At 68.9% G+C, this 55,542-nt stretch carries 54 protein-coding genes (1 of these 54 only partly in view); 29 read left to right on the top strand and 25 right to left on the bottom strand.

Annotated elements, in window-relative coordinates; all coding sequences use genetic code 11:
* Window positions 1–294: 294 nt before the first annotated feature.
* A complete protein-coding gene (locus HWY45_RS27715) occupies window positions 295–1,185 on the bottom strand; it encodes an HpcH/HpaI aldolase/citrate lyase family protein (protein ID WP_059883636.1) in 891 nt (296 codons plus the stop codon).
* 234 nt (window positions 1,186–1,419) lie between these two features.
* Here HWY45_RS27715 and HWY45_RS27720 point away from each other — a divergent pair, with 234 nt between their 5' ends.
* From HWY45_RS27720 to HWY45_RS27735, 4 genes are all read left to right on the top strand, one after another.
* Entirely contained in the window at window positions 1,420–2,184 is a 765-nt protein-coding gene (locus tag HWY45_RS27720) for an IclR family transcriptional regulator (protein ID WP_059809029.1), read from the top strand.
* A 61-nt stretch (window positions 2,185–2,245) separates the two neighbouring features.
* On the top strand, window positions 2,246–3,526 hold the full coding sequence (locus tag HWY45_RS27725) for a CaiB/BaiF CoA transferase family protein (RefSeq protein ID WP_059809130.1): 1,281 nt from the start codon (window positions 2,246–2,248) through the stop codon (window positions 3,524–3,526).
* Window positions 3,527–3,609: 83 nt separating this feature from the next.
* Window positions 3,610–4,638 carry a cyclase family protein gene (locus HWY45_RS27730; protein WP_081069834.1) on the top strand — a complete coding sequence of 343 codons (1,029 nt, stop codon included), beginning with the start codon at window positions 3,610–3,612 and terminating at the stop codon, window positions 4,636–4,638.
* Window positions 4,639–4,703: 65 nt separating this feature from the next.
* Entirely contained in the window at window positions 4,704–6,158 is a 1,455-nt protein-coding gene (locus HWY45_RS27735; RefSeq protein WP_063895650.1) for an MFS transporter, read from the top strand.
* A 20-nt stretch (window positions 6,159–6,178) separates the two neighbouring features.
* Here HWY45_RS27735 and HWY45_RS27740 read toward each other — a convergent pair whose 3' ends face one another.
* Window positions 6,179–7,207, bottom strand: coding sequence for a zinc-dependent alcohol dehydrogenase family protein (locus HWY45_RS27740; protein ID WP_059883634.1), 1,029 nt, complete (start codon window positions 7,205–7,207; stop codon window positions 6,179–6,181).
* Between the two features lie 103 nt (window positions 7,208–7,310).
* Between HWY45_RS27740 and HWY45_RS27745 the strand changes: the two genes are divergently transcribed.
* Complete coding sequence (locus tag HWY45_RS27745) at window positions 7,311–8,267, top strand: LysR family transcriptional regulator (RefSeq protein ID WP_059883633.1); 957 nt, start codon at window positions 7,311–7,313, stop codon at window positions 8,265–8,267.
* Window positions 8,268–8,370: 103 nt separating this feature from the next.
* Complete coding sequence (locus HWY45_RS27750) at window positions 8,371–9,012, top strand: MlaC/ttg2D family ABC transporter substrate-binding protein (protein ID WP_059883632.1); 642 nt, start codon at window positions 8,371–8,373, stop codon at window positions 9,010–9,012.
* A gap of 16 nt (window positions 9,013–9,028) precedes the next feature.
* Here the strand turns inward: HWY45_RS27750 and HWY45_RS27755 are convergent, their stop codons facing one another.
* Window positions 9,029–11,407: a DNA polymerase II gene (locus tag HWY45_RS27755; RefSeq protein WP_059883631.1), complete on the bottom strand. Its 2,379-nt coding sequence runs from the start codon at window positions 11,405–11,407 to the stop codon at window positions 9,029–9,031.
* Window positions 11,408–11,913: 506 nt separating this feature from the next.
* Between HWY45_RS27755 and HWY45_RS27760 the strand changes: the two genes are divergently transcribed.
* The gene (locus tag HWY45_RS27760) at window positions 11,914–13,299 is read left to right on the top strand and encodes an NCS2 family permease (protein ID WP_059883630.1); all 1,386 of its coding nucleotides are present in this window, start codon (window positions 11,914–11,916) and stop codon (window positions 13,297–13,299) included.
* 227 nt (window positions 13,300–13,526) lie between these two features.
* On the opposite strand, the gene HWY45_RS27765 is transcribed toward HWY45_RS27760, so the two are convergent.
* Window positions 13,527–14,411 (bottom strand): LysR family transcriptional regulator, encoded by an 885-nt coding sequence (locus HWY45_RS27765; RefSeq protein WP_059883629.1) that lies wholly within the window; start codon window positions 14,409–14,411, stop codon window positions 13,527–13,529.
* A gap of 129 nt (window positions 14,412–14,540) precedes the next feature.
* On the opposite strand from HWY45_RS27765, the gene argC reads away from it, so the two are divergent.
* Window positions 14,541–15,470, top strand: coding sequence for an N-acetyl-gamma-glutamyl-phosphate reductase (gene argC / locus HWY45_RS27770; RefSeq protein WP_059883628.1), 930 nt, complete (start codon window positions 14,541–14,543; stop codon window positions 15,468–15,470).
* Between the two features lie 99 nt (window positions 15,471–15,569).
* A complete protein-coding gene (locus HWY45_RS27775) occupies window positions 15,570–15,953 on the top strand; it encodes a DUF4377 domain-containing protein (protein WP_059883627.1) in 384 nt (127 codons plus the stop codon).
* 17 nt (window positions 15,954–15,970) lie between these two features.
* Here the strand turns inward: HWY45_RS27775 and HWY45_RS27780 are convergent, their stop codons facing one another.
* From HWY45_RS27780 to HWY45_RS27790, 3 genes are all read right to left on the bottom strand, one after another.
* Window positions 15,971–16,837, bottom strand: a complete 867-nt coding sequence (locus HWY45_RS27780) for a LysR family transcriptional regulator (protein WP_059564343.1) — start codon at window positions 16,835–16,837, stop codon at window positions 15,971–15,973.
* Between the two features lie 107 nt (window positions 16,838–16,944).
* The gene (locus HWY45_RS27785) at window positions 16,945–17,379 is read right to left on the bottom strand and encodes a hypothetical protein (RefSeq protein WP_059883626.1); all 435 of its coding nucleotides are present in this window, start codon (window positions 17,377–17,379) and stop codon (window positions 16,945–16,947) included.
* 246 nt (window positions 17,380–17,625) lie between these two features.
* Window positions 17,626–18,984 carry an NAD(P)/FAD-dependent oxidoreductase gene (locus HWY45_RS27790; RefSeq protein WP_059883625.1) on the bottom strand — a complete coding sequence of 453 codons (1,359 nt, stop codon included), beginning with the start codon at window positions 18,982–18,984 and terminating at the stop codon, window positions 17,626–17,628.
* Window positions 18,985–19,084: 100 nt separating this feature from the next.
* Between HWY45_RS27790 and HWY45_RS27795 the strand changes: the two genes are divergently transcribed.
* The 3 genes from HWY45_RS27795 (at window position 19,085) to HWY45_RS27805 (ending at window position 22,414) form a co-directional block, all read left to right on the top strand.
* Window positions 19,085–20,038: a LysR family transcriptional regulator gene (locus tag HWY45_RS27795; RefSeq protein WP_059808996.1), complete on the top strand. Its 954-nt coding sequence runs from the start codon at window positions 19,085–19,087 to the stop codon at window positions 20,036–20,038.
* A gap of 112 nt (window positions 20,039–20,150) precedes the next feature.
* On the top strand, window positions 20,151–21,413 hold the full coding sequence (locus tag HWY45_RS27800) for an MFS transporter (protein WP_059883624.1): 1,263 nt from the start codon (window positions 20,151–20,153) through the stop codon (window positions 21,411–21,413).
* Between the two features lie 74 nt (window positions 21,414–21,487).
* Complete coding sequence (locus HWY45_RS27805; protein WP_059883623.1) at window positions 21,488–22,414, top strand: LysR family transcriptional regulator; 927 nt, start codon at window positions 21,488–21,490, stop codon at window positions 22,412–22,414.
* A 14-nt stretch (window positions 22,415–22,428) separates the two neighbouring features.
* On the opposite strand, the gene HWY45_RS27810 is transcribed toward HWY45_RS27805, so the two are convergent.
* Window positions 22,429–22,686: a hypothetical protein gene (locus HWY45_RS27810; protein ID WP_059883622.1), complete on the bottom strand. Its 258-nt coding sequence runs from the start codon at window positions 22,684–22,686 to the stop codon at window positions 22,429–22,431.
* Between the two features lie 129 nt (window positions 22,687–22,815).
* Between HWY45_RS27810 and HWY45_RS27815 the strand changes: the two genes are divergently transcribed.
* Window positions 22,816–23,697: a helix-turn-helix domain-containing protein gene (locus HWY45_RS27815; RefSeq protein WP_059883621.1), complete on the top strand. Its 882-nt coding sequence runs from the start codon at window positions 22,816–22,818 to the stop codon at window positions 23,695–23,697.
* A gap of 34 nt (window positions 23,698–23,731) precedes the next feature.
* On the opposite strand, the gene HWY45_RS27820 is transcribed toward HWY45_RS27815, so the two are convergent.
* The gene (locus HWY45_RS27820) at window positions 23,732–24,967 is read right to left on the bottom strand and encodes an NADH:flavin oxidoreductase/NADH oxidase family protein (RefSeq protein ID WP_059883620.1); all 1,236 of its coding nucleotides are present in this window, start codon (window positions 24,965–24,967) and stop codon (window positions 23,732–23,734) included.
* A gap of 68 nt (window positions 24,968–25,035) precedes the next feature.
* Here HWY45_RS27820 and HWY45_RS27825 point away from each other — a divergent pair, with 68 nt between their 5' ends.
* A complete protein-coding gene (locus tag HWY45_RS27825) occupies window positions 25,036–25,512 on the top strand; it encodes a MerR family transcriptional regulator (protein ID WP_059883619.1) in 477 nt (158 codons plus the stop codon).
* A gap of 42 nt (window positions 25,513–25,554) precedes the next feature.
* Here HWY45_RS27825 and HWY45_RS27830 read toward each other — a convergent pair whose 3' ends face one another.
* A complete protein-coding gene (locus HWY45_RS27830) occupies window positions 25,555–26,772 on the bottom strand; it encodes an MFS transporter (protein WP_059883618.1) in 1,218 nt (405 codons plus the stop codon).
* Between the two features lie 95 nt (window positions 26,773–26,867).
* Between HWY45_RS27830 and HWY45_RS27835 the strand changes: the two genes are divergently transcribed.
* On the top strand, window positions 26,868–27,773 hold the full coding sequence (locus tag HWY45_RS27835) for a LysR substrate-binding domain-containing protein (RefSeq protein ID WP_059883617.1): 906 nt from the start codon (window positions 26,868–26,870) through the stop codon (window positions 27,771–27,773).
* A gap of 24 nt (window positions 27,774–27,797) precedes the next feature.
* Here the strand turns inward: HWY45_RS27835 and HWY45_RS27840 are convergent, their stop codons facing one another.
* Window positions 27,798–29,006, bottom strand: coding sequence for an MFS transporter (locus tag HWY45_RS27840; protein WP_059883616.1), 1,209 nt, complete (start codon window positions 29,004–29,006; stop codon window positions 27,798–27,800).
* A gap of 188 nt (window positions 29,007–29,194) precedes the next feature.
* Here HWY45_RS27840 and HWY45_RS27845 point away from each other — a divergent pair, with 188 nt between their 5' ends.
* The gene (locus HWY45_RS27845) at window positions 29,195–30,079 is read left to right on the top strand and encodes an NmrA family NAD(P)-binding protein (RefSeq protein WP_059883644.1); all 885 of its coding nucleotides are present in this window, start codon (window positions 29,195–29,197) and stop codon (window positions 30,077–30,079) included.
* Window positions 30,080–30,218: 139 nt separating this feature from the next.
* On the top strand, window positions 30,219–30,641 hold the full coding sequence (locus tag HWY45_RS27850; protein WP_059808969.1) for a DUF3224 domain-containing protein: 423 nt from the start codon (window positions 30,219–30,221) through the stop codon (window positions 30,639–30,641).
* Between the two features lie 37 nt (window positions 30,642–30,678).
* Here HWY45_RS27850 and HWY45_RS27855 read toward each other — a convergent pair whose 3' ends face one another.
* Window positions 30,679–31,704 carry a fatty acid desaturase gene (locus HWY45_RS27855; RefSeq protein WP_059883615.1) on the bottom strand — a complete coding sequence of 342 codons (1,026 nt, stop codon included), beginning with the start codon at window positions 31,702–31,704 and terminating at the stop codon, window positions 30,679–30,681.
* A gap of 221 nt (window positions 31,705–31,925) precedes the next feature.
* On the opposite strand from HWY45_RS27855, the gene HWY45_RS27860 reads away from it, so the two are divergent.
* The gene (locus HWY45_RS27860; protein ID WP_059883614.1) at window positions 31,926–32,750 is read left to right on the top strand and encodes a phosphate/phosphite/phosphonate ABC transporter substrate-binding protein; all 825 of its coding nucleotides are present in this window, start codon (window positions 31,926–31,928) and stop codon (window positions 32,748–32,750) included.
* A gap of 71 nt (window positions 32,751–32,821) precedes the next feature.
* Here HWY45_RS27860 and dbpA read toward each other — a convergent pair whose 3' ends face one another.
* The 5 genes from dbpA to HWY45_RS27885 all read right to left on the bottom strand — a co-directional run bounded on the left by dbpA (window position 32,822) and on the right by HWY45_RS27885 (window position 37,778).
* Entirely contained in the window at window positions 32,822–34,222 is a 1,401-nt protein-coding gene (dbpA, locus tag HWY45_RS27865) for an ATP-dependent RNA helicase DbpA (protein WP_059883613.1), read from the bottom strand.
* A gap of 1 nt (window position 34,223) precedes the next feature.
* Window positions 34,224–34,421, bottom strand: a complete 198-nt coding sequence (locus tag HWY45_RS27870) for a hypothetical protein (RefSeq protein ID WP_010089753.1) — start codon at window positions 34,419–34,421, stop codon at window positions 34,224–34,226.
* Window positions 34,422–34,750: 329 nt separating this feature from the next.
* Complete coding sequence (mqo, locus tag HWY45_RS27875) at window positions 34,751–36,385, bottom strand: malate dehydrogenase (quinone) (RefSeq protein ID WP_196481853.1); 1,635 nt, start codon at window positions 36,383–36,385, stop codon at window positions 34,751–34,753.
* 581 nt (window positions 36,386–36,966) lie between these two features.
* Window positions 36,967–37,242 carry a hypothetical protein gene (locus HWY45_RS27880; RefSeq protein WP_060080848.1) on the bottom strand — a complete coding sequence of 92 codons (276 nt, stop codon included), beginning with the start codon at window positions 37,240–37,242 and terminating at the stop codon, window positions 36,967–36,969.
* 47 nt (window positions 37,243–37,289) lie between these two features.
* The gene (locus HWY45_RS27885; RefSeq protein ID WP_059883643.1) at window positions 37,290–37,778 is read right to left on the bottom strand and encodes an Lrp/AsnC family transcriptional regulator; all 489 of its coding nucleotides are present in this window, start codon (window positions 37,776–37,778) and stop codon (window positions 37,290–37,292) included.
* Window positions 37,779–37,894: 116 nt separating this feature from the next.
* Between HWY45_RS27885 and HWY45_RS27890 the strand changes: the two genes are divergently transcribed.
* The 3 genes from HWY45_RS27890 (at window position 37,895) to HWY45_RS27900 (ending at window position 41,247) form a co-directional block, all read left to right on the top strand.
* Window positions 37,895–38,929, top strand: a complete 1,035-nt coding sequence (locus HWY45_RS27890) for a histone deacetylase family protein (protein WP_059883611.1) — start codon at window positions 37,895–37,897, stop codon at window positions 38,927–38,929.
* A gap of 64 nt (window positions 38,930–38,993) precedes the next feature.
* Complete coding sequence (locus HWY45_RS27895) at window positions 38,994–40,070, top strand: ornithine cyclodeaminase (RefSeq protein WP_059883610.1); 1,077 nt, start codon at window positions 38,994–38,996, stop codon at window positions 40,068–40,070.
* Window positions 40,071–40,113: 43 nt separating this feature from the next.
* Entirely contained in the window at window positions 40,114–41,247 is a 1,134-nt protein-coding gene (locus HWY45_RS27900) for a branched-chain amino acid ABC transporter substrate-binding protein (protein WP_059883609.1), read from the top strand.
* Between the two features lie 48 nt (window positions 41,248–41,295).
* On the opposite strand, the gene HWY45_RS27905 is transcribed toward HWY45_RS27900, so the two are convergent.
* Window positions 41,296–42,165, bottom strand: a complete 870-nt coding sequence (locus HWY45_RS27905; protein WP_059883608.1) for a mechanosensitive ion channel family protein — start codon at window positions 42,163–42,165, stop codon at window positions 41,296–41,298.
* 340 nt (window positions 42,166–42,505) lie between these two features.
* Here HWY45_RS27905 and HWY45_RS27910 point away from each other — a divergent pair, with 340 nt between their 5' ends.
* Window positions 42,506–43,867 (top strand): M23 family metallopeptidase, encoded by a 1,362-nt coding sequence (locus tag HWY45_RS27910; protein WP_059883607.1) that lies wholly within the window; start codon window positions 42,506–42,508, stop codon window positions 43,865–43,867.
* A gap of 122 nt (window positions 43,868–43,989) precedes the next feature.
* Here the strand turns inward: HWY45_RS27910 and HWY45_RS27915 are convergent, their stop codons facing one another.
* On the bottom strand, window positions 43,990–44,799 hold the full coding sequence (locus tag HWY45_RS27915) for a TlpA family protein disulfide reductase (protein ID WP_059883606.1): 810 nt from the start codon (window positions 44,797–44,799) through the stop codon (window positions 43,990–43,992).
* A 90-nt stretch (window positions 44,800–44,889) separates the two neighbouring features.
* Window positions 44,890–45,366 (bottom strand): GNAT family N-acetyltransferase, encoded by a 477-nt coding sequence (locus HWY45_RS27920; protein ID WP_059564368.1) that lies wholly within the window; start codon window positions 45,364–45,366, stop codon window positions 44,890–44,892.
* Between the two features lie 97 nt (window positions 45,367–45,463).
* On the opposite strand from HWY45_RS27920, the gene pdxR reads away from it, so the two are divergent.
* Window positions 45,464–46,972 (top strand): MocR-like pyridoxine biosynthesis transcription factor PdxR, encoded by a 1,509-nt coding sequence (gene pdxR / locus HWY45_RS27925; protein WP_059883605.1) that lies wholly within the window; start codon window positions 45,464–45,466, stop codon window positions 46,970–46,972.
* Between the two features lie 96 nt (window positions 46,973–47,068).
* On the opposite strand, the gene HWY45_RS27930 is transcribed toward pdxR, so the two are convergent.
* Window positions 47,069–47,491, bottom strand: coding sequence for an NUDIX hydrolase (locus HWY45_RS27930; RefSeq protein ID WP_059564370.1), 423 nt, complete (start codon window positions 47,489–47,491; stop codon window positions 47,069–47,071).
* Between the two features lie 347 nt (window positions 47,492–47,838).
* Here HWY45_RS27930 and HWY45_RS27935 point away from each other — a divergent pair, with 347 nt between their 5' ends.
* Window positions 47,839–48,309 carry a cupin domain-containing protein gene (locus HWY45_RS27935; protein WP_059564371.1) on the top strand — a complete coding sequence of 157 codons (471 nt, stop codon included), beginning with the start codon at window positions 47,839–47,841 and terminating at the stop codon, window positions 48,307–48,309.
* Window positions 48,306–49,055, top strand: coding sequence for an SDR family NAD(P)-dependent oxidoreductase (locus HWY45_RS27940; protein ID WP_059883604.1), 750 nt, complete (start codon window positions 48,306–48,308; stop codon window positions 49,053–49,055). Before HWY45_RS27935 ends, HWY45_RS27940 begins: the two co-directional genes overlap by 4 nt.
* Window positions 49,056–49,284: 229 nt before the next feature.
* Here the strand turns inward: HWY45_RS27940 and surE are convergent, their stop codons facing one another.
* From surE to HWY45_RS27955, 3 genes are all read right to left on the bottom strand, one after another.
* Window positions 49,285–50,064: a 5'/3'-nucleotidase SurE gene (gene surE / locus HWY45_RS27945; protein WP_059883603.1), complete on the bottom strand. Its 780-nt coding sequence runs from the start codon at window positions 50,062–50,064 to the stop codon at window positions 49,285–49,287.
* Between the two features lie 200 nt (window positions 50,065–50,264).
* Window positions 50,265–50,564: an AzlD family protein gene (locus HWY45_RS27950; protein ID WP_059564227.1), complete on the bottom strand. Its 300-nt coding sequence runs from the start codon at window positions 50,562–50,564 to the stop codon at window positions 50,265–50,267.
* On the bottom strand, window positions 50,557–51,291 hold the full coding sequence (locus tag HWY45_RS27955) for an AzlC family ABC transporter permease (RefSeq protein WP_059883602.1): 735 nt from the start codon (window positions 51,289–51,291) through the stop codon (window positions 50,557–50,559). Before HWY45_RS27955 ends, HWY45_RS27950 begins: the two co-directional genes overlap by 8 nt.
* A gap of 125 nt (window positions 51,292–51,416) precedes the next feature.
* Between HWY45_RS27955 and HWY45_RS27960 the strand changes: the two genes are divergently transcribed.
* Together HWY45_RS27960 and HWY45_RS27965 are read left to right on the top strand one after the other, a co-directional pair.
* Window positions 51,417–51,875 (top strand): Lrp/AsnC family transcriptional regulator, encoded by a 459-nt coding sequence (locus tag HWY45_RS27960; RefSeq protein ID WP_059810642.1) that lies wholly within the window; start codon window positions 51,417–51,419, stop codon window positions 51,873–51,875.
* Window positions 51,876–52,098: 223 nt separating this feature from the next.
* The gene (locus HWY45_RS27965; RefSeq protein WP_059810643.1) at window positions 52,099–52,668 is read left to right on the top strand and encodes a hypothetical protein; all 570 of its coding nucleotides are present in this window, start codon (window positions 52,099–52,101) and stop codon (window positions 52,666–52,668) included.
* A 31-nt stretch (window positions 52,669–52,699) separates the two neighbouring features.
* Here HWY45_RS27965 and HWY45_RS27970 read toward each other — a convergent pair whose 3' ends face one another.
* Window positions 52,700–53,332 carry a LysE family translocator gene (locus tag HWY45_RS27970; protein ID WP_059883601.1) on the bottom strand — a complete coding sequence of 211 codons (633 nt, stop codon included), beginning with the start codon at window positions 53,330–53,332 and terminating at the stop codon, window positions 52,700–52,702.
* A 96-nt stretch (window positions 53,333–53,428) separates the two neighbouring features.
* Between HWY45_RS27970 and HWY45_RS36640 the strand changes: the two genes are divergently transcribed.
* Window positions 53,429–53,965: a LuxR C-terminal-related transcriptional regulator gene (locus HWY45_RS36640; protein ID WP_230946871.1), complete on the top strand. Its 537-nt coding sequence runs from the start codon at window positions 53,429–53,431 to the stop codon at window positions 53,963–53,965.
* 97 nt (window positions 53,966–54,062) lie between these two features.
* A protein-coding gene (locus HWY45_RS27980) for a hybrid sensor histidine kinase/response regulator (RefSeq protein ID WP_059883642.1) crosses the window boundary here: on the top strand, window positions 54,063–55,542 show its 5' end (the start). 1,583 nt of this gene lie beyond the right edge of the window; 1,480 of the gene's 3,063 nt are visible here — the first part of the coding sequence; the start codon lies at window positions 54,063–54,065; the stop codon falls past the right edge of the window.

The raw sequence follows: 55,542 nt of genomic DNA on the forward strand, positions 1-55,542 counted from the left end.
ATCCTCCGGTTGCCGGGAAATGCGTGCATTTTCCACCTGGGCACATCGATGCCGTTGGCCCGTGAGGATCCACCTCTTCCTCCGCACTCACATTCACGGGTGGGACGCGTTCATTTCAATTCTCCTTTGGGGTGGTTTTTTTGATTGATGCGCCGTGCGGGTCGGGCGGCACGGCGGTGCTGCGGGGTCGCCGCTATCCGGGCCGGGTGGCGAACGAGCGGCCCGGCGCGCGGTGGCGCGAACGGAGCGGGGCGGCGCGGGCGGACGGGTGCATCGCGGCGTAACCGTGCACGCTCAGCGCGCGCGCGCCTGCACGGCCGCGTGGCGCGCGAGCACGCGCTTTGCGCGCGCGACGCCCGGCGCGTCGACCATCCGGCCGTCGACGCGCAGCGCGCCGCGCCCGCTGTCGCGGGCGTCCTCGTATGCGGCCAGCACCGCGCGCGCGTCGCGTACCACGTCGTCGTCGGGCCGGAACGCGCGGTTCAGCGCATCGACCTGCAGCGGGTGAATGCAGGTCGCGCCCGCATAGCCGAGCGCCGCGGACGCGCGCGCGATGCGCTCGAACGCGTCGAGGTCGCGCAGCTCGTCGAGGCCACCGATCAGGCCGAGCGGCAGGATGCCGGCGGCCCGCGCGGCGATGATCAGCAATTGCTTCGGCACGCGCAGCACGTCGGCGCCGGCGTCGCTCTCGCAGTGCAGCGCGAAGTCGCCGCCGCCGAGCATCATCGCGACGACCCGCGGCGACGCGCGCGCGATCCGGTCCATCGCCTGGAACGCCTGCGGCGTCTCGACGATCGCGACGATCCGCGTGCCGCCGGGAGTCGCGCCAGCGCCTTCCTCGAGCGTGCCCAGCAGCTCGTCGATCGCCTCGACGTGCGAGCCGCCGCGCACCTTCGGCAGCACGACGCCGTGCGCGCCGGCCCGCACGGCCGCGCGCAGGTCCGGCACGAGCAGGTCGAGCGGGCCGTTCGCGCGCACCAGCACGTCGCGGCCGGCGGCGCGCAGCATCGGCACCGCGTCGGCGAGCGCGTCGCGGGCCGCCTGCTTGTGCTCGGGCGGCACGCTGTCCTCGAGATCGAGGATCAGCGCATCGGCGTCGCTGGCGGCCGCCTTCGCGACGAAACGGGGGACGTGGGCGGGCACGTAGAGCAGCGAGCGCCAGACAGGTTGCGGCGACGAATTCATCGTTGTTCTCGTAAAAATGAAAGTCACTTTCATTTTTGTGATGGATGCCCCCATTCGTCAAGATTATCGTTAACGCCTAGATTCAAGGGACTTTGAAAGAAGATGAAGCGCCGAAGCCGATCGAATTCATGTTGATGTCATCGACGTTCTGCGTATAATGAAAGTGACTTTCATTTTTCAAGATGCCGGCCGGCGCCTCGCGGGAGGGGCGGCACGGCATCGCCAGAGGTGCATATGAGCAAGGTGGAGACAGGCAATCCGGCGGAAGGCGGCGTGGCCGCGGTCAATCGCGCACTCACGGCGCTGCTCGCGTTCGGCAGCGCGCCGGGCGGGCTGATGCTCGCGCAGGTGAGCGAGGAGACGGGCCTGAACATGAGCACGCTGCTGCGGATGTTCGAATCGCTCGAGCAGTTCCGCTTCATCAAGCGGCTGCCCGACGGGCGCTACGTGCTGGGGCCGGCCGTGTTCCAGCTCGGCATGATGTACCGCGAGTCGTTCCAGCTGCGCGAGTACGTGATGCCGATCCTGTCGACGCTGTCGGCGGACACCGGCGAGACGGCCGCGTTCTACGTGCGCGAAGGCGACCAGCGCGTGTGCCTGTTCCGCATCCAGGCGCAGCGTTCGGTGCGCACGCATTTGCGCGAGGGCGACCGCTTTCCGCTCGACGTCGGCGCGGCCGGGCGCGTGCTGCTCGCGTTCTCCGGCACGCGCGGCGGCGATTACGAAAAGACGGCCGAGCAGGGCTATGCGGTGTCGATCGCCGAGCGCGACCCGGAGAGCGCGGCGATCGCGTGTCCGGCGTTCGGCGTCGGCCGCGTGCTGAGCGGCGCGATCTCGCTCGGCGTGCCGCGCTACCGCTTCAACAAGAAGGTGCTCGCCGACTACCTGCCGCGCGTGCAGGCGGCCGCCGCCGAGCTGACGCACGCGCTGGGCGGCGACCTGCCCGCAACCGGCGGCGCGTTCCGCGCGGCCGACCAGCTCGGCGCGCTGCTCGAATAGCGCCGGCGCGCGGCGCGCGCACTCCGCCCCGAACGACACCCACACCCACCAGGAGACACGCATGTTCGTTCCCGATACGCAGGCCGCCGACGCGGCCGGCGCGCGCCGTCGCGCGCCTACCGGCCCGATCCATCCGAAGTCGTTCGACGCCGGCGCGCGCGGGCCGCTGGCGGGCGTGCGCGTGGTCGACCTGTCGCGCCTGATGGCGGGCAACATGCTGAGCGTGCAGCTCGCCGATTTCGGCGCGGACGTCGTGAAGGTCGAGAGCGAGCGCGGCGACACGCTGCGCGCGGTCGGCGCGGGCGGGGTCAGCACCAACTGGAAGGTGTACGGGCGCAACAAGCGCAGCGTGTGCGTCGACCTGCGCGCGCCGGAAGGCCTCGACATCGTGCGGGGGCTGGTGCGCGATGCGGACGTGTTCGTCGAAAGCTTCAAGCCGGGCGTCGCCGAGAAGATGGGGCTCGGCCCGGACGCGCTGCTCGCGATCCGTCCGCAGCTCGTGATCGCGCGCATCTCCGGCTGGGGGCAGACCGGGCCGTTTCGCCACAAGCCGGGCTTCGGCACGCTCGCGGAAGGGTATGCGGGCTTCGCGGCGATCAACGGCTTCGCCGACCGCGAGCCGGTGCTGCCGCCGATGTTCCTCGGCGACATGACGGCCGGGCTGTCCGGCGCGATCGCGGTGCTGGTCGCGCTGCATGCGCGCGACGCGCAAGGCGTGGCCGGGCAGGTGATCGACGTGTCGCTGTTCGAGCCGCTGCTGTCGATCCTCGGGCCGGCCGCGGCGAACTACGCGCTGACCGGCCAGGTGAAGGCGCGCACCGGCAGCCGCTCGTCGAACACCGCGCCGCGCAACGCGTATCGCACCCGCGACGGCAAGTGGCTGTGCCTGTCGAGCTCGACGCAGGCGATGGCCGAGCGGCTGTTCCACGCGATCGGCCGCGCGGACCTGATCGACGATCCGCGCTACGCGACCAACGTGCAGCGCGTGCAGCACGCGGAGGCGCTCGACGCGATCGTCGGCGCGTTCATCGGCGCGCGCGATCTCGATGCCAACCTCGCGTTCTTCGAGGAAGCGGGCGTGACGGCCGGGCCGATCCACGACATCGCGCAGATCGTCGCGGACCATTACGTGATCGAGCGCGAGGCGCTGGTCGAGCTGCCCGACGACGACGTCGGCAGCCTGCCGATGCACAACATCACGCCGCGCCTGTCGGCCACGCCCGGCACGTTCCGCCGGCCCGCGCCCGCGCTCGGCGAGCACAACCGCGAGATCCTGCTGCCGCTGCTCGGCGAACACGAATACGAGCGGCTCGCCGGGCTCGGCGTGATTCGTTCGCAATAGGCGCGGCGTCGCGCGACGCGGCCGCGACAGACGGCTGCGCGCGCCGGCCCGCACGCATTGGACATCGCATGGAGGAGACACCCATGAAGCCACGCTGGACCCATCGGCCGCCCGGCTCGAACTGGGGGGATTTCGGCCCGGACGACCAGAAGGGGCGGTTGAACTGGCTGACGCCCGACGCCGTGCTGCGCGGCGTCGCGGAAGTGCGCGAAGGCCGCGTGTTCTCGCTGAGCCTGCCGCTCGACGTGCCGCGCGGCGGCGGGCTGAACGCGCGGCGCCGGCCGCCGGCGATCATGCCGGCACTGCTGGGCGACAAGCCGTACTTCGGCTACCGCGCGGACGAACAGGTTGCGAACGCAACCGATGTGGTATGCGACGACGCGTTCTGCATGCATTCGCAGTTCTCGACGCAGTGGGATGCGCTGTCGCACGTCGGCGCGCTGTTCGACGCGGACGGCGGCGGCGACCCGCAGCGCGTGTTCTACAACGGCTACCGGATGGGCGAGCACATCCGCGTGCCCGAAGCCGGTGCGCCGCAGGGCGGCGCGCACGCGCTCGGCATCGAGGTGATGGCGCGCACGGGCGTGCAGGGGCGCGGCGTGCTGGTCGACCTGCGCCGCCACTTCGGCGACGAACGGCGCAAGATCGGCTATGCCGAGTGGGTGGCCGTGCTGCGCGCGGACGACGTGACGGTCGAGCGCGGCGACATCGTGTGCGTGCACACGGGGTTCGCCGACCGGCTGCTCGAGGCTGCCGCGCGCGGCGAATCGGGCGAGCAGGGCGCGCCGCACGCGTGCTGCGTGCTCGACGGCGACGATGCGCAGCTGCTGGAGTGGATCGCCGAATCGGGCCTGGCCGCGCTCGCGGCCGACAACCACGCGGTCGAGGAGCGCCCGCACAATGCGCCGCCGCTCGCGCAGCCCGGCGCGCTGATGCCGCTGCACGAGCTGTGCCTGTTCAAGCTCGGCATCCATCTCGGCGAGCTGTGGCACCTGACGCCGCTCGCCGACTGGCTGCGCGCGCACCGGCGCAACCGCTTCCTGCTGACCGCGCCGCCGCTGCACCTGCGCGGGCTGGTCGGCTCGCCCGTCAACCCGGTCGCCACCGTGTGAACGTCGCCGCCGCGCGCGATGCACGCGATACATGCGACGCGCCGGCGGCTCATCGAGGAAACGTCATGTCCCATACCCCTGCGGCGTCGATCGCCGCGCGCATCGACCGGCTGCCCGCGACGGCCAGCATCTGGAAGCTCGTGCTGTTCCTGAGCGTCGGCGGGTTCTTCGAGGTCTACGACCTGTTCCAGATGACCTACCTGCCGCCCGGGCTGATCCGAGACGGCATCTTTCACACCGGCGCGCACGGCGTGCTCGGCATGTCGGACCAGGGCGCGCTCGGCGCGGCGACGTTCGCCGGGCTGTTCATCGGCGAGATGTTCGTGTCGCGCCTCGCCGATCGCTACGGGCGGCGCGCGGTGTTCACCGGCGCGCTGCTGCTCTATACGGCCGCGAGCCTCGCGATGTGCGTGCAGTCGAGCGCGCTCGGCATTCTCGTGTGCCGGTTCATCGCCGGCTGCGGCGTGGGCGCGGAGCTGATCACGATCGGCGCGTTCCTGACCGAGCTGGTGCCGAAGGCGGTGCGCGGCCGCGCGTTCGCGGTGTGCTTCGCGGTCGGCTACCTGGCGATGCCGGTGCTCGCGCTGGTGTCGTGGCTGTGGGTGCCGCGCGATCCGCTCGGGCTGTCCGGCTGGCGCTGGGTCGTGCTGCTCGGCGGCAGCGGCGCGGTGGTGGTGTGGTGGCTGCAGTCGCGGCTGCCGGAATCGCCGCGCTGGCTCGTGCTCGCCGGCCGCGAAGCCGAGGCCGAGGCCGTGCTGCATCGGCTCGAGCAGGCGGTGGCGCGCGAATCGGGCCGGCCGCTGCCGGCCGTGCGGGCGCCGGCCGCCGCGCCGCCGCGCGCGCAGCGCGCGCCGTCGATGTGGGATGCGCGGCATCGCGGCCGCACGGCGATGCTGATCGCGTTCAACGCGTTCCTGAGCATCGGCTTCTTCGGCTTCAGCCAGTGGCTGCCGACGCTGCTCGCCGCGCAGGGCGCGACCGTCACGAAGAGCCTCTGGTATGCGTTCGTGATCGCGTTCGCGTATCCGGTGTCGCCGTTCGTCGCCGGCCTGTTCGCGGACCGCATCGAGCGCAAGTGGCTGATCGTCGCCGCCGCGTTCGGCGTCGCGCTGTTCGGCACCGCGTTCGCGATGGCGTCGCAGGCGGCGTTCGTGATCGCGTTCGGCGTGCTGGTCACGCTGTCGAACACGGTGCTCGCGAGCAACGGGACGGCCTACCAGTCGGAAGTGTTCCCGACCGAGATTCGCGGGCGCGCGCTCGGCTTCGTGCATTCGATCGGCCGCCTGACGGGCATCGCGAGCAGTTTCATCGTCGCGCTGCTGCTCGAGCGCGCGGGCGTGTCGGCGGTGTTCGCGCTGATCGGCGGCAGCATGCTGATCGTGATGCTGTCGATCGGCGTGTTCGGGCCGCGCACCAACAACCGCGCGCTCGACGAGATCGCGGACGGCGACGCGGCCGCCGCGACGGGCGATGCGGCGGGTGCGGCGGGGCTCGACGCGTTGCCGACGCGGCGTTCTTGAACGCCGCCGACGAGCATCGCTCACGCCACTGTGATCACGACCTTGCCGAACGGGCCGCGTTCGAGATGCGCGAACGCGGCCGGCGCATCGTCGAACGCATGGACGTGCTCGACGACGGGCCGGATGCCGTGTTCGTCGAATGCGCGGTTCATCTGTTCGAACGCACGGCGGTGCCCGACCGAAATGCCCTGGACGACCGCCCGCTTCAGCATCAGCGGAAGCGCGGGCAGCACGAGATCGTCGCTGTCGAGAAAGCCGATCTGCGCGATGCGCCCGCCCGGCGCGACGGCCGTCGCGGACTGGCGCAGGTTCGCGCCGCCGACGAGTTCCAGCACGTGATCGACGCCGCGCCCGCCGGTCAGCCGGAGGGCCGCCTCCGCCCAGTCGCGCGTGTCCGATGTGTCGATCGACGCATCGGCGCCCAGCGCCATCGCGCGCGCCGCTTTCCCGGCATCGCGCGACGTGACGATCACGCGCGCGCCGAACGCCCGCGCGATCTGCAGCCCGAACAGCGCGACGCCGCCGGTGCCCTGCACCAGCACGGTCTGGCCCGATTGCACGCCGCCCGTCTCGACGAGCGCGAACCAGGCGGTCAGCGCCGCGATCGGCAGCGTCGACGCCGCGGCATCGTCGAGCGACGCGGGCGCGCGCACGGCGGCCTGCTCGCCGAGCGTCACGTATTCGGCGAGCACGCCGGGCAGCGGGCCGCCCAGCGACAGGCCGTGCCGCGTCATCTCGGGCGGCGGGTCGCTGTCGATCCATTGCGTCCAGAAATGGCCGAGCACGCGATCGCCGACGGCAAAGCGCGTGACGTCCGCGCCGACGGCCACGACTTCGCCGGCCATATCCGAGCACGGCACGAACGGCATGGCCGGCAGGTCGGGCAGCAATGCGCCGTTGACCACGAGCGCGTCGCGATAGTTGAGCGACACGGCGCCGACGCGCACCAGCAGCTCGCGCGGCCCCGGCCGGGGCACCGGCACGTCGGCGAGTTCGAGGTGCGGCAAGCCGAACGCCGGCAACTGCCATTGTTTCATCGTCGTGTTCATGAAGGTTCTCGTTGCGGAAGGGAGCGACCGATCTTATGGACGACGCGTTCGCGCGTGTTGCGATATCTTTGCGCATGACTTCCGCCGATTCGTCGCCAATCCCGTGACTTCGAACCTCCATTCGCATCTGCAAGGCATCGCCGCCTTCGTGCATTCCGTCGAAACCGGCAGCTTCACCGCGGCCGCCGCGCGCATGGGCGTGTCGAAGTCGGTGACCGGCAAGAGCGTCGCGCGGCTCGAGGCCCGGCTCGGCGTGCGGCTGCTCAATCGCACGACCCGCAGCCTCGGCATGACGGCCGAAGGGCTCGCGTACTACGACAGTTGCCGCAAGGTGCTCGAGGAGCTGAGCGCGGCGGAGACGCTGCTGGCGTCGAGCATGCGCCGCGTGTCGGGCACGGTGCGGATCAACCTGCCGATCTCGTTCGGGCGCTTGTGCGTCGTGCCGGTGCTGGCGGAGATTGCGCGTGCGCAAGCCGATCTCGACATGAACATTTCGTTCACGGACCGCCGCGTCGACCTCGTCGAGGAGGGCGTCGATCTCGCGATACGCATCGGCGATCCGGGCGATCACGCGAGCCTCGTCGGGCGGCAGCTGTGCATGCAGCGGCTGGTGATCTGCGCGTCGCCGGACTACCTGCGGCGGCGCGGCGTGCCCGCGTCGTTCGACGCGCTGCGCGACCACGACTGCCTCGCATTCGGGAAGGACGGGCAGCCGCTGCCGTGGCCGCATGCGGACGCCGCGTCGGGCGCAGGCGAGCGGCCGGTGCGCCCGCGCTACACGATCGGGCACGGCGAGGCATTGCGCGATGCGGCGCGCAGCGGCATGGGGCTCGCGTGCCTGGCGACGTGGCTCGCGATCGACGACGTGCGCGACGGCACGCTCGACGTGGTGCCGCTCGGCGCGCCCGTCGAGGACGTGCCGATCACCGCGCTGTGGCCGCGCTCGCGCAATCTCGCGCCGAAGGTGCGGGTGGTGGTCGACGCACTCGTCGACGCGTTCCGCCCGGTTCCGCCGTGGGACTTGAACTGGCCCGCGCCGAACCATGCGCAGCATTGTTGACGGCGATGCGCTTACATTGGGACCTCATTTTGAGTATCCTCGTTGAGGCCTGCACTCCGTCGGAATCGAAATGATCAAACGTACGCGAATCGCCGCCGTTGCCATGGCCCTGGTTCTGGCCGTGCCGCTCATCGCCCTGCCGACGCCCGCCCGCTGCGACACGGCGCGCGCCGAAATCGACGACAAGTCCAGCGCGCAGACGCTGATCCGCTCCGTCACGCGGGAGATCCAGGAAGAAATCCGCTCGCGCGCGATAGAGCCGGGCGATACGGCCCGCATCCGGGAAATCGTCAACCGCGACATCCTGCCCTATACGGATCTGCGGCGCACCACGCGGCTCGCGATGGGCCCGTTCTGGCAGAAGGCGACGCCCGAGCAACAGGACGCGCTCGCGAAACAATTCGAGCAATTGCTGATCCACACCTATTCGGGCGCGCTCGGGCTCGTGACGCCCAACCAGGAATTCCGCTATCCGCCGCTGCGCGAGACGGCCGACCAGACCGACATCGTCGTGAAGACGCTCGCGATGTACAACGGCGAGCCCGTCGCGATCGACTACCGCCTGTATCGTTCGCCGGCCGGCTGGCGGGTGTACGACCTGAACGTGATGGGCGTGTGGCTCGTGCAGATCTACCGGCACCAGTTCCGCGAGGAGATCCAGCAGAAAGGCGTCGACGGGCTGATCCGCACGCTGGCCGAGCGCAACGCGACGCTGTCCGCCGCGCCGCCGCCGTGGAAGCAGTGACGCGCGGCGCGGCACGCTATCCCTGAAACAGCCGCCCCTGCCCCGATACGACCGATTCGAAATCGTCGCGCAGGAACGGCAGGATCGCGTCGGCGACGGGCTGCAGCTGGCGGCTCACGTAGAACGCATAGTCGATCGGCGCGCGCAGCGCCTCGAGCGGCTCCGGGCCGGCCGTCGTCATCATGTAGCTGATCCAGCCGCCGCGCTGGTATTGCAGCGGCCGCCCGTGCGCGTCGTTGAACGCATCGGCGAGGCGCGCCGCGCGCACGTGCGGCGGCACGTTGCGCTGGTACTCGCTGAGCGGCCGGCGCACGCGCTTGCGATAGATCAGCAGTTCGTCGAGTTCGCCGGCGAGCGTGCGGCGCACATAGTCGCGGATGAAATCCTGGTACGGCTCCCGCTTGAACACGCGCCGGTACAGTTCGCGCTGGAATTGCTGCGCGAGCGGGGTCCAGTCGGTGCGGACCGTCTCGAGGCCCTTGAACACGACGTCTTCGCCGCCGTCCGCGGCTTGCGCGAGGCCCGCGTAGCGCTTCTTGCTGCCTTCGTCCGCGCCGCGCACGGTCGGCATCAGGAAGCGGCGATAGTGCCGCTCGTACTGCAGCTCGAGCGCGCTGTCGAGCCCGAAGCGCTCGCGCAGCTGCGTCTGCCACCAGCGGTTCACGTGCTCGACGAGCGCGCGCCCGATGCGCGCGGCCGCTTCGTCGTCGTGCGGGCCCTTCAGCCAGACGAAGGTCGAATCGGTGTCGCCGTAGATCACCTCGTAGCCCTGCGCCTCGATCAGCTCGCGCGTGCGGTGCATGATCTCGTGGCCGCGCATCGTGATCGACGACGCGAGCCGCGGATCGAAGAAGCGGCAGCCGGTGGAGCCGAGCACGCCGTAGAACGCGTTCATGATGATCTTCAGCGCCTGCGACAGCGGCGCGTTGCGCTGGCGCTTCGCGAGCTCGCGGCCGTCCCATACGCGCCGCACGATGTCCGGCAGGCAATGGCGCGTGCGCGAGAAGCGCGCGCCGAGAAAACCCGGCACGGACGCGTCGTCGCCGGGATCGGCGAGGCCTTCGATCAGCCCGACCGGGTCGATCAGGAACGTGCGGATGATCGACGGGTACAGGCTCTTGTAGTCGAACACGAGCACCGAATCGTAGAGGCCGGGCCGCGAATCCATCACGAAGCCGCCGGGGCTCGTCTGCCCGGTCACGTCGCCGAGGTTCGGCGCGACGTAGCCGAGCCGGTGCATGCGCGGCAGGTACAGGTGCGTGAAGGCCGCGACCGAGCCGCCCGTGCGATCGGCGGCGAGGCCCGTGACGCTCGCGCGTTCGAGCATGAACGACAGCAGGTCCGCCTTGGCGAAGATGCGCGTGACGAGCTCGCAGTCCTTCAGGTTGTAGCGCGCGAGCGCGGGCTTGTCGTGCTCGAAGCGGCGCTGGATCTCGTCCATCCGCTGGTACGGGTTGTCGATCGACTTGCCCTCGCCGAGCAGCGCCTGCGCGACGGCTTCGAGGCTGAACGACGGGAAGGTCCAGGTCGCGGATTTCAGCGCGTCGATGCCGTCGATCAGCAGCCGGCCGGGCGCTGCGGCGAAGAAATGGTCGGGGTGCTGGCTGTGCGCGCGCCCTTCGAGTTCGCTGCCGCCGCGCCCGAGCCGCAGCGGCACGCGATATTGCTCCGCGTGCGCGAGCAGCACGCGCAGGTCGAACTGGATCAGGTTCCAGCCGATGATCACGTCGGGGTCGTGCTGCTCGAACCAGTCGTTCAGCCGCGCGAGCAGCGCGGGCCGGCTGTCGCAGTAGGCGAGGTCGAAATCGGGGTCGGGGCCGTTCGCGTTGCCGGTGGCCGGGCCGAGCATGAACACCTGGCGCTGCCCGCAGCCTTCGAGCGCGATCGAATACAGCTCGCTATGCGCACTGGTCTCGATGTCGAGCGACACGCAGCGCAGCGCGGGCCGGTAGCCGGCTTCGGCCTTCAGTTCGCCGTCGGCGAGCGCGCCGTCGCCGGCCGGCACGCCGCGGAACCGCACCGGCGCGGTGATGAAGCGCTCCATCATGTAGCGCTCGGGCGGCAGCACGTCGGCTTCGTACACGTCGACGCCGGCCCGGGCGAGGCGCTTCTGCAGCGCGGCCAGATGGCGATAGCGCCGGCAATAGAGGCCCACCACCGGGCGCTGCCGGAAGTCGCGCAGTGCGAGCGGACGCAGCTCGGCGTCGCTTTCGCCGGCCAGCGCGCGCTCGGCGGCGTCGCGCTGCGCGGCGGGGATGAACGCGACCGATTCCTGCGGGCGCAGCCGCACCAGGCGCGGACCGCGTTCGGTTGCCAGCCAGAACTCGATGTCGACGCCGCTTGCGGTGTCCCGCCAGTGGCGGGTGAGGATGAAACCCTGCTCGAAATCCGTCAAAACGTACGCTCGCCGTCGATGCCCAGGCGGCGAATTCTAGCAAGCGGGGGCGGGGGAAACCGCGCATCGACGAGCGCCGCCAGGCGGGCGCGTGCGTACGGCAATCGTAAGCTTCGATCGCCCGCGCGCCGGATTTCGTCCGACCGATCCCGCACTCGAATAGTCGCCTTAACGGAATCGCACTAGGCGTATACACGCGTTCCGCGGCGACGAAGCCCCGTTTCACGCCGATATAAGCGCGCCGACATGCGCTGCATGCTCGTCGCCCAATGGGACGCGATGTTCTGTTCGCCTACCCTTCGCTACGGCAAATGCAGATGACGGGGCTCGCAGGCAAGCGCGCCGCACGGCGCGTACCCCTTCCGCCGACGCCCCCGAAGCGCCGAGACGCACAACGGCTCGCCCGTCCCCACGACGTTGCCGAACCCACCATTAGATTAGATACGAGACAAACCTGACGACGGCCCACGGCGGCCGTTTCAGCATGCTGATAAAGGAGCAAGCTCATGAGTGATACCCCGGTGCAGCCGGTCGCCGGCGTCGGCGCGGAAGCAGAGTTCGGCGCCAAGGGCGTCGTCGATCGATACTTCGGCATTTCCGCGCGGGGCAGCACGCAGCGCCGCGAAATCGTCGCGGGTATCACCACGTTCCTGGCGATGGTCTATTCGGTGTTCGTCGTGCCCGGCATGTTCGGCAAGGCCGGCTTCGACACGAGCGCCGTGTTCGTCGCCGTCTGCCTGACGACCGCGTTCGGCTCGCTGCTGATGGGCCTGTGGGCCAGGCTGCCGATCGCGATCGGCTGCGCGATCTCGCTGACCGCGTTCACCGCGTTCGGCCTCGTGCTCGGCAAGGGCCTGCCGCCCACGGTCGCGCTCGGCGCGGTGTTCCTGATGGGGCTCGTGTTCACCGGCATTTCGGTGACCGGCGTGCGCTCGTGGATCCTGCGCAACCTGCCCGCGGGCGTCGCGCACGGCACGGGGATCGGCATCGGCCTGTTCCTGCTGCTGATCGCGTCGAACGACGTCGGCCTCGTCGTCAAGAACCCGGGCGCCGGCCTGCCGGTGTCGCTCGGCCAGATCACCGCGCTGCCGGTGATCATGTCGGTGATCGGCCTCGCCGCGATCTTCGGGCTGGAAAAGCGCCGCGTGCCGGGCGGCATCCTGCTGGTCGTGATCGCGATCTCGGTGTTCGGCCTCGCGTTCGATCCGGGCGTGAAGTTCCGCGGCGTGTTCGCGCTGCCTTCGCTGAGCGCGCCGGGCCACGCGTCGCTGATCGGCGCGATGGACATCAGGGGCGCGCTGTCGCTCGCGGTGCTGCCGAGCGTGCTGGCGCTCGTGATGACCGCCGTGTTCGACGCGACCGGCACGATCCGCGCGGTCGCGGGGCAGGCGGGCCTGCTCGACGAGAACGGCCGCATCATCAACGGCGGCCGCGCGCTCACTGCGGATTCGGTGAGCTCGATCTTCTCCGGCTTTCTCGGCGGCGCGCCGGCGGCGGCCTACATCGAGTCGAGCGTCGGCGTCGCGGCCGGCGCGAAGTCGGGCCTCGCGGCCGCGGTGGTCGGCCTGCTGTTCCTGGTCGTGATGTTCTTCTCGCCGCTCGCGGGGCTCGTGCCGTCGTATGCGACCGCGCCGGCGCTGATGTACGTCGGGCTGCTGATGCTGGGCAGCGTGAGCAAGCTGCACATGGACGACATGGTCGACGCGATGTCCGGCCTGGTGTGCGCGGTGTTCATCGTGCTGACCGCCAACATCGTGACGGGCATCATGCTCGGCTTCTCGACGCTCGTGATCGGGCGCATCGCGAGCGGCGAGGTGCGCAAGCTCAACGTCGGCACCGTCGCGATCGCGGTCGTGCTCGTCGTGTTCTATCTGGGCGGCTGGGCGATCTGAGCGGCATCGACAACGGCGTTGTTTCCTCCGCCATCATCATCGTTGGTGGTCTCCTGGCCCGGGAGCTTCGGTTTCCGGGCTTTTTTTGGACTCTTCGCGGATTTTCGTGGATGCTGCCGTTCGACCCGGCCTGGTCAGTCAATATCAACAAACCGGCCATTCGTTCGTCGTGGCGTGCAAAAAGGCGGGTCCCGGCGAGCATGAACCAAAGCGGAAAATGGCGGCGCCTACGCCAATCGCAGATCCCACAACACATCGAGTACGTGTTTTGTGGAACGCTCGATGTGCCCCGCGCGATGGGCGATGCCGAGCCGACGCCACAACGCCGGGCGCAGCGGACGCATGACGATGCGCTCGTCGGGTAATGGCGTAGCGGCCTCATGAGGCAACAGCGCGGCGCCGTAACCTGCCGCTACCAGGCTCTTGATTGCGTCGTTGTAGTTGAGCTGAATGCGCGGCGCAGGATGGTGCCCACCGGCCGCGAACCACTCCGTAGTCAGACGCGAGAGACGCGTGGTCGTGTCGTTGAGAATGAGCGGTTGGGCGGCGAGCCATTCAGGCGTGACGCGGGCCGGACACCGCCAATGCGCCGGCACGAAGGCCATCACGGGGTCGCGGCGCCAAGGCTTTATCGCGAGTCCGGCCACCGGAGGCTGAGGCAGTGCGACCAGCCCGACATCCAGCGTTCCATCCGCCAGTCGGGACAGCGTTTCATGTGAAGTGAGGACTGCCACCTGAACGTCGATACCGGGATGGTGCTGGCGCAGCACCTCGAGCGCTTGCGGCAACAGGTGTGCGATAGCGCCGGTAGATGCACCGAGCCGCACGCGCCCTCCGAGCCCCTGCACCTGGCGTTCGACGTCGTCCAACGCCCGCTCCGCATCGGCCAGCAGTCGACGCGCGCGCTCCACCAGCACCTCGCCTATCGCCGACGGCCTGACATGTCCTCGCTTGCGTGACAGGAGTGGCGCCCCAATGCGGCCTTCGAGTTCAGCGATGTGGAGGCTGACCGTTGGCGGCGCGAGGTGCAATGCACGCGCTGCATCGGCAAACGAGCCACGGTCGGCAATGGCGACCAGAGTGCGCAAGCGGTCCAGGCTGATCTCTCGCATGTCGGCGTCCCGATTCAGAAAAACTGAATATATCCGTTATGAAATTCAACTTTCTCTATTCTGGCGGCCCGTTGAACATAGGGGCTCGTTCTATCCATTACAACCTGAAGTCAGCGGAGTATTCCACGTATGAGCTCTCCCGTTGTTTTCATCGATGGCGACCAGGGCACCACCGGGTTGCAGATACACGAACGGCTGCGCAACCGGACCGACCTCAGACTGGTCACGCTTGCCGCTGCAGAACGCAAAGATCCGCGGCGTCGCGCAGAAGCCATCAACGCCTGCGACATTGCCATCCTCTGTTTGCCCGATGCCGCCGCGCGCGAGGCCGTGGACTTCATCGTCAATCCTGCCGTCAGAGTCATCGACGCAAGCTCCGCCCACCGCACGCATGCGGACTGGACATACGGCTTTCCGGAAATGACGGCGGGACAGGCCGAACGCATTGCGAACGCACGACGGGTTACCAATCCCGGTTGCTATCCGACCGGTGCAATCGGCTTGCTGCGCCCTCTGTTGCAAGCCGGGCTTATACCGGACAACTACCCGGTGAGCATTCATGCGGTATCCGGCTACTCCGGACGCGGGCGTGCCGGCGTGGAGGAACATGAGCGGCAGGGTGCCGTCAACGCGCCTGCATACCAGGTTTATGGTCTGGAACTCGCGCACAAGCACCCCCCGGAAATCCAGCAGCACGCGTGCCTCGCGCAGCGTCCCGTCTTCGTCCCCGCGTATGGCGCGTTCTGCCAGGGCATCGTGCTGACGGTGCCTCTGGCGTTGCGGCTGCTGGCGCCCGATGTGGACGGCGCCACGTTACACGCATGCCTTGCACGCCACTATGCCGAGGCGGCCCACGTCCATGTCTTGCCGCTGGACGAATCGTGCGCCTTGAAGCACCTTGATCCGCAAGCGCTGAATGGTACGAACGACATGCGCTTGAGCGTATTTCCCAACATGGAGCACGGGCACGTCCTGCTGTCCGCGGTTTTCGACAATCTTGGCAAAGGCGCATCCGGTGCCGCGGTTCAGAACCTGAACCTGATGCTCTCGCAGCAATAGTCGTCGATGGCTCGAGCTGAAGTTCGGCTGCCTCCGTACCGGAACCTGCGCGCAGGCGCGCAGTCAGATGCCTTTTCAAACCGCAAGGTAGAGAGTCGAATGAATCGAATTATTCGCGCGATCACGCTGACGGCTACGCTGGCCGGTGCCGCCGCACTCGCCGCTTGTGAAACCCGCGGAGGCAACGTGCAGGCATCCACCACCGGTCCGGCGGACGGCCAACCGGTCACGAAAACCGTCTACGTCGCGCCGAAGACGGCGCGCTGCGTCGGCGTCGCGCCGATGGAGTGCCTGCAGGTGCGCGACCACCCGGACGGCGCATGGAGCCTGTGGTACGCGGGCATCGAAGGCTTCGACTTCAAGCCGGGCTTCCGCTACGAACTACAGATCGACGAATACAAGGTTGCGCAGCCGCCGGCCGACGGCTCGTCGATTCGCTGGGTGCTGAAGCGCGTCGTGTCGCGCGTGCCGGCGAGCGAGTGACGCGCAGGGGCCGGCCGCTATCCGCCGAACGCGGCGACGATCTCGTCGATCGTCACGCGAATCCGCGCGGTGTGCCGCAGGTCCTGATGCGTGACGAGCCAGATCTCGTATCGCGCATCGCCCGAACGGTCGGGCCAGATCCGCACGAGGCCGTCGCGTTCGCCCATCGGCACCGGTATCTCGCAGATGCCGAGCCCGGCCTTCATCGCCGCACGCAGCGTCAGGTTGGTGTTCAGCCGCGCGACGATGCGGCCGCCCGCCAGCGGCTCGCCGACGAAGGCGGGCACGGCCATCTTCGCGAGGTGCGGCTGGTACACGACGAGATCGTGCCCGGCGAACCGCTCGCCCGGCACCGGTTCGCCGTGGCGCCGCACGTAGTCGCGCGACGCGAACAGCCCCGTTTCCCAGCTCGCGAGACGGCGGGCGAGCAGGTCCGGATTGCGCGGCTTTACGGTGCGGATCGCGATGTCGGCTTCGCGCTTCGCGAGGTTGAGGACTTGCGTGGTCGTGTCGAGCATCACCGACACGTCCGGATGCTTCGCATGCAGGCGCTCGATCGCGGGCATCACGAATTCCTGCGCGAGCGCGTCGGTGGTCGACAGCTTCACCTCACCGGCGAGCCGCTTGTCCACGCCTTGCGCATGACGCACGAGATCGTGCGCGGATTGCTCCATGGCCTCGGCCGCGCGAATCGCGATCTTGCCGACGGGCGTCAGCGCATAGCCGTTCGACGTGCGCAGGAACAGCGTCGCGCCGAGCGCGTGCTCGAGCGCGGCGAGCCTGCGGCCCACGGTGGCCTGGTCGATGTCGAGTGCGCGCGCGGCGGCGCGTAACGTGCGTTCCCGATGCAGCGCGACGAAAACGCGTGCGTCGTCCCAATTCATGTGGCCCCCGGCATGATGCAAATTCGCATCATACGGCCGGCCGTTCTGCGCGTGTCAAGCGCGCGGTGCGCACGCGCCGGTGCGGCGGGCGGCCTGTTTCCTTCCGTTCAGCAATGACCCAGCGGCGCGGCCGTGCGCGCGACGTCGGCGATCCGCACGCTGCGGGACATACCGTAAACCTCGGCCTCCCGGCGTTCCGGCTCGCTGCTGGCCACCACCGCCGCGCATTCGCGCGGCACGCCGAGCGCCTGCAGCGCGACGTCGAACGGATGCTGGCTTGCGCCGACGGGCGCCTGGCGCGCATCCGCGACGACCACCGAGAAGCGGTCGAGGCTCGCCGAGCCGAACTGCCCCTCGAACATCGCGCTGAGCCGCGACGCGGGCAACGTCGTGACGAGGCCGAGGCGGTAGCCCTGCGCCGAAGCGTGGTCGAGCCACTGCTTGATCGTCTCGCGCTGCTGCTGTGATTCCCGCGAGTCCGGCGTTGCTTCGATCTGTTCAAACGCTGCGTCGAGTCTGGTGACGATGGCTTCGATGACCACGGGAATGTCCTCTCCAAGGAAGTGACGATCCGCCCGCTGACGGGAAAGCCACACCTTAGCTTCGAAACGGAATACAGAACCAATTAATCTTTTTAGCCGATTCATAGGATTCCGCTAATACGTTCGTTCGAGCGTCGATCATGGTGCACGGACATCGGCATCCCGCACAGGATCGGTGCGCATATCGGGCCGCGCGGGCGCGATATGCGACGCATGCGCGCCGCGCATGCGTCGCATGCGTGTGGCTCAATGCAGCTTGATCGACGGCTGGTTGCGGCTTTGCAGCCAGTGGCCGAGTGCCTGCAGCAGTGCGCGCGTCACGCCGTGCACGCTGAACAGGTGCTTGCGATAGAGGAACTTGTACAAGCCGCTCGCGGCGGGACCGTCGACGATCAGCGAACGCGAGCGCACGCCGAATTCCGTCTGGAACATCGCGCCGGCCTGCCCGAGCGACACGACGGTGCCCGCGTCGTGGAACGTGAAGCCTGCGACCGGCTTGCCGGCCAGGCGGCGCGCGAACGCCTGGCTCAGATACACGGCCTGCTGGTGCGCGACCTGCGCGCGCGGCGGCAGGAAGCCGTGCGCGCCGGCCGTCGGGCACGCCGCGCAGTCACCGAATGCATACACGTGCGGATCGTCCGGCGTCTGCAACGTGTCGGTCACGATCACCTGGTTCGCGCGGTTGAGCGCGACGCCGCCGATCAGCCGCAGCATCGCCGGGCCGGCCACGCCCGCGGCCCACAGCGTGATGTCGCTCGCGAGCCGCTCGCCCGTCGCGGTCGTGACCGCGTCCGGCCCGACTTCCGCCACGCGGGTGTCGGTCAGCACGTCGACGTGCAACTGCGCCAGTTGGGCTTGCGTGCGCGCGGAGATCCGTTCGTCCAGCACCGGCAGCACGCGCGGCGCGCCTTCGATCAGGCGAATGCGGACGTCGCGATCGGGCGTCAGCGCCTTGAAGCGGTACGCGGCGAGCTGGTTGCTCGCGTGCCGGAGCGCGGCGGCCAGCTCCACGCCGGTCGCGCCCGCGCCGATCACGTTGATCCACACCGGCGGCGCGGGCTGCTCGGGCTGCCGTTGCGCGAGATGATCGGCCTTCGCGCACGCGGCGAGAAACTTCCTGCGGAAATCCTCGGCCTGCTCGACGTTCTCGAGCGGCAGCGCATGGCGGGCCGCGCCCGGCACGTTGAAGAAATTCGTCACGCTGCCCACCGCGAGCACCAGGTCGTCGTAATGCACGTCGCGCTGCGGCAGGATTTCCGAGCCGTCGGCGTCGAGCACGGCGCCGATCGTCGCGACGCGTTGCGCGCGATCCACGTATTGCAGGTCGCCCTGGACGAACTGGAAACCATGGCGCTTCGCCTGCGCCGCATACTCGATCGTGTGGCTCGCCGGGTCGCGATGGCCGGACGCCGCTTCGTGCAGCAGCGGCTTCCAGAAATGCGTCGGAAACCGGTCGACGAGCACGACTTCCGCCAGGCCGCGCCGGCCCACGGTGTCGCCGAGGCGCGTCGCCAGTTGCAGGCCGCCGGCGCCGCCGCCGACGATCACGATGCGCGGCGCACGCGTGGCGTGCGCCGCTGCGGGGGGTGAGAGAGTGTTGGCCATGGGATGCTCCACGCGGGTTTCGTTTCGGATGACAGATTTCGAGATACGACGATATAGTTTCGAATCGGCTAAGACAATTTAATGTTTATAAGCGACTCATATGTATTCACTTATCGGAAAGACCGCCACCTTCCGGCAGTTGAAGGCGCTGGACATGGTCGCGCGGCTGGGCAGCGTGTCGCGCGCGGCGGAGGAGCTGAACCTCACGCAGCCGGCCGTGTCGCTGCAGATCCGGCTGCTGGAGCAGGCGGTGGGCGCGGCGCTGCTGCAGCGGGTGGGGCGCGGCGTCGAGCTGACCGCGGCCGGCGAGATCGTCGCCCGCTATGCGCGCGAGATCCTGCATCTGTGGAGCGAGGCGGGCGACGAGGTGGCGGCGCTCACGGGCGAGCTCGGCGGCACGCTGCGGATCGGCGCGATCACCACGGCGGAATACCTGATCCCGCCGCTGCTGGTGAAGTTCACCGCGACGCGCCCGCACGTGAAGACGTACTTCAAGGTCGGCAACCGCGAGGACATCATCCGCATGCTCGCCACGCATGAAATCGATCTCGCGGTGATGGGCAGCCCGCCGAAGGAGCTGCGCACGCATGCGGTCGAGTTCGCGAAGCATCCGATGGTGTTCGTCGCGTCGCCCGCGCATCCGTTGATGCAGCGCAAGCGCGTGTCGCTGAAGGATCTCGAATCGGCGCACCTGCTGGTGCGCGAGCGCGGCGCCGGCACGCGCACCACCGTGGAAAGCCTGTTCAAGTCGTCGGGCCACAAGTTTCATGTGGGCTCCGAACTGTCGAGCAACGAGGCGATCAAGCAGATGGCCGAGGCCGGGCTCGGCGTCGCGTTCCTGTCGCTGCACGCCTGCGCGCTCGAGCTGCGCACCGGGCTGCTGGGCCAGCTGCCGTATCCCGGCAACCCGATCGAGCGCGAATGGGTGGTGGTGACGCTCGCCGACCGGCGCATCTCGCAGGTGACGGGGCTGTTCCGCGACTTCCTGATCAAGCAGGGCGCGCCCGTCATCGACGGCGCGACCGTCGCGTTGCACGAGCGGCGGCGCAAATGACGCGCGCGGCGCCGGTCATCGGTTTCGCCGATGACTGAGATCGCCTCGCCGCCCCTACTCGCGCGCACGGCCGGCGGCTACGGTGACGGCAACGTCACTGCCGAGGCCACTCATGTCCAAGCTGAACCTGAAACTGCTGGGCCCCTGCCTGCTCGCGATCGCGATCGACGCGATGGGCTTCGGGCTCGCGTATCCGATCATGGCGGCGATCTTCGCCGACCCGCACGCGGGCGTGATCGGCGCCGATACGCCCGCGCATCTGCGCAACTTCTACCTGGGGCTCGGATACGGGATCTATCCGTTCTTCATGTTCTTCGGCTCGTCGCTGATGGGCGAGCTGTCCGACGGCTACGGCCGCCGCAGAATCCTGCTGCTGTGCGTGTTCGGCCTCGCGCTCGGCTACCTGCTGATGGCGCTCGGCGCGCTGCTGCCGAGCATCGCGCTGCTGCTCGCGGGGCGCGCGCTCAGCGGCCTGATGGCCGGCTGCCAGGGCATCGCGCAGGCCGCGATCGCCGACTTGAGCACGCCGGAGAACAAGGCGGTCAACATGAGCATCATGTCGGTCGCGTTCAGCGCGGGCGTGATCGTCGGCCCCGTGCTCGGCGGCGTCACCTCGGATCGCACGATCGCGCCGTTCTTCAACTACGGCACGCCGTTCCTGCTGGTCGCCGCGCTGTCCGTTGCGTGCGGGCTGTGGGTGCTGCGCTGTCATCGCGATGCGCTCGCGCCGGCCGGCGGCGCGCGGGTCGACCTGCTGCTGCCGGTGCGGATCGTCTGCGAGGCCGCGCTGCACGGCCGCATCGCGTGCCTGTCGGCCGTGTTCTTCCTGATGCAGGTCGGCTACGGCCTGTACCTGCAGACGATCATGCTGGTGCTGCAGACGCGCTTCCAGTACACGAGCGCGCAGCTCGGCCTGTTCAGCGGCCTGATCGGCGTGTGCTTCGTGTTCGGGCTCGTGGTGGTCGTGCGGCGGATGCTGAGGACGTCGGGCGTCGTCGAGATCGCGAAGACGGGGCTGCTCGTCGCCGGCCTCGGCCAGCTCGCGTCGGCGCTGTTCCCGCACGAAGGCGTGCTGTGGGGGCTCGGCATGCTGGTCGGCTGCTTCGACATGGTCGCGTACACGACGATGTACACGGCCTATTCGGACGCCGTCGACGAGGGGCGGCAGGGCTGGGCGCTCGGTGTCGCCGGCTCGGTGATGGCGATCGCGTGGGTCGTCACGGGCGTGCTCACGAACCTGCTGCCGGTGCTGGGCGAGCTCGGCCTGCTGGCGACGGGCGGCCTGAGCTTCATCGCGAGCTATGTCGTGATGACCTTGTATGGCCGCCGATGGCGCGCGCCGGCCGTGCGCATCGGCGCGCGCGCGTACGACTAGCGCCGGCGCGCTCAGCGCGTATAGTGCGCGGGCAGGGCGCGCGCGGCCTGCGCCGTTTCATCACCGGGGAACCTATGGACTTGCTAGCTGCGATGCGCATCTTCGTGCGGGTCGTCGAGCGCGGAAACCTGTCGAGAGCCGCGAAGGATCTCGGCCTCGGCCAGCCGGCCGTCAGCGAGCGCATCGAGCGGCTCGAGCGCCATCTCGGCGTGCGGCTGCTCCTGCGCAGCACGCGCGCGGTGTCGTGCACGGACGACGGCGCGCGGTTCTATCAGAAGAGCAAGGTCGTGCTCGACGCGGCGGACGAAGCGCAGGCCGCGGTGACGCATGGCGGCGACGCCGTGCGCGGGCGCATCCGGATCGCCGCGCCGCACGGGATCGGCGAGGTCGTGCTGCCCGCCCCGATGACCGCGCTGCGCGCACGCTACCCCGACCTGCGCGTCGACCTCGTGTTGAACGACGACGTCATCGACCCGGTGACCGAAGGCGTCGATATTTCGCTGCGGCTCGGCGCGTTGCGCGACGGCGGCTTCGTCGCGCGCCGGCTCGGCCATGTGCGCCGCGTGCTGGTTGCCGCGCGTTCTTACGTCGACACGCACGGCGCGCCGGACAGCCCCGCCGATCTCGCCGCGCATCCGTTCATACGCGTGGCGGGGCTGTTCGCCGACGGCCTGCTGCATTTCGCGCAGGCGGCGGACGCGGTGCGGCCCGCGCCGATCGATATCGTCTTCAGCGCGAGCCATTGGCGCCCGGCGTACGAGATGCTGCTCGGCGGCGCGGGCATCGGCGTGCTTCAGGAGCCGGTGTGCCGCGACGCGCTGGCGGACGGGCGGCTCGTCGAGCTGCTGCCGGGCCATGCGGTGCCCGGGTTCGACCTGCACGCGCTGTATCCGGTCGCGCGGCCGGTGCCGTCGAGGACGCGGGCCGTGATGGCGATCCTCGAAGCGCATCTGCAGCAGGCGCTGACGGAATCGCGGTCGCCCGCCGCAGCGAATGCCTGAAGCGCGCCCGCCGCTCAGACGAGCCCGAAATCGTCGTTGCTGTCGGGAATCGAGGCCAGCAACTGCGTGAAGCGGCGCCACGCGGCGATGCCGGGCATGCGCGCGGCGACTGCTGCGCACACGGTGCTGATGGTGGTGCCGGCACCGGTTCGTGAGGCAGGCGTGCGCAGCGCGGCGGCCGCCGTTTGCCGGGAGCAGCAAGCGTGCATGGCGAGCTCCGGAAGAGTCGGAATGCGCCGATCGTAGCGCGCGGCACGCGCATCGACGCGCATGTCCGGATCGCCGAGAACAGGAACGGATGATCCTTTTCGGCGGCGCCGGGCATGACGCGCCGACGGCAAGCGCGCGCACTGAAACGGCGGCACAATGCGCATTCGATTCGCGACTTGAGAGGGGATGCGATGAGCGATGCGACCCTGGCCGCGCACCCGGCCGCCGGCGTGCCGGTGATCCTGCGTTCCAGCGCCGAACGCGGGTGGCAAGGCTTCGGCGCGGCGCTGCTCGGCATTCGCGCGGGCACGTACCGGGTTCCGGCGGCCGACGACCACCGCGTCGGCGTGCACGTCGGCGCGCCGGTCCGCGCGAATTGTTCTTGCGACGGCAGCCGGCAGGCGCGCATCCAGGCGCACGGCGACGCCGACGTGATTCCCGCCGGGCTCCCCGGCCGCTGGACCGACGACGGCGACTGCCGGATCCTGCGCATTTCGATCAGCGACGCGTTCGCGCGCGCGACCTTCGACCAGCTGGAACTCAAGCCGTCACAGGCGCAGATCCGCTGCCGCATGCAGGTGCGCGATCCGCGGCTGCAGCACATCGCATGGGCGCTGTCCGCCGAGCTGGAGGCGGACGATGCGTCGGATCCGCTCTATGCGGAAAGCCTGTGCACGGCGCTGGTCGCGCGGCTTGCCGACGCCGCGCCGTCGTTTCGCGGCCGGCGGCACGCGCTCGCGCCGAAGGCCGCCGCGCGCGTGATCGACTACATCGAGGATCATCTCGACCAGCGTCTGACGCTGTCCGAACTTGCCGCGCTGGCGGCCATCAGCGTCCCGCATTTCAAGGTGCTGTTTCGCGAAACGCTCGGCATGCCCGTGCACCGCTACGTCGTGCAGCGGCGCGTCGAGCGCGCGAAGGCGCTGCTGCTCGAAGGCCGGCTCAGCGTCGGCCAGGTCGCGCTCGAGGCCGGGTTCGCGCACCAGAGCCATCTGGCTAGCTGGATGAACCGGCTGCTCGGCGTGACGCCGCGCGAGATTGCCCGGTCGGGCGCGCAGCACGCGGACGCGTGAGCGTTGCCTTCCGCGCGACGCATCCGGCCGCGCATCACGCGCGCGCCGGGCTCCACTGTCGATACCGCTGCGTCAGCTTGCGCATGCGCAGCTGGTCGAGCACGAGCGTCAACACCGCCGAATATCGGCGACGCGGCCGGCGTCCGGCCGCGATCGCGCGCAGGCGGCGCTTGACGAGCGCCATCGTGGCGAGCCCCGCGGCGGCCTTGTCGCGCCACCGGACATGCACGCCCGGCGCGTCGATCGCCTGGCCGCTGCGCCAGCGAGTCGGCAGGTCGGGCACGCACGCGAGCGCGGTGGCCATGCCGACCACCGCGACCCCTTCGGCGAGCACCGATTCGGCGACCGCCTGCCGGCGTATGCCGCCCGTCGTCATCACCGGCATCGTCGCGACGGCGGCGATGTCGCGCGCGAACGTCAGGAAATACGCTTCGCGGGCGAGCGTGCGGCCGTCCGCGGTGCGGCCTTGCATCGCCGGGCTTTCGTAGCTGCCGCCGGACAGCTCGACGAGATCGACGGCCTCGTCGTTGAGCCAGCGCACGATCTGCTTCGCATCGTCCTCGGAGAAGCCGCCGCGCTGGAAATCCGCGGAATTGAGCTTGACCGCGACGCCGAAGGTCCTGCCGACACGCGCGCGCACCGCGCGCACGATGGCCAACAGCAGTCGCGCGCGATGTTCCAGCGAGCCGCCCCAGTCGTCGCGGCGGCGGTTGGTCAGCGGCGACAGGAATTGCGACAGCAGGTAACCGTGCGCGGCATGGATCTGCACGCCGTCGAAGCCGGCCGCTTCGGCCGCCACGGCGGTATCGGCGAAGCGCTGGATCACCTCGTGGATCTCGGCCGCGGTCATTTCGCGCGGCGTCGCGAACAGCTTGCTGTGCTTGCCGAGATCGAGCGCCACGGCGGACGGCGCCCACGCCTCCCGGCCCATCGCCGCCATCACCTGCCGCCCCGGGTGGTTGATCTGCATCCACACGCGCGCACCGTGCGCCCGCGCGGCGGCCGCCCACGCGCGGAACGGCTCGAGCGGCGTGTTCCGCTCCAGCACGACGCCGCCCGGGCCCGTCAGCGCGCGGGCGTCGACCATCACGTTGCCGGTGATCAGCAGCCCCGTCCCGCCCGCGCCCCATGCGGCATAGAGGCGCCGCAGCGCGTCGCCGGGCAGCTGGCCGGCATCGGCGAGATTCTCCTCCATCGCGGCCTTCGCGATGCGGTTGGGCAGGGTGCTGCCATTGGGCAGCGTCAGCGGGGTAAAGAGGGAAGTCGTCATCGGATGACCTGTCTGGCGAATGCGATGTGCCTATACTAAGTTTCAAGTCAACTTGAAGGTCAAGCACGATGAAGATCGGAGAACTGGCCGCCCGGACCGGCATGACGACGTCCGCGATCCGCTTCTACGAACAGAGCGGGCTGCTGCCGCCGGCGGGACGGGGCCAGAACGGCTACCGGATCTACGACGAGGCCGCGGCCGAGCGGCTGCGGATGATCCAGCTCGCGCAGCGGCTCGGGTTCTCGCTGGTGGACATGCGCGCGGCGGCCGACGACATGGACGCGTTCTCGAAGGCGGGCCTGCTCGCCCGCCTCGACGCGCGCATGCGCGAGATCGACGCGATGCGCGCGCAACTGGACGGGCAACGGGCGGAACTGCACGCGATTCGCGCGACGCTCGAGGCCGAATGGGAGGCAGGGCAGTGCGTCAGCGTCGATCGCCTCGACCCGCCGGCCGACGCGCAGGCGGCCAAGCCGGGCCGCCGCCGGGCCGGGCGCGCGGCGCCCGCGCTCGAACAGGCGCGGCGCAGGAAGTCGGCCGGTTAGCGAGTGCCGAGCTAACGCCGTATCGGCGCCGCGACCGGATCGCTATCCGGGCTGCCGTTGCGCGCCGGCCCGGCCGGCGAGTGCCGCCGGGCCATCGTCGCCGGGCATGTTCGCGCGCCAGCCGAACCACACGAGCAGGCCGGCGAGCGCCTGCGCGGCCGCGATGAACGCGACGCAGCCGGCCCAGCCCCAGCGATGCCACGCAGGAACGGGCAGGATCGAACCGAGGCTGCCCCCGAAGTAATAGCAGGACAAATAGATGCCGATCGCCGTCGAGCGCGCGCCGGCCGCCTGCTGCGAGATGAACGCGTTCGCCGACGCCTGCTCGACGAACACCGCGGTGGAGCTGAGCGCGAGACCGGCCAGGATCACGGCGACGCTGTTCGACAGCGTCAGCAGCGCGCCGCCGATTGCGAGCAGCGCGGCGGCCAGCGCCAGATGCCGCGGCCCACGTTGCGCGGCGACCCGGCCCGCGAGCGGCGTGACGACGACGGCAACCAGAAACACCGCATAGATCGCGCCGATCGCGGCCGTGCCGAAGCCGAACGGCGCTTGCGCGAGCCGCAGGCCGACGAACGTGAAGGTGGCGACCTGCGACGCGAGCACGCACGCGCCGATCGCGAACGACGCGAGCAGCGGGCCGCGCGTCAGGCTCGCCCAGCCGGACGCGCGGGCGGCCGTCGCGCGCGAATGCAGGGCAGGCGAGGCATGCGGCGCCGGCAGGCACGCATGGATCGCGAGGCCGGCCGCGACACACAGCGCCGCGACGACGTCGAGCGCATGGCGCCAGCCCGCGACCGACGTGAGCGCATTGGTGACGAAGCGGCCCGCGAAACCGCCGAGCGTCGTGCCGGCGACGAACAGCGCGCTCACTTCCGTCGCCGCCTCGCGGCTGAACAGCTCGCCGATATAGGCGATCGCGATCGCGAAGATGAACGGCACCAGCACGCCCGCGGCGAACCGGGCCGCGAGGAACGACGGAAAGCTCGTCGCGTGCGCGGACCACGCGACCGGCAGCGCGACCGCCATCGCGGCGCACACGATCACGGTGCGGCGCGCGAAGCGCGCGGCGAGCGTGCCGACGAACGGAGCGATAATGGCGACGGCCAGCGTGGTGGCGCTGACGCCCTGGCCCGCGCGCTCCGCGCTCACGCCGAACGCCGCGGCGAGTTCGCGCAGGATGCCCTGGGTCGAATAGAGATTGAGAAAGGCGGCGAATCCGCACAGGAAGAAGGCGGTTCGGATCGTTCGGTGGTTCACGGATGATGCCCTGTCTGGTTCCCCGGACAGTCTGACGATCGCGCGGCCCGCGCGCCAATACCGATTTCGTCGCCATTGATACCGGAAAGACAAGAATGCTCGACCTGCGCCGCCTGCGCTATTTCGTGACCGTCGCGGACGAACTGCACTTCGGGCGCGCGGCGCTGCGCCTGCGCATCGCGCAGCCGCCGCTGACCCGCCATATCGCCGCGCTCGAGGCCGAGCTCGGCGTCCGGCTGTTCGAGCGCTCGACGCGCGCGGTGCGCCTCACGCCGGAAGGCGCGCTGTTCCTCGAACAGGCGTGCAGCGTGATCGACGCGGTCGGCGAGGCGGAGGCGACCGCGCGCAAGATGGCGCACGGGCTCGCCGGTCGCATCGTGATCGGCTATGCGAGTTCGATTCCGATGTCCGACGCGTTTCCGGATTGGGTGCGCCGCGCGAGCCGCAGCATGCCGGACGTGGAACTCGCGTTTCGCGAAGTGCCGACCACCGGCCAGCGGCAGCAGATCGCCGACGGCACGATGGACGTCGGCTTCGGCTGGGCCGCGGCGAATGCGCGTGACCTCGCGAACGACGCGCACGCGCGCATCCGCTCGCTCGTCGTTGCACAGGAGCCGCTCGTTGCCGCGGTGCCGGCGCACAGCCCTTATGCGAAGCGGGTGGATGTCGCATTCGCCGAGCTCGCCGCGGAGACGTTCGTGACGTTCCCGCCGGCGCTCGGTTCGGCGCTGAACGTCGCGCTGGAGGATCTGTGCGCGCAGGCGGGCGTCGTGCCGCGCGTGGGCGCGACCGCCGCGCAGATCACGACGCTGGTGTCGCTGGTCGCCGCCGAGCGCGGCGTCGCGATCGTGCCCGGCTTCACCGCGACGCTGCAACGCCCGGGCGTCGCGTACGTGCCGCTCGCCGCGCGCTACGTGGTCGACCAGATCGTGATGTGGCGCGAGCCGTTTGCGTCGGCGTGCATCGAGCGGTTCGTCGGGCTGGCGCAGGCGCCGGGTTAGTGCTCGCGCAGCCCGCGTCGGGCATCAGCGCTGCAGCCCCTTCTGCACGTACCACGACAGCGGCAGCGTCAGCAGCAGGAACGCCGCGAGCGCGATCAACGCGACGGGCACGCCCGCGAGGTCGCCGAGCCGGCCGAACACCACCGGCGCGAGCGCGCCGCCGCCGATGGTGCCCGTGTAGAACAGCGCGAACGCCTGGTCGCGCCGGCCGGGGCCGGCCAGTTCCGGCACCACGCCGTACAGCACCGACGACGTGCCGTTCAGCGCGAGCCCGAGCAGCGGCAGCATCGCCATCATCGCGACGAGCGGCGCGAACACCGCCAGCACGATCAGCAGCGACGTCGCGGATTCGGTCAGCCACACCGTCTTCATCATGCCGACGCGCGCGCCGAGATAGCCGCACAACAGCTTGCCGAACGCGCCGCCGACGAACAGCAGCGTCAGCGCGAGCCCGATGCCGGCCGTGCCGGCGCCCTTGCTTTTCAGCAGGAACGGCAGGAACGTGAGGAAGCCCATCCGCACCGCGCTGTCCAGCGTGCCGGTCGCGAGCAGCGCGCGCAGGCCGGCGGCCGAACCGTTGCCGGCCGCTGCGTTGGCGGCCTTCTCGCGCGCTGCGTGGGCGGTGCCGTTCGACGGAATCAGCCACCCCAGCAGCACCGCCGACACCACGCCGAGCACGCCGATCAGCGTGGCGCTCGTGCGCCACGTGACGACCGTCAGCAGCAGGCCGATCAGCCCCGGAATCAGCGTCTTGCCGATGTCGCCGGAGAAGTTGTATTGCGACAGCGCTTCCTTCACGCCGCCGCCGGCTTCGTACGCATCGGTGACCATCGACGATGCCAGCGGATGCTGCGTGCTCGCGCCGAGCCCGCCGAGCAGCAGCGCGATCAGCAGCACCGCGAGCCCGCCGGCCTGGCCCGCGACGAGATAGGCGAGGCCCGCGAGCGCGGTGCCGCCCACCAGCAGGCGCTTGCGCCCCCAGCGCCTGGCGGCGCGGCTCGCCAGCAGCTGGAAGCCGGCCATCGTGCCCGAATACGCGCCGCGCAACATCCCGATCTGCGCGTAGTTGATGCCGAATTGCGCCTGCCAGATCGGCAGCAGCACGTAGATGACGTCCGTCAGGCCGTCGTGCACCGCGTGCGCGCCGCAGGCGGCGATGAGCGAGCGGCGGCGCGCGGACGATGCAGATACGGGCGGCGCGGCGAAGGAGAGGTCGCCTTTCAGGTCGCTCATCGTTGTTCGGGTTCGGTGGGGCGAAAGCGTGTCATTTAATCAGAATTGTTCGGCACGCGCGCGGAAGGCACCGCGGCCGGCTCGATGCCGATGCAATCATCCTTGCCTGCTCGTTTCATCCGGACCTGCGCGCCGGCGCGGCCGGTGGTATCGACAATGGCCGCATGTTCATTTATCGGGAGCACATCGTGTTCGTGATCTTCGGCGCATCAGGCAATGTCGGCTATGCGAGCGCAACGGCACTGCGCGACGCGGGCCATCCCGTGCGCGCGGTCGTGCGCGACGCGCGTCATCGCGAACGGCTCGCGCGCCTGGGCTGCGAAGTGGTGCTGGCCGACCTGACCGACGCGCGCACGGTTGCGGCGGCGCTCGATGGCGCGCAGGGCGTGCAGATGCTGTGCCCGGTGCCCGTCGCGGACAGCGATCCCGCCGCGACGATGCGCCGGATGATCGACGTCGCGGCCGACGCGCTCGCCGCGCATCCGCCGCCGGCGTTGGTGGCGTTGTCGGACTACGGCGCGGAGCTCGATTTCGACACGGGCATCACGCGCCTGTTTCATGATCTCGAGGCACGGCTGAAGCCGCTCGCGACGCGCGTGACATTGCTGCGTTCCGCCGAGCACCTGCAGAACTGGGCGCGGATGCTGCCGGTCGCGCTTGCGACAGGCGTGCTGCCGAGCCTGCATCATCCGGTCGACAAGCGCTTTCCCGCGGTGTCGGCGCCGGATGTCGGCGTCGTCGCGGCCGCGCTGCTGCTCGACGGCGGGCGTGCCGACGGGCCGCGCGTGGTCAGCGTCGAAGGGCCGCGGCGCGTCAGCGTGCGCGAGATCGCCGACGCACTCGGCGTGGCCGCCGGGCGCACGATCGTCGCGCGCGAGCTGCCGCGTGACGCATGGGCCGGCACGCTGCTGCGCGCGGGCCTCTCCGAGCGTCACGCGCGCCTGATCACCGATCTGTACGACGTGCACAACGCGGGGCATATCGACGTCGAGGCCGGTGCGACCGAGCGGCGTTTCGGCAACACCGAGCCGGCGGCGGCGCTGGCGGCGCTCGTGCGGCGCGCGATGCAGTGAATGCGGTGGCGCGTGCGGTGAACGGCATCATCTGCGTGCCGGCGTTTTGTGCCATGATGCCGCGACGAGACGATCGTCCTGACTGCGATATCAGGGCGGTCGCATTTCCGCCGTCATCTCATTCCTGCCAGGAGCGCCCGTGAACGCAGCCGCTTCGAATACCACACCCGTCACCGCCGTCGGCACGTTCGACGTCCGGTTCGAACCCGCCGAGCCGACGCCCGCACCGGCCGGCGCCCCCGCGATCGCCCGCCATGGTCTCGACAAGACGTATCGCGGCGCGCTGCAGGGCCATGCGCGCGGCACGATGCTCAGCGCCGGCGAGCCGCAGGCCGGCGAGGCCGTGTACACCGCGCTCGAATCGTTCAGCGGCACGCTGGACGGCCGCAGCGGCGGTTTCGCGCTGGCCCACTTCGGGCAACTCGATGCCGGCGTGAAGGAGCTGCGCATCGTGATCGTGCCGGGCTCAGGCACGGGGGCGCTGGTCGGCATCCGCGGCGAGCTGCAGATTCGCAACGAAGGCGACCAGCATCACTACGTGCTGACGTACCGGATCGAATAGATTCTCCGACGCTCGGCAACGCGGGGATGCGCCGCGTTCAGGAACTGATCCGCAGATAGCCGTCGACCACCGCGACGCGCACGCCGCTACCCGTCGACAACGATGCCGATCCCTCCGGAAACGGATGAACGGGCGCATCGGTGGGCCGCCATGCATGGCGTTGCAATAGCTCCCGGTAGCCGCCGCGGATCACGAAGCCGCCGCACTTGCGCGCATACGCGTCGCGGCGCATCCGGTATGCGCGCGGCAGGTCGTACCACGGCAGCGCGGGCAGGTCGTGATGCACGAGATGAAAGTTGTTGTTCAGGTACAGCAGCCGCATCGCGAAGCCGGCCTCGTTGATCGCGATGCGCGCCTTCGGATGACGGGCCGCGCGATGCTCGTAGAGCGAGCGGATCATCGCGAGCGACTGCGCGGGCCACGTGATCGCCAGCAGGTAATACCACCACGGCACGCCGATCGCGTGCTGCAGCCACGCGAGCAGCGCGACGACGCACGCGACGTGCGTGATCCACATCGGCAGCTGACGCAGGTCGCCGCGCCGCAGTGCGGCGAACGACGCGGCCAGCATCGCGGCGACGCCGGCCGGCGGGCCGACGACGAGCCGCCCGACGAAGGTCTTGCGCGCGACGTGCAGCGCACGCCGCCAGCGCGGCAGCGCCGCCCAGCGCTGCGGCGACACGTAGTTGGTTTCCGGATCGACGCCGGGCACGGTGAGATCGTCGTCGCGGTGATGGTCGAGATGCGTGTCGCGATACAGCGTGTACGGATACCAGACCGACAGCGGCGGATAGCCGAGCAGCCGGTTCACGCGCGCGGAGCGCGTTGGGTGGCCGTGCAGCAGTTCGTGCTGCAGCGACAAGTGCCACGCGCAGAGCAGGACCAGCGGCGGCGTCGCGGCGGCCAGCGGCAGATGGCCCGCCCGCACGAGCAGCAGCACGCCGAGCCAGCCGCCGTAGATCGCGACGATCAGCAGCCAGGTCGGCCACTCGGTGCGGGCGGTGAAGCGGGCGCCGAGCGCCGCGATCGCGCGTGCGTGGTCGACGTCGAAGTATTCAGCCATGTACGGGACCGGCGAGCAGCGTGATCGGCGAGGATTGGAAAGGAAACCGAACTTTAACCAATCGGCGCGCGGCGGCAAATCAATGGATTGGCATGTGCTTATCGCGATCGGTCAGAACGATGCCCGCCGCGGGTTCGACGGAAATGGGTGCGCGATCGGAGGGGCGGCGGGCCTTGCATGCCGGTATCCAACGCGCGCTCCGACGTGCGTAGAATGCCTGCATGAACCGCTGGATCGCCGGACTGCCGATGTACAACGTGACGCCGCGCCACGCCGCGCTGTGGCGCGCGCTGCTGCGCGACGCGCTCGACGCGTTCGCGCGGGCGGGCGGCCCGTCCGGCGTCACGCTGCTCGACGAGCCGTTCGGCGAGCTGGGGCCGTTCTGGCGGCGGGAGGATCTGCTGCTGTCGCAGACCTGCGGCTTTCCGTTCCGCATGCTCGGGCTCGGCGAGGTCGTGCACCTGATCGCGACGCCCCGGTTCGATGCGCAAGGCTGCGACGGCGCGCGCTATTGCAGCATGCTCGTCGTGTCGGCGCGCGCGCATGCGGCCGGCGCGACGACGCTTGCCGCATGCCGCGGCCTGCGCGCGGCCTTTAACGGGGACGATTCTCACAGCGGGATGAACGCGTTCCGGCATGCGGTGGCGCCGCATGCGCGCGACGGACGCTTCTTCGCGTCGGTGGCGCGATTCGGCTCGCATCTGAACGTGTTGCGCGCGCTCGGCGCGGGGGAGGCCGACTGCGCGGCGATCGACTGCGTGACGTTTGCCTATGTGCGCGATGCGCTGCCCGATGTGCTGCGCGACGTGCGCGCGATCGGCACGACCGCGCCTGCGCCGGGCCTGCCGCTGATCGCGTCGCGCGCGCTCGGCGACGCGCAGGCAGCGCTGCTGCGCGATGCGCTCGATACGGCAGTCGAAGCGGATGCCGCTCGCGCACAAGCGCTCAGGTTGCGCGGGTTCGAGCGGCTCACGCCGGATGACTACGCGGTCATCGAACGGTTCGCGGCCGAGGCTGCTGGATATGGCTATCCGGAGCTGGCTTGACGCGTTGAATTGCGTCGCGCCGCCGGAGCGGGCATCGACAGGCGAGCCCCGCCCGCCGATGCATGACACCTTTATTCGTCGTCGTCCATCAGACGAACCTTCACCCGCTTGCCCTTGATCTTGCCGGCATTGAGCTTGCGCAGCGCATCGCGCGCGATGCCGCGCTCGACCGCGACGTAGGTCGAGAACTCGGTCACGTTGATCTTGCCGATCTGCGCGCCGCTGAAGCCCGCATCGCCGGTGAGCGCGCCGAGCACGTCGCCGGGGCGGATCTTGTCCTTGCGCCCGCCGAGGATCTGCAGCGTTTCCATCGGCGGCAGCAGCGGTTCGTTGCCGTCGGCCTTCAGCTCGGCGAGCGGATGCCATTCGACGTCGCGCTTCTGCGCCTGCTCGATCCCGCCGACGCGCCCCATCTCGTCCATGCTCGCGAGGCTCAGCGCCCAGCCTTCCTGGTCCGCGCGGCCCGTGCGGCCGATGCGGTGCACGTGCACTTCGGGGTCGGGCGTCACGTCGACGTTGATCACCGCTTCGAGCTGTGCGATATCGAGGCCGCGCGCGGCGACGTCGGTTGCGACCAGCACCGAGCAGCTGCGGTTCGCGAACTGGATCAGCACCTGGTCGCGCTCGCGCTGTTCGAGCTCGCCGTGCAGCGCAAGCGCATGAAAGCCCTGCGCGTGCAGCACGTCGAGCAGGTCGCGGCATTGCTGCTTCGTGTTGCAGAACGCGATCGTGCTCACCGGGCGATAGTGGTTCAGCAGCAGGCCGACCGCGTGCAGCCGCTCGTTCTCGGTCACTTCGTAGAAGCGCTGGCGGATCTTGCTGTCGTCGTGGCGCTCCGCGAGCTTCACTTCCTTCGGGTTGCGCAGGAACTGCTGGCTCAGCTTCGCGATGCCGTCCGGATAGGTCGCGGAGAACAGCAGCGTCTGACGCGTCGTCGGGCATTGGCGCGCGACCTTCGCGATGTCGTCGAAGAAGCCCATGTCGAGCATCCGGTCCGCTTCGTCGAGCACGAGCGTGTTCAGCGCGTCGAGCGACAGGTGGCCGCGGTCGAGGTGATCCATGATGCGGCCCGGCGTGCCGACGATGATGTGCGCGCCGTGCTCGAGGCTCTGCGATTGCGGCCGCATCGGCGTGCCGCCGCACAGCGTCAGCACCTTGATGTTTTCCTCGGCGCGCGCGAGGCGGCGCACTTCCTGCGTGACCTGGTCGGCGAGCTCGCGCGTCGGGCACAGCACCATCGCCTGCACGTCGAAGCGGCGCGCGTCGAGGCGCGCGAGCAGCGCGAGCGAGAAGGCGGCGGTCTTGCCGCTGCCGGTCTTCGCCTGCGCGATCAGGTCGTGGCCCGCGAGCGCGATCGGCAGGCTCGCGGCCTGGATCGGCGTCATCTCGGCATAGCCGAGCTGCGCGAGATTGGCGAGCGTCGCGGGCGTGAGCGGCAGCGCGCTGAAGGGCGTGGCGGTCGGTTGGCTCATGTCAGGACAGGTCTCCGAGGTAAGGGCGGCCTTCCATCTGTTCGTAGACGACGGTGCCGTCTTCGGCTTCGAAGCGCTCGAGATAGTTGCGCGCGCCGCACAGCGGGCAGCGGAACAGCAGCCCCTGGCCTTCGTCCTTGATGACGACGTCGGATTCTTCCCACTGCGTGCCGCAGCTCTGGTTTCGGCAAGTAAACACGGTTTATCTCCAGCTGAATTCGGTTGCGCGCCCCCTGCGCGTGTCGGGGCGGGGGCGCCGGCGTTGCGCGGCCGTGGCGCGCGGCATCCGCTGAGGGGCGGGCGCGGCGCGGCCGTTCGCGTGACGGTTCGTCGGGGTGGAAGGTGGATCGGCCGGCGATCGGCGGATCGCGCGTGGCGCAATTCTAGCGGATACGGCGGCCGGCCCGGCGGGTTCGCGCCCGCCGCGCCCAATGAAAAACGGCCGCCCGGCCCGGGCTGCGCCCCGCTTCGCGGAGGCAACCCGTGCCGGAACGGCCGTTCCGGGCGGCGCGGCGCGCCTTCAGCGCATCACAGCGCCATGTCGTTCGCCGCCTTGGCCGGGCGGGCCGGCTGGGCCGGCGCGGCGGCCGCGCCTGCATGCGCGGGCGCGCTCAGGTCGATCGTCGGCGGCGTCGTGAGCTGCAGCACGTCGCTCGTCGCGTTCCATTCTTCCTGGACCTTCGCCGGGCTGTCGTTCAGCTTCGTGCCGTAGCTCGGCACGATCTGCTTGATCTTCTGCTGCCAGGCAGGCGTCGCGACCTTGTCCTTGAACACCTTCTCGAGCAGGCTCAGCATGATCGGCGCGGCGGTCGACGCGCCCGGCGATGCGCCGAGCAGGCCCGCGATGCTGCCGTCCTGCGACGCGACGATTTCGGTGCCGAGCTTCAGCACGCCGCCCTTCACCGGGTCGCGCTTGATGATCTGCACGCGCTGGCCGGCCTGCCACAGGCGCCAGTCTTCCTTCTTCGCGTTCGGGAAGTATTCCTTCAGCGCGTTGAAGCGGTCCTCGTCGGACAGCATCAGCTGGCCGGCCAGGTACTGGACGAGCGGGAACTCGTCGACGCCCACGCGCATCATCGGCGCCACGTTGTGCGTGTTGGTGCTGGTCAGCAGGTCGAAGTACGAGCCGTTCTTCAGGAACTTGGTCGAGAACGTCGCGAACGGCCCGAACAGGATGATCTTCTTGCCGTCGATGATGCGCGTGTCGAGGTGCGGCACCGACATCGGCGGCGAGCCGACCGACGCCTTGCCGTACGCCTTCGCGAGGTGCTGCTTCACGACTTCCGGGTTGTCCGTCACGAGGAACGAGCCGCCGACCGGGAATGCGCCGTAGTCCTTCGCTTCAGGGATGCCCGACGCCTGCAGCAGGTGCAGCGCGCCGCCGCCCGCGCCGATGAACACGAACTTCGCGTCGATGTCCTGCGGCGCTTCGTTCGAGTGCAGCTTCACCCACGACACGTGCCACGTGCCGTCGGCGTTGCGCTTGATCTCGCGCACTTCGCTCGACAGCGACAGCGTGAAGTTCGGCTGGCGCTGCAGGTAGCCGACGAACTGGCGGGTGATCTCGCCGAAGTTCACGTCGGTGCCGATCGGTGTCCAGGTGGCGGCGACCTTCTGCTTGCGGTCGCGGCCTTCCATCATCAGCGGCACCCACTGCTTGATCTGGTCGTAGTCTTCCGAGTACTGCATGCCGCGGAACAGCGGGCTCGCCTGCAGCGCGTCGTAGCGCTTCTTCAGGTAGCGGACGTTGTCGTCGCCCCACACGAAGCTCATGTGCGGCGTCGAGTTGATGAACGAGCGCGGGTTCTTCAGCACGCCCTGCTTCACTTGCCACGCCCAGAACTGGCGCGAGATCTGGAACGACTCGTTGATCTGGATGGCCTTCGAGATGTCGATCTTGCCGTCCGGCTTTTCCGGCGTGTAGTTGAGCTCGGCGAGCGCGGAGTGGCCGGTGCCCGCGTTGTTCCAGCCGTTCGAGCTTTCCTGCGCGACGCCGTCGAGGCGCTCGACCATCGTCATCGACCAGCTCGGTTCGAGCTCGTGCAGCCAGACGCCCAGCGTCGAGCTCATGATGCCGCCGCCCACCAGCAGGACGTCGACCTTCTTGGTGTCGGCCGCATGCGCGGACGACGCGGCTACGCACAGCGCGAGCCCCGACAGCATTACCCGTAACGTTTTGATCACAGCAGATCCCTTTTTCAACTTGAATGCATCGATTTGCCACGCCGTCCGGCCGGGGCGGAATGCCGGCGCCTGCGCGTGTCGACCGGGGCCGGTGCGCGCATCCGGATATCCGGATCGCGAATCCGGGATTCCGGATTGACGCGGGAAGCCGTTGCATTTGCGCACGCGAAGCCGCTGCGAAGGACACCTTCGATGCGGTTCGCGGCAGGCAGGCAATCGCCTGCATCGCGCGGGCGCGCAACGCGCCGAGGCCCTTGCGGCAAGCCTGAGCGGTTGGGGTTTCAGGCTGCGTCGGAAAGGGCCGCACGCGGCGCTTCTGCCGGGGGCGGGGTGGCAAGGGGCGCGTAATATAACCGAACTCGATTGCCGTGTCGCAGAGGGAAAATAGCCTTGTTTTTGTGGGGTTTTTTTGTGTCCGGGTTTCCGGAATGGGGGGCGGCAGGCGGGTTGATCGAAGCGCTGCCGCGCATGCCGATCGATGCCTTGGGGCCCGATCGGAATCCGTCGAAAGCGGCAGCGTGAGGCGGGGATGAGAATGGCCGCGGCGAACCGCGGCAGGGTCACTTTACGGAACCCGAACCGCTCCGGCAAAACTGCGCGAACGCCTCCGCCGAATTCGCGAAGCCCTTCTGTTTCGCGAGTTCCCACGGCCGTTCACACTGCCCGGTCGATTCGCACCATGCGTAGCCGGCCGAGCCGATGCAGCCATGCGCGTCGCGATCGCCGCCGACGATCGGTGCGGAGGACTGCGCAGGCGGAGTCGGTTGTGCCGCACATGCACTCAATGCAAACACGATTGCAGCGGCAAGAGAAACCGACGGGATGAAACGTTTCATGAGGTCATGCTCCGTGAAATAGGAAAAAGGTATCGTGCCACCGCCGCTCACGCCTCCGGCACCGGCAGCCGCGACGAGAACTTCACCTCGCGCAACGCGAGGCTCGATTGAATCGACGAAATACCCGCCTGCCGCCGCAGCACGCGTTCGACGAACTCGGCATACGCATCGAGATCCGTCGCGACGACTTGCAGCACGTAATCGGCGGCGCCGGTGATCTTGTGACACGAAAGTACTTCGTCGTGCTTGCGGATCACGGTTTCGAAATTGTCGGCGGATTTGTCGGAATGCATGTTGAACGTGACGAGCACGAACGCGAACACGTTCATGCCGAGCGCGCGCCGGTCGAGGTTCGCCTGGTAGCCGGTGATCACGCCTTCGTCCTCGAGGCGCTTGCGGCGGCGCCAGCAGGGTGTCACGCTCAACGACAGCTTCTCGCCGAGCGTCGCGTTGGAGAGCGCGCCGTCTTCCTGCAGCAGGCGCAGCATGGCGCGGTCGACGCCGTCCATTTCTGCCTTTGGGCGATTTTTGCTCATTTCGTCCGTTCCGTAGTCGGTTTGCACAAAAGTGTACGAAACGGCAGAGCGAAAAGCAAAGCTATTGCTGCTCCTCGCCAATAAACTGTTGCTTACCCTTACCGCAACAGCCCACCATGCTCACGATCTACAGCAGCGATCATCAACTGCACCGCGGCGTCGAACTGAAGGACGGCGCCATCACCGATTCGTTCGAGAACCCCCTGCGCGCCGAAACGGTGCTCGCGCAAGTCCGCGCGAGCGGCCTCGGCGACGTGGTCGCGCCGCGCGCATTCGACCGCGCGTGCTATGCCGGCGCGCACAGCCGGCGCTATGTCGATTTCCTCGCCGGCGCTTGGGACGAATGGCGCGCGACCGGCCGCACCTGCCAGGCGCTGCCGCTCGTGTGGCCCGTGCGCGCGATGCCGTCCGGCGCGACGCCGCCCGCGTTCATCGACGGCAAGCTCGGCTTCTTCGCGATGGACGCCGGTTCGCCGATCAACGCCGGCACGTGGGCCGCGGCCAGCGCGAGCGCGAATTCGGCGCTGACCGGCGCCGAACTACTGTCCAACGGCACGCGCGCGGCATTCGCGCTGTGCCGCCCGCCCGGCCACCACGCCGGCCGCGAGTACATGGGCGGCTACTGCTACCTGAACAACGCGGCGATCGCGGCCCAGCACGCGATCGCGCGCGGCGCGGCGCGCGTCGCCGTGCTCGACGTCGATTTCCACCACGGCAACGGCACGCAGGACATCTTCTACGACCGCGCGGACGTGCTGTTCGTGTCGATTCACGGCGAGCCGCCGGTGTCGTATCCGTACTTCTCCGGCTACGCGGACGAGCGCGGCACGGGTGCGGGCGAGGGCTTCAACCTGAACCTGCCGCTGCCGAAGGGCACCGCGTGGAGCGGCTACGACGCAGCGCTCGGCCGCGCGGCGGCCGCGATCGCCGCGCATGCGCCCGACGTGCTCGTCGTGTCGCTCGGCGTCGACACGTTCGAGCACGACCCGATCAGCCACTTCCGCCTGCGCTCGCAGGACTACCTGCGGATCGGCGAGGCGCTCGCGCGCCTGAGCCTGCCGACACTGTTCGTGATGGAAGGCGGGTACATGGTCGACGAGATCGGCATCAATGCGGTCAACGTGCTGCTGGGATTCGAAGGCCGCGCGTGAGCGCCGCGCCGTGACCGGTTCGGCGGCGGCTGCGCAGGCCGCCGCAATCAAAGGAGCAGTTAGCATGACGAGATATCTGGATGTGACGAGCGTCTCGACGCTCGTGACCGAAGTCGGGATCACGCAGGTCCTGACGACGATGGCTTCCTACATCGAGCAGGACTATCGCCGCTGGGAGACGTTCGAGAAGACCGCGCGCCTCGCGAGCCATTCGACCGATGGCGTGATCGAGCTGATGCCGACCTCCGATGCCCGGCTGTATTCGTTCAAGTACGTGAACGGGCATCCGAAGAACACCCGCGCCGACCTGCTGACGGTGATGGCGTTCGGCGTGCTCGCCGACGTCGATACCGGCTACCCGCTGCTGCTCAGCGAAATGACGCTGACGACGGCGATCCGCACCGCGGCGACGTCCGCGCTGGTCGCGCGCTTCCTCGCGCGGCCCGATGCGCGCGCGATGGCGCTGATCGGCAACGGCGCGCAAAGCGAGTTCCAGGCGATCGCGTTCCACGACATGCTCGGCATCGACGAGCTGCGCGTGTTCGACATCGATCCGGCCGCCACCGACAAGCTCGCGCGCAACCTCGCGCCGTTCGCGGGCCTGCGCGTGATCCGCTGCGCGTCGGCGGCCGACGCGGTGCGCGGTGCGGATATCGTGACCACCGTGACCGCCGACAAGACCAACGCGACGATCCTGACGCCCGACATGATCGAGGACGGCATGCACGTCAATGCGGTCGGCGGCGATTGCCCGGGCAAGACCGAGCTGCATGCGGACGTGCTGCGGCGTGCGCGCGTGGTCGTCGAATACGAGCCGCAGACGCGCATCGAAGGCGACATCCAGCAGATGCCGGCGGATTTCCCGGTGGTGGAGTTCCAGCGGATCGTGTCCGGCGCGCAGCGCGGCCGCGAAACCGATGCGCAGGTGACGGTGTTCGACTCGGTCGGCTTCGCGCTAGAGGATTTCTCGGCGCTGCGCTACCTGAACGCGGCCGCGCGCGAACGCGATATCGGCATCGAGCTGGACCTGATCCCGACGCCGCGCGATCCGAAGAACCTGTACGGCGTCGCGGCGGGCAGCGAGATGCGCACGGCGTCGAGCGTCGCGGACCGCGTGCTGCTCGCGGCGCTGCGGCATTGAGAACGTATCCGACACAACAACGCTTCCCCATCAGGAGAGAGACATGCTTCGACATCACAAGACAACGGCGGCCGCAGCCGTCGCGATGGCGTGCGCACTGCCCGCGCACGCGGACGAGATCGTGAGGATCGGCCACGTCGCGCCGCTGACCGGCGCGATCGCGCATCTCGGCAAGGACAGCGAGAACGGCGCGCGGCTCGCCGTCGAGGAGATCAACGCGAAAGGCCTCGTGATCGGCGGCACGAAAGTGATGCTGCAGCTCGATCCGCAGGACGACGCCGGCGACCCGCGCACCGCGACGCAGGTCGCGCAGCGGCTCGTCGACGACAAGGTGGCGGGCGTGGTCGGCCATCACAATTCCGGCACGTCGATCCCGGCGTCGCGCGTGTACCGCGACGCCGGCATCGTGCAGATCTCGCAGGCGGCCACCAATCCCGTGTACACGCAGCAGGGCTTCAAGACGACGTACCGGGTGGTCGCGACCGACGCGCAGCAGGGGCCGGCGCTGGCCATGTTCGCCGCGAAGCGGATGAACATCCGGACGGTGGCGGTGATCGACGATGCGACCGCGTACGGGCAGGGGCTCGCGACCGAATTCGAGAAGGCGGCGCAGGCGGCCGGCGTGAAGGTCGTGTCGCGCGACGCGACGAACGACAAGGCGATCGATTTCCGCGCGATCCTCACGAAGATCAAGGGCGCGAATCCGGACGCGATCATGTACGGCGGCATGGACGCGACCGGCGGCCCGCTCGCGAAGCAGGCGCGGCAGCTCGGCCTGCGCGCGAAGATCCTCGGCGGCGACGGCGTATGCTCGACCGACCTGCCGAAGCTCGCGGGCGCGGCGGCGGACAACGTCGTGTGCTCGGAAGCCGGCATCGCGCTCGAGAAGATGCCGGGCGGCGCGGCGTTCGCGAAGCGCTACGAGGCGCGCTTCCATCAGCCGATGCAGGTGTATGCGCCGTTCTCGTACGACGCCGTCTACATCATCGTGGATGCGATGAAGCGCGCGAATTCGACGTCCGCCGCGAAGGTGCTCGCCGCGATGCCGGCCACCGACTATCGCGGCGTGATCGGCGACACGAGCTTCACGCCGCAAGGCGACTTGAAGCACGGCGCGATCTCCGTGTTCTCGTACAAGGACGGCAAGAAGGTGCTGCTCGACATCGTCAGGATGTGACGCTCGCGCGCCTGCGTCGCGAACGCGCCGGTTAACGGTGACGTTGGGTTACAGCGCGCGGGTGCGCGGGCCGTCGGCGCTGCGCCCCGCATCGTGCACGATGTGCAGCTCGCGCGTGCGGATCGGCGTCGCGCAATCGGCATCGGCGAGCGCCTTGCGCACCTGGCGCGCGAGGCGCCAGCGCAGCGCCCAGAACGTGTCCGTATGCGTCCAGACGCGCATGTTCGCGACCGCGGTGCTGTCGTCGAAGCGCATCACCATCACGTCCGGAGCCGGGTCCTGAAGCACGTCGGGATCGGCGTCGGCCAGTGCGCGCAGCGCGTCGAGCGCGCGGTCGATGTCGTCGCGCACGGAGACTTCGACTTCGAGATCGAGGCGGCGCGTCGGGTTGCGCGTGTAGTTGCGAATCGGGCTGCCCCACAGCGCGCTGTTCGGCACGTACTCGCAGATGCCGTCCGGTTTCGTCAGGCGCGTCATGAACAGGCCGACCTCGTCGATGGTGCCCGCGACCCCCGCGCCGCCGTCGATGTAGTCGCCCACCTTGAACGGCCGCAGCAGCAGGAGCATGATGCCGGCCGCGATGTTCTGCATCGTGCCTTGCAGCGCCAGCCCGATCGCGAGGCCGGCCGCGCCGAGCACGGCCACGATGCTGGCGGTTTCGATGCCGAGCTGCGACAGCGCGCCGACGATCGCGACGATGCGGATGCCCCACACGGCGACGTCGCACAGAATCGGCCGCAGCGTGTCGTCCACGCGCTCCTTGTTCGCGAGCAGGCGGCTCAGCCAGTTGCCGATGCGTTTCGACAGCCACCAGCCGGCGATGAGCAGCGCAAGGCCGGCGCAGAGCCGGAGGGAGAAGGTGGACAGCGCATTCCACAGGAACGTCCAGCGTTCCGGATGAAAGTGATCGAGCAACATGGGGGGATTCGGACTCCTTTGACTTCAGACATCGAATGGCGCGCGGCGGCTTGCCGCATTTGCGCAGGCGCTACGCAGCCGTTCGCGCGCCGGCGACCCTCGACTGTACACGGAGCATGGGGTTTCGCTTGTACGGATAAGGTCGCATCCTGTTCAGATGCGCTGGAAATATGCCATTTCGTTCGTGTCCTATTGGTTTAAATTTCAAATTAGTACGAGTCATATTAAGCCGCTTAAGTCAGGCCGATACACTCGAATTCGAATAGCCGGAGCATGACGGTGGTCCCGTTGCATTGCCCGGCAGCCTTCCGATTCTTCATTGATAGCGAGTGATGACGCCATGCGGTTTGATCTGCGTTCCCGTCTCGCACGCGAACGAGGTCAACCCGCACAACGCGGCGCCGCCTGCCTGCCGTTTCGCCGCGCGCTGCTGTGCGGCATCGTCGCGGCAGCCTGGCTTGCCGGCGCGCAAGGCGCGGTAGCACAGGCGTCTCACGATGCCGTGTCATTCGCGCCCGCCATGGCGGTGACGGCAGACCTCGTCGACGTGCCTTTTTTCCATTCCGCCCGCACCGTGTGGGGCGGCTTGCGCGCGATGTCGGCCAAGCCGTTCGACGCCGCGGCTGACGCACAGGCCGCGAGCGCCGACCCCCACGGCCCGGTCGCGCGTTTCGGCGCATGCGCACCCTACAGCGTGCTCTGCGACGCGGCGCGCGATGCGATCGAACGCAATTATGCGGCCCGGTTCGACTACGGCCTTGCGTCCCCGCTGCCCGCAACGGATGGACCGGCAGCGTTCAAGCCGCGTTCCGGCGAACTGGCGTCCGGCGAGCCGTTCACGCTGGCCGAGCCGAACAGCGGCACGCGGATCGGCGCGATCGCCGGCAGCCTGCAGGCATCGCTGGCGAGCGCCGATCTGCCGGCCGGCGTGGCCGGGCAGATCTCCCGCATGCTGGCGGGTCGAGTCGACGTGACGCAGCGCGGCTGGACCGGCGACGCATTCCGCGTGGCATTCGATGCGGACGACGACGCGACCCTTCAGGGCGGCCCGCGCGTGACGGCGCTCGATCTGCGCTTTCGCGGCCAGCAACTGTCGGCTGTATGGTTTGCTGCCGGGGCGGGAGCGCCCGGTGGCTATTACGATCTCGACGGCAGGCCGTTCGCCGGTTCCCGGTTCGTGATGCCGGTCGACGCGACGCGTGTGAGCTCCCGCTTCGGCGCACGGGTGCATCCGGTGACGGGCGCGACGCACGTGCATTCCGGCGTCGATCTGGCCGCGCCGGCGGGCCGGGCCGTCCATGCGTCGGAGAGCGGCACGGTGTCGTTCATCGGTACCGAACCGCGTGGCTACGGCAAGTATGTGGTGGTGCGTCATGATGCCGGCTATACGTCGTACTACGCGCATCTGTCCGCATTCGAGCCGGCGTTGCGCATCGGCGCGCGGGTCGCACGCGGTCATCGTGTCGGCGCGGTCGGCAGCACTGGCACGGCGACGGGCCCGCATCTGCATTTCGAGGTTCGGCGGCACAACCGGCCCGTCGATGCGCTCGCGCTGATGCAGGCGTCTAGCGAGGCGGCGCTGAAGGGCGAACAGCGCGTGGTGTTCGATCGCGTGGCCGGGCAGGCTCGCATGCGTCTGGCCGCGGCGTCGTGGTCGCCGTCGTTCGCGGTGTTGGAGGCTGCAGGCGTGAATGCGGGTTGATCGTTCGGTTTGCCCGGGAATGAAGGTCGGTCAGCGGCTCGTTTCAACGCGTCGAGGATGCGTGGCCTGTGACTCGTGACGCTCGGAAACGGTGTGTGCAACGCGATCCGTCAACGCGGCGCTCAGGGGCCGAAGTGCTGCATCATCGTGTCCTTCAGCCGCGCGGCGGTCAGCTCGCCCATGTGCGATTCGACGAGGTTGCCGTTCGCATCGAAGAAGAGCGTCGTCGGCAGTCCGCGCGACCCGTACGCATGCATCGCGCGCATCGCGCGGTCGAGCAGCACGTGATCGAAGCGCAAGCCTTGCTGTTCGAGGAACGCGCGCACGGCTTGCGCGTCTTCGCCCTGGTTGAGCATCAGCACCGCGACGCCCGGATGATCTTGCTGCGCCTGCGCGAGGATCGGCATTTCGCGGCGGCACGGCGGGCACCAGGTGGCCCACAGGTTCACGACGGCAGGCCGGCCGGCAAAGCGTTGCGGCGGAACGGGCGTTGCGTCGAGCGCTTCGAGCCGCATCGCGGCGAGCGGCGGCGCGCCGTGCTGCAGCGTCGCCAGCGTGCCCTGCGCGATGCCCCATGCCGCCAGGCCAGCGGCGATGCCGATCCATGCCGGGCGGCGCAGCGCGGGCAGGCGGCGCAAGCGCCAGCCGGCGAACGCGAGGCCGGCCGCGATGCCGATGCGCCAGTCGAAGCCGCCGTCGCCGAACGCGACGAGCGAGCGGGGCGCGGCCGCGTAGTCGGACCACCACTGCGCGACATAAGCGACGCGCGCGGCGATCAGGCCGAGCAGCAGCGCGTCGACGATCAGGCTCGATGCCGTCTTGTGCTGGCCGTCCGGCGGGCGGCGCTGGATGAAACGGGCAACGAGCCACGCGAGCAGCGCGGCGGCGGCAACCGCGACGACGCGGATCGAGAAGGGACCGATGCTCAACATGAGAAGGAAAACTCAGGACGTGATCGACGCGGACATGCGGCGATTCGACATCACGTCATGCGAACGGGTTCCCTTCACGACGCCGCCGGGCTAACGCGGCAACACCTTCCTGTAGACCACGAACCCGCTTTTCTCCGCGACGGTGTCGTACAGCCGCATCGCCGTGCGATTGGTTTCGTGCGTCTGCCAGTACACGCGCTCGGCCCCATGTTGCGCGGCGACCTCGTATACGGCCTCGATCAGCGCGCGCCCCACACCCTTGCCGCGTTCGCTTTCGAGCGTGAACAAATCCTGCAGATAGCAGGTCGGGCCGGCCAGCGTCGTGCTGCGGTGGTACAGGAAATGCACGAGCCCGACGAGCGCGCCGTTGCGTTCGGCGACCAGCGCATGCACGGGCTCGTAGCCGTCGAAGAAACGCGACCACGTGAGCTTCGTCACGTCGAGCGGCAGCGCCGTCGCGTCGAAGCGGCCGTAGAAGCGGTTGTAGCCGTCCCAGAGCGGCAGCCAGGCAGGGTAGTCGTCCGGCTTGACGGGGCGTACGGTCAGGCTGGCATCGGTAGCGTTCATGGGTGTCGACCTCGCGATGGCATGGAGCAGACACTTACGATAGACAATTCGTGGCACCATGTGTAGACCCATGTCATCCACCATACCTGGAGCCACGATGGACTACGGCGTCTTGCTGTCGACGTTCGAACGCGAAACCGGACGGCGCGCGGCCGCGCGGATGTCGCAGCAGCACCGGCTGTACGCGTGCCTGCGCACCGCGATTCTCGACGGCCGGATCGCGGAGGGTGCGCGTCTCGCGCCGTCGCGCACGCTCGCCGACGAACTCGGCATCGCGCGCAATTCGGTGCTGTATGCGTATGAGCGGCTCGCGGCGGAAGGCTTCGTGATCGGCACGCGCCAGGGCACGGTGGTCGCGCACGTGGGCCTGCGCGACGCGCCGGCCGCGGCCGCTGCCACCGCGGCAACCGTCGACGCGAGCGCTGATGCAAGCGCCGACGTCGCGCGGCTATCGCGACGCGTGGCGCACGTCGAGCGCACGGCCGAAGGCATCGACGAATCGCTGCCGTTCGTGCCGGGCACGCCCGCGCTGGACGAATTCCCGCTCGCGCAATGGCGGCGCTGCGTCGAGCGCGCGTGGCGCGACGCCGTGCCCGCGCAGCTCGGCTACCAGCCCGCCGCCGGCGACGCGACGCTGCGCGACGCGATCGCCGGCTACCTGCGCGTGTCGCGCGGGGTGCGTTGCGACGCGGAGCAGATCGTCGTCACCGACGGCACGCAGAACGCGCTGGACCTGTGCGCGCGTGCGCTGGCCGACGCCGGCGACATCGCCTGGATCGAGAATCCCGGCTACCACGGCGCGCGCAATGCGTTCCTGGCCGCCGACCTGCGCGTCGTGCCGATCGGCGTCGATGCCGAGGGCCTCGCGCCGCATCCGGACGACTGGCGCGCACGCACGCCGAAGCTCGTCTACATCACGCCGTCGCACCAGTATCCGCTCGGCGCGGTGATGAGCCTCGAGCGGCGGCTCGCGCTGGTCGCGCAGGCGCGCGCGGCGGGCGCGTGGATCGTCGAGGACGACTACGACAGCGAGTTTCGTCATCACGGCGCGCCGCTCGCGGCGGTGCAGGGCCTCGCCAACGATGCGCCGGTGATCTATCTCGGCACCTTCAGCAAGGTGATGTTTCCGGCGCTGCGGATCGGTTTCCTGGTCGCGCCGCCGGCGCTCGCGCGCGCGTTGCGCGAGACGGCCGGCGCGCTGATGCTGCACGGGCGTGCGATCGAGCAGCGCGCGCTGGCGGATTTCATCGACGCGGGGCATTTCACGCGTCACCTGCGGCGCATGCGCAGGCTCTACGCGGAGCGGCGCGCCGCGCTGCAGGACGCGCTCGAGCGGCACCTGCGCACGCAGCTGACGGTATCCGGCGGCGCGGGCGGCATGCACCTGTCCGCGCGGCTCGACGGGCCGGTGGCGGATACGGCGCTCTGCCGCGTCGCGCAGGCGCACGGGTTGATCCTGCGGCCGTTGTCGTCGTTCTGCCTGCCGGGGACGGAGCAGGGCTACAACGGCCTCGTGCTCGGCTATGGCGGCGTGCCGGCCGCGCAGATGGACCGGCTGGCGCGGTGCATCGGCGAGATGATCGAGCGGGTGCTGGCGAACCGGTGACGGCGGCCGGGCGGGGCGCCGCACTGTGACGAACAGATGACGAATGCGTGACGCGCCTTCATGCCGCCACAGGTGTTGCCGCTTGCGTCGGAACGGTCAGAACGCGGCCACGCTCGCCAGGTGGGCGAACTTGCGGCTGCTCAGCAGCTTGACGATGGTCTGCGTCGATATGCTCGTGGGCAGCGACGCGACGTCGGCCGGCTCGAACCAGCGGCAATGCACGATCTCGTTGCGCGGCCGGGGCGCGGCATCGATCAGCACGTCGGTCACGAACACGTGATGCAGCTTCGCGAGGCCGCCAAACTGGAACGCGTATTCGATCGGCAGGTCCGACAGCCCCGTCTCCTCCCACAACTCGCGATGCGCGGCGTCGAGCGGCGATTCGCGGCGCTTGACGGTGCCGCCCGGCAGGGCCCAGCGGGAGGTCGTGCGGGCGACGAGCAGAATGCGCGAGCCTTGGCGGCACACGATGGTGGCGCGGTCTCGGGGAAGGGCGGAGGCATCGGGGCGGATGGGCATGATGAGGCGTATGCGATCGGCTGGCGGCTGCCGTGGATGACAGCGGCAATCATGACACGTCGCGGCGATCGCGGGGGCACGATTTGACAATGCTTTGGGAACGCAAGATGCGTTCCCATCGCGGGCGCGTGCGCGCGCGTGCGGCATCGGCGAGCGGCCCGGGTCAGGGAAAGCACGGAGTCGGCGCGGCGGGCCGATTCCGCGCACCGGCAAGCGCTTGAGCGGCCCGCCCGGAAATATCGCAAAATGACCGGCTCGCCGTCTGTCCCGATCCGCTCCACGTCTCCCGAAGGCGGCGCGCACGTGCTTCGCACGTCTCCTTGACCCACCTCCCTGCAAGGACACCCATGTCGACCCAACCCCGTGAACTGCTGAAGGCCGCCGATATCGCGAACATGGAAGCGACGCGCGCGGTTCATCCGCTGAACCCGAACGCGGTGCGCCTCAAGAAGTCGGTGGGCGACCTGACCGGGCTCACGCAGCTCGGCGTTCACCTGATCACGCTGATGCCCGGCCACGAGTCGGCCGAATACCACCGGCACCTGTACGAAGAGGAGTGCGTGTATGTGCTGTCCGGCAACGGGACGGTGACGATCGGCGAGCAGCGGGCCGACATCGCGCCGGGCGATTTCCTCGGCTTCGCACGCGGCGGCGACGCGCACACGGTGCAGAACACGGGCGATGCGCCGCTCGTGCTGCTCGTCGCCGGGCAGCGGCTCGAGCACGACGTGTGCGACTATCCGCGCGCCGGCAAACGGCTGTATATGGCGGGCGAGCGCTATAGCTACGTGGACCTGCCCACGACGGACGCCGAATGAGCGCGCACGACACCGCGCCTGTCGCGCTCGTCACCGGCTCCACGTCGGGCATCGGCGCCGCGATCGCGCGGCGGCTGTCGGCGCAAGGCTATGCGGTGGTGCTGCATTCGCGGCAGTCGGCCGACACGGGGCAGGCGATGGCGCGCGAACTCGGTGCGGCGGCCTACCTGCAGGCCGACCTGGCCGACGACGCGGCGCGCGTGCGGCTGGTGCGCGACGCGGTTGCGCTGTGGGGGCGGCTCGACGTGCTGGTCAACAACGCGGGGATCAGCCGCGTGATTCCGCACGACGATCTCGCGGCCGCCACGCCCGCGATCTGGCAGGAACTGCATGAAGTCAACGTGATCGCGCCGTTCCGGCTGGTCGCCGAAGCGCAGCCGGCGCTGGCCGAGGCCGCGTCGCGCGGGCGGCCCGGCTGCGTGGTGAACGTCAGCTCGCATGCGGGCGTGCGGCCGAAGGGCGCGTCGATTCCGTACGCGGCGACGAAGGCGGCGCTCAACCACATGACGCGCCTGCTCGCGCTGTCGCTGGCGCCGGCGATTCGCGTCAATGCGGTTGCGCCGGGGCTCGTCGATACGCCGCTCACCGCCGGCTGGACGCACGCGCAGCAACTCTGGCGCGACCGCGCGCCGATGCGCCGCGCGGCGATGCCGGACGACGTCGCGCAGACGGTCGCGATGCTCGTCGCGTCGGACTACATGACGGGCGAGATCGTGATGCTCGACGGGGGATTGAACCTGACGTGACGCGACGGGGCGGCGTTGTGCGCAGACGCGGATGCACGGAGGCACGGAGACGCGGAGGCACGGAGACGCGGAGGCACGGAGACGCGGAGACGCGGAGACGCGGAGACGCGGAGACGCGGAGACGCGGAGACGCGGAGACGCGGAGACACGGAGACACGGAGACGCCGCCGGCCAGCCACGCATCCGCATCGCGCCTGCACCGGCCGAGGCCGCCTACCGGAATGCGCGCTCAGCCGAGGCTCGACCGCAGCCGCGCGAGCGCGCCGTCATGCGTGCGCTCGAACTTCAGCGGCGTCACGGCGATATACCCTTCGCGGAGTGCGACCGTTTCCGAATCCGCATCGTCGTCGCGCGGTGCGCGCGCGAGCTTCAGCCAGTGATATTCGATGTCGCGCGGGTCGCGATCCGACACGATCTCGACGCCCTGCAGCGTGCCGGCGCCCTGGTTCGTCACCTTCAACCCGCGCACGTCCTCTGCGGGGCGGGCGGGGAAGTTCACGTTGAGGCACGCGTCGCTGTCCCAGCCGGCGGCGACCAGCCGCCGAATGACGTCCGGCGCGTGCGCGAGCGCCGTGTTCCACGGCACCGCGTTGCGATCGGTGAACGCCTGGCTCAGCGCGATGGCCGGCACGCCGACCAGCATGCTCGTCATCGCGGCGCCGACCGTGCCGGAAAACACCGTTTCGGTGCCGAGGTTCGCGCCGCGATTCACGCCGGACAGCACGACGTCGGGCCGCGCGTCCTTCATCAGGTGGCTGACCGCGATCGCGACGCAGTCGCCGGGCGTGCCGCGCACGGCGAAGCGGCGTTCGCCCTTGCGATGCACGCGCAGCGGTTCGTGCAGGCTCAGCGAATGCGACGTGCCGCTCTGGTCTTCCGCCGGCGCGACGATCCACACTTCGCGCGCCAACTGCGTGGCAACCTGTTCGAGCGCGTCAAGGCCGGGGGCGTCGATTCCGTCGTCGTTGGTGAGCAGGACGCGGTCGAACAGCGGGCGGGCTTCTTGCATCGGAGCGATCCTCGAGGAGATGGGCCGTGACAGGCGAAAGGCATCGTGACGTACAGCCGCAAGGCTAGCATCCCGATGCGCGGGCTGTCGTGTCGCGCCGACGTCCGGATGAAAAAACGGGCGCATTGCGCGCCCGTTCGCCGGTTGATGTGCCGCGTACACGCCGGCGCGACCGGCGCGTTGCGGCGGGGCGGATCGGCTTATCCGAGCAGATGCCGCAGCACGCCGGCCGCGACGACGCCGATCGTCACCGTCGGCAGGATCGACAGGCGGGTGGCGGCCAGCAGCGTGATCGCCAGCGCGAGCAGGTCGGCCGGGCGATCCGACACGAACGCCGGCGCGATCACCGAGATCAGCACGCAGCCGGGCACGTTCTCCATCACGGCCGTCATGCGCGGGCTGAGCGTGCGGTTGCGCAGCGCGACGTAGCCGAGGATGCGCGACAGGTAGGTGGTCGCCGCCATCAGCACGATGGTGGCGACGGTGTGGAAATCAGGCATCGCGCGGCTCCCACAGCAACGCGGCGGCGAGCCCCGCGCAGGCGCCGGCGGCCACGTACCATGCGCCGGGCACGGCCAGATGCGTGGCTGCCGCGACCACGAGGCTCACGAACCACGGCCGGCTCGCGCGCACGCCTTTCCACATGCCCTTCAGCAGCACCAGGAAGACGGCCGTGAACGCCATGTCGAAGCCGTAGCGCTCGACGTCGCCGATGGTCGGCCCGAGCGCGGCGCCGAGCGTGGTCATCGAGATCCAGGTCAGGTAGAGGCCGGCGGCGATGCCCGCGTAGTACGCGACGCTGATGTGGTCGGCCGATCGCCGCCGCGCGTCGGCGAGCGACATCGCCCAGCTCTCGTCGCACATGAAGAACAGCGCGGCGAACGCGCGCCGGCGCGGCAGGCGCCGGATGTACGGCGCGAACGCGGCGCCCATCAGGATGTGGCGGGAATTCACCAGGAACGACATCGCGACGATCAGCGCGATGTGCGGCGGCGACGCCCACAGGCGGATCGCCGCGAACTCGGAGCCGCCGCCGAAATTCAGGCCGGTCAGCATCGGCACTTCGAGCAGGCTCAGCCCCTTCTGCGCGGCCTGCGCGCCCAGCACCAGCGCGAACGGAATGAAACCCAGCATGACGGGCAGCGCCGCACGCAACCCGCGGCCCATCTCGATGACAAAAGCGGGCCGCTCGCGCAGCCCGGACGACGTTGAAACGCTACTGCTCATTACTCCTCCTTCGGGGGGAGGAATTGTCTGCTTTTTTGACTCGAATCGGGTTGCGTTGTGGCCACTTATTTTGGAGAATTTGGCATCGAACGCGCGCTGCGCGGATTTTTTGGAATTGGATGCCAATGAAGCTTGACGCCATCGACCGCCGGATCCTCAGTGCGCTCCAGCGCGACGGCCGCATGCAGAACGTCGAACTTGCCCACGAGGTCGGGCTGTCGCCGTCGCCGTGCCTGCGGCGCGTGCGGCTGCTCGAGGAGGCGGGCGTGATCGAGAAGTACGTGGCGGTGCTGAACCCGGCGAAGGTCGGCAAGGCGCTGACGATCTTCGCGCGCGTGTGGCTGAAAGGGCAGGACGCCGACACCGTGAACCGCTTCGCCGACGCCGTCCAGCAGATGCCGGAAGTGGTCGAGTGTCACCTGATGGCCGGCGATTGCGATTTCCTGCTGCGCATCGTCGCGGCCGACATCGACGAATACCGGCGCTTCCAGATGGAATACCTGACGCGCATCCCCGGCGTGCAGAGCGTGAAGACCGACATCCCGATGCAGAAGATCAAGCTGACGTCGGCGCTGCCGACGTAGCGCGGCGCGGGCGTGCGGCGGTGCATCGACGAACGGTCACGGGCGGGTGACAATCGACCGATAAACTATCGCGGTAATACGCCGCTTCGCACGTCCCGCATGGGGGGCCGTGCGACGTTCGATGCACAGGCAACTAACGGTCAATATCGACGTGATCGGCCAGACGGCGCTGCGCGCTAGGTCCTGCGCCGGCACGGATGCGTTTCTTCTTGTCGGGCGACTCATGCAGCCATTCAACAATCCGTGGAATTCGCTGGAAATCGTCAAGCTGGTGCTGGGCGTGCTGACACCGTTGTCGGTGGCCGGCCTTGGCTGGTTCGTCGCGCGCCGGCTGAAACGGCTCGAACTCGTGCAGTGGACCAACCAGAAGCTGATCGAGAAGCGCCTCGCGCTCTACGACGCGGTGGCGCCGCAGCTCAACGCGCTGCTGTGCTTCTACACGTGGATCGGCTACTGGAAGGACATCTCGCCCGACGACGTGATTCGCGCGAAGCGCGAACTCGACCGCACGTTCCACATCTACCGCTACCTGTTCGACGATCACGTGTACGACGCGTATCACGCGTATATCCACGCGCTGTTCGAGATGCACACGGGTGCCGGGCAGGATGCGCGAATCCGTTCGCTGATCGAAACGGCGGACGGCGATCGCACGCGGCACGCAACCTATGTGTGGAACCCCGCGTGGCATGCGCGGTTCGCGACAGTGAACGTCGTCGACCGCGCCGAAGTGCGCGACCGCTATACGCGGTTGATGGAGGTGCTGCGCGTGTCGCTGGGCGCGAATCGGTGACGATGGCGCGGCATCGCGCGCAGGTCGGCGCTCAGGTCCGCCCCGCCGCCGCGAGCCGTGCGGCGAGCCCGACGAACACGGTGCCGAGCAGGTATTGCGGCAGCTTCGACGGGCGGCGGCGCGCGCCGATCCGCCGGCTCAGCCGGCTTGCGGACACGATCACCGCGCCGTTGACCACGAGGCCGATCAGGTTGAGCACTGTCGCGAGCACGAGGATCTGCACGGCGATCGAGCCGTGCTCCGGCCGGATGAACTGCGGGAACAGCGCGAGTACGAACAGCGCCATCTTCGGGTTGAGCAGGTTGGACGTCAGGCCCTGGCGGAAGATCGCCGCGGTGGAGTGGCGGCGCTGCGACGCGACCGGCGACAGCGCCGTCGGATCCGCGCGGAACGTCTTCCACGCGAGATACAGCAGATAGGCGGCGCCAGCGAAACGCACGACGTCGTACGCGATCGGCACCACGAGAAAAAGCTGAGACAACCCGAGCGCGGCGGCGAGCGCATGACAGTAGGTGCCGGCCTGGATGCCCGCGAGCGTCGCGAATCCGGCACGCCGGCCCTGGCTCACGCTGCGGGACGCGATCAGCAGCATGTCGGGGCCGGGCGTGGCGGTCAGCGCGAGACATGCGCCGGAGAAAAGCGCGAGCGTGGAGAGATCGATCATGGCGGGCCCTTGCGCGGGAGCGGTGTAAAGGGAGGTCAGAATGGGGGGGACGCAACGGCGCAGTTTGACAGCGGCGAGCAATGACTCGATGTCAGCGTGCGTCAGGCGTCGATGATCCGCAACGCCCGAGAATATGTCAATCCGCGCGATTGGGACGAAGGGGTATCGGCCGCGCTGCTGAAGTACGACGCAAACGTCTGCTGCACCGGTGCGTCGGCCGGGACGGGTTACAAGCAGTTTGGCGCAGGGGTATCGGGCGGCATCGTCGCTTATGGCGGAGTCGCTTGCCGTCTCCTCGAGCGTGCGAATCGTGAGCTAGCGATAGAACGCGCGCGCAAGCGGCAAACATTGGCATTCGTCGCCTGCCACATTCCATTGATCGAAGTGATCCGCCTTTTCGGTGCCGGGAATACAGTGGGCGCGATCGCTGCACAGCTTCATCGTAGCAAGCAGACCATCAATTCGCACAAGACGAGCGCCATGAAGAAGCGCGGAATCACGCGTGAGGTCGCCCTGATCCGCTATGTCGATGCGGTAATATTCGCGGATTCGCCCGCGTCGAGCCCGTCGCATACGAAGGAATTACGGGCGCGGATCCTGCGCGATCGCATGAAGCTCGCGCGACACCACTGACTCGCTCACCTATCGCGTATCGGGCCATGGCGGATGAAACAGGATCCCGCGCGAATGGTCGGCTTGCAGTACGTGACGATTGCCACAAATGAAGCGCATGCAAGAAAAACTGAAACGACACGGCGCGCGAATTGCGGCCGCGGGTCGAAAGCCATTCGAACCGGACCGCGTCCGGCGTCAACAGCAAATCCTGTTGTATGGCAGCGGCGTGGCAATCACGGTGTTCATCCTGGCGTGCACGGTGCTCGTCGCGCGACTCGAAGTGCTGGGTTACTTCACGCAGGTGCGCGGGGAGTTTCTGAAGCGAGAGGCTCAACTGCACGCCGAGTTGATGTCGACTCGATTGTTGTTCGGCCAAATGATCAATGCTTCGCAGGGGCGCTGGATTGCTGCGGAGCCAGTCTCGAACGAGATATTGCGAAAGTTCACCGACGGCAGGGGGCGGGTCATTGCATACCGGCAAGGCCAGCCCTGGTTCGTCGAGATGGTCAATATCACGCCGGAGCATCCCGCGAGTCAGTATGCGCATTATCTTTCGATGTTTTTGCCGCATTTCAAGGTCGCTGCAACTCAGACTCCGACCGACAAAGGTCTATCCGGTTATGTGATCGCGACGAACGACGAATTCCTCGGCGTACTCGGTACCGATCTCGCGGCGCCTGCGCTCGCCCTGCCTGAGGGATTCTCGCTCAAGTCGCTGATGCAACAAGTCACACCGTCGAACGTGAATCTCCATGCCGGATCTCAAGACACCGCCGACAGGAAGGCTCTCGTGGTCGAGAGCCGCGTCGATCCGCTGTTGGGGCACCGCGTGCTGAGCTTTGCGCAGCGCATGTACGACGACAAGGGGCGCCAGTTTGCCTGGGCGGTCATAAACTGTCGTGCGCGTGTCGGCGACATTCTGGCATCGCCATCCGTCGACGAAAAATATGCACTGGTCGATGCACGAGCCAACGTGCTGGCCGGTACTGCGCCGAGCCGAGAAATGATAGCCAAGGCGATCGACTACGCGCGCGTCCCGTATGGCGACCAGGTGACCGCACGCCGCGTCGGCACCCGTTTCGTCATTGGGGACTACTTGCCCGGCTCCGATCTCATGATGATCGCGACGTTTTCTTGGCAGAGCGTTGCGGCGGCCGTATTCAAGACCGTCAGCCTGACGGCCGGAATTGCGTTGTTTGCGATTTCGATTCTCTGGATCGGGCTCGTTCGCTTCGACCTGGGGGCATTGCGTCCCGCGAACCGCCGGGCGATTCGATTGATCGAAAGCGAGGCACTCAACCGTAAGTTGATTCGTGCGGCTCCTGCCGGAATCATCTTGCTGTCGTTGGCAGACGGCGAGACGATGGTACGCAACGATGCTGTTCTTCCGTACGAAAACACAGGTTCGGGTTTGCCGCTCGGCAAACGAATCTGGCACGCGTATCAGGAGGGAATGCGGGCGCCTGATGCACGGCGCTTCATGATGCGGGAGCTGGCTGTCGACCTGGCCGGTCAAGAGGCGGTCTATCTTGCCGTGAACATCGTGCGAACGCGATATCGTGGCGTCGACGTACTGCTTTGCACGCTGGTCGATA

Source organism: Burkholderia stagnalis, from assembly GCF_902830275.1.
In the GTDB taxonomy this organism is placed as follows: domain Bacteria; phylum Pseudomonadota; class Gammaproteobacteria; order Burkholderiales; family Burkholderiaceae; genus Burkholderia; species Burkholderia stagnalis.

Bases quoted from the DNA above. Each gene is read 5' to 3' on its own strand.
- HWY45_RS27715 (WP_059883636.1), bottom strand. From the start codon at position 1,185: ATGAATTCGTCGCCGCAACCTGTCTGGCGCTCGCTGCTCTACGTGCCC.
- HWY45_RS27720 (WP_059809029.1), top strand. From the start codon at position 1,420: ATGAGCAAGGTGGAGACAGGCAATCCGGCGGAAGGCGGCGTGGCCGCG.
- HWY45_RS27725 (WP_059809130.1), top strand. From the start codon at position 2,246: ATGTTCGTTCCCGATACGCAGGCCGCCGACGCGGCCGGCGCGCGCCGT.
- HWY45_RS27730 (WP_081069834.1), top strand. From the start codon at position 3,610: ATGAAGCCACGCTGGACCCATCGGCCGCCCGGCTCGAACTGGGGGGAT.
- HWY45_RS27735 (WP_063895650.1), top strand. From the start codon at position 4,704: ATGTCCCATACCCCTGCGGCGTCGATCGCCGCGCGCATCGACCGGCTG.
- HWY45_RS27740 (WP_059883634.1), bottom strand. From the start codon at position 7,207: ATGAACACGACGATGAAACAATGGCAGTTGCCGGCGTTCGGCTTGCCG.
- HWY45_RS27750 (WP_059883632.1), top strand. From the start codon at position 8,371: ATGGCCCTGGTTCTGGCCGTGCCGCTCATCGCCCTGCCGACGCCCGCC.
- HWY45_RS27760 (WP_059883630.1), top strand. From the start codon at position 11,914: ATGAGTGATACCCCGGTGCAGCCGGTCGCCGGCGTCGGCGCGGAAGCA.
- HWY45_RS27765 (WP_059883629.1), bottom strand. From the start codon at position 14,411: ATGCGAGAGATCAGCCTGGACCGCTTGCGCACTCTGGTCGCCATTGCC.
- argC (WP_059883628.1), top strand. From the start codon at position 14,541: ATGAGCTCTCCCGTTGTTTTCATCGATGGCGACCAGGGCACCACCGGG.
- HWY45_RS27775 (WP_059883627.1), top strand. From the start codon at position 15,570: ATGAATCGAATTATTCGCGCGATCACGCTGACGGCTACGCTGGCCGGT.
- HWY45_RS27780 (WP_059564343.1), bottom strand. From the start codon at position 16,837: ATGAATTGGGACGACGCACGCGTTTTCGTCGCGCTGCATCGGGAACGC.
- HWY45_RS27790 (WP_059883625.1), bottom strand. From the start codon at position 18,984: ATGGCCAACACTCTCTCACCCCCCGCAGCGGCGCACGCCACGCGTGCG.
- HWY45_RS27795 (WP_059808996.1), top strand. From the start codon at position 19,085: ATGTATTCACTTATCGGAAAGACCGCCACCTTCCGGCAGTTGAAGGCG.
- HWY45_RS27800 (WP_059883624.1), top strand. From the start codon at position 20,151: ATGTCCAAGCTGAACCTGAAACTGCTGGGCCCCTGCCTGCTCGCGATC.
- HWY45_RS27805 (WP_059883623.1), top strand. From the start codon at position 21,488: ATGGACTTGCTAGCTGCGATGCGCATCTTCGTGCGGGTCGTCGAGCGC.
- HWY45_RS27810 (WP_059883622.1), bottom strand. From the start codon at position 22,686: ATGCGCGTCGATGCGCGTGCCGCGCGCTACGATCGGCGCATTCCGACT.
- HWY45_RS27815 (WP_059883621.1), top strand. From the start codon at position 22,816: ATGAGCGATGCGACCCTGGCCGCGCACCCGGCCGCCGGCGTGCCGGTG.
- HWY45_RS27820 (WP_059883620.1), bottom strand. From the start codon at position 24,967: ATGACGACTTCCCTCTTTACCCCGCTGACGCTGCCCAATGGCAGCACC.
- HWY45_RS27825 (WP_059883619.1), top strand. From the start codon at position 25,036: ATGAAGATCGGAGAACTGGCCGCCCGGACCGGCATGACGACGTCCGCG.
- HWY45_RS27835 (WP_059883617.1), top strand. From the start codon at position 26,868: ATGCTCGACCTGCGCCGCCTGCGCTATTTCGTGACCGTCGCGGACGAA.
- HWY45_RS27840 (WP_059883616.1), bottom strand. From the start codon at position 29,006: ATGAGCGACCTGAAAGGCGACCTCTCCTTCGCCGCGCCGCCCGTATCT.
- HWY45_RS27855 (WP_059883615.1), bottom strand. From the start codon at position 31,704: ATGGCTGAATACTTCGACGTCGACCACGCACGCGCGATCGCGGCGCTC.
- HWY45_RS27860 (WP_059883614.1), top strand. From the start codon at position 31,926: ATGAACCGCTGGATCGCCGGACTGCCGATGTACAACGTGACGCCGCGC.
- dbpA (WP_059883613.1), bottom strand. From the start codon at position 34,222: ATGAGCCAACCGACCGCCACGCCCTTCAGCGCGCTGCCGCTCACGCCC.
- mqo (WP_196481853.1), bottom strand. From the start codon at position 36,385: ATGCTGTCGGGGCTCGCGCTGTGCGTAGCCGCGTCGTCCGCGCATGCG.
- HWY45_RS27880 (WP_060080848.1), bottom strand. From the start codon at position 37,242: ATGAAACGTTTCATCCCGTCGGTTTCTCTTGCCGCTGCAATCGTGTTT.
- HWY45_RS27885 (WP_059883643.1), bottom strand. From the start codon at position 37,778: ATGAGCAAAAATCGCCCAAAGGCAGAAATGGACGGCGTCGACCGCGCC.
- HWY45_RS27890 (WP_059883611.1), top strand. From the start codon at position 37,895: ATGCTCACGATCTACAGCAGCGATCATCAACTGCACCGCGGCGTCGAA.
- HWY45_RS27895 (WP_059883610.1), top strand. From the start codon at position 38,994: ATGACGAGATATCTGGATGTGACGAGCGTCTCGACGCTCGTGACCGAA.
- HWY45_RS27900 (WP_059883609.1), top strand. From the start codon at position 40,114: ATGCTTCGACATCACAAGACAACGGCGGCCGCAGCCGTCGCGATGGCG.
- HWY45_RS27905 (WP_059883608.1), bottom strand. From the start codon at position 42,165: ATGTTGCTCGATCACTTTCATCCGGAACGCTGGACGTTCCTGTGGAAT.
- HWY45_RS27910 (WP_059883607.1), top strand. From the start codon at position 42,506: ATGCGGTTTGATCTGCGTTCCCGTCTCGCACGCGAACGAGGTCAACCC.
- HWY45_RS27915 (WP_059883606.1), bottom strand. From the start codon at position 44,799: ATGTTGAGCATCGGTCCCTTCTCGATCCGCGTCGTCGCGGTTGCCGCC.
- HWY45_RS27920 (WP_059564368.1), bottom strand. From the start codon at position 45,366: ATGAACGCTACCGATGCCAGCCTGACCGTACGCCCCGTCAAGCCGGAC.
- pdxR (WP_059883605.1), top strand. From the start codon at position 45,464: ATGGACTACGGCGTCTTGCTGTCGACGTTCGAACGCGAAACCGGACGG.
- HWY45_RS27930 (WP_059564370.1), bottom strand. From the start codon at position 47,491: ATGCCCATCCGCCCCGATGCCTCCGCCCTTCCCCGAGACCGCGCCACC.
- HWY45_RS27935 (WP_059564371.1), top strand. From the start codon at position 47,839: ATGTCGACCCAACCCCGTGAACTGCTGAAGGCCGCCGATATCGCGAAC.
- HWY45_RS27940 (WP_059883604.1), top strand. From the start codon at position 48,306: ATGAGCGCGCACGACACCGCGCCTGTCGCGCTCGTCACCGGCTCCACG.
- surE (WP_059883603.1), bottom strand. From the start codon at position 50,064: ATGCAAGAAGCCCGCCCGCTGTTCGACCGCGTCCTGCTCACCAACGAC.
- HWY45_RS27950 (WP_059564227.1), bottom strand. From the start codon at position 50,564: ATGCCTGATTTCCACACCGTCGCCACCATCGTGCTGATGGCGGCGACC.
- HWY45_RS27955 (WP_059883602.1), bottom strand. From the start codon at position 51,291: ATGAGCAGTAGCGTTTCAACGTCGTCCGGGCTGCGCGAGCGGCCCGCT.
- HWY45_RS27960 (WP_059810642.1), top strand. From the start codon at position 51,417: ATGAAGCTTGACGCCATCGACCGCCGGATCCTCAGTGCGCTCCAGCGC.
- HWY45_RS27965 (WP_059810643.1), top strand. From the start codon at position 52,099: ATGCAGCCATTCAACAATCCGTGGAATTCGCTGGAAATCGTCAAGCTG.
- HWY45_RS27970 (WP_059883601.1), bottom strand. From the start codon at position 53,332: ATGATCGATCTCTCCACGCTCGCGCTTTTCTCCGGCGCATGTCTCGCG.